The 56840-nt window shown below is 42.3% G+C and carries 60 protein-coding genes (2 of these 60 running past the window's edge); 46 read left to right on the top strand and 14 right to left on the bottom strand.

Features of this window, described 5'->3' with window-relative positions:
• A protein-coding gene (locus G5B60_RS10990; RefSeq protein WP_164684040.1) for a YitT family protein crosses the window boundary here: on the bottom strand, nucleotides 1–215 show its 5' end (the start). It extends 658 nt beyond the left edge of the window; the window shows 215 of its 873 coding nt (coding positions 1–215); it begins with the start codon at nucleotides 213–215; its stop codon lies off the left edge, out of view.
• Nucleotides 216–587: 372 nt separating this feature from the next.
• Here G5B60_RS10990 and trpS point away from each other — a divergent pair, with 372 nt between their 5' ends.
• Both trpS and guaB read left to right on the top strand, forming a co-directional pair.
• Entirely contained in the window at nucleotides 588–1610 is a 1023-nt protein-coding gene (trpS, locus tag G5B60_RS10985; RefSeq protein ID WP_164684038.1) for a tryptophan--tRNA ligase, read from the top strand.
• A 202-nt stretch (nucleotides 1611–1812) separates the two neighbouring features.
• On the top strand, nucleotides 1813–3294 hold the full coding sequence (gene guaB / locus G5B60_RS10980; protein ID WP_164684036.1) for an IMP dehydrogenase: 1482 nt from the start codon (nucleotides 1813–1815) through the stop codon (nucleotides 3292–3294).
• 139 nt (nucleotides 3295–3433) lie between these two features.
• Here the strand turns inward: guaB and recF are convergent, their stop codons facing one another.
• The gene (gene recF, locus G5B60_RS10975) at nucleotides 3434–4534 is read right to left on the bottom strand and encodes a DNA replication/repair protein RecF (RefSeq protein ID WP_164684034.1); all 1101 of its coding nucleotides are present in this window, start codon (nucleotides 4532–4534) and stop codon (nucleotides 3434–3436) included.
• A gap of 3 nt (nucleotides 4535–4537) precedes the next feature.
• The gene (yaaA, locus tag G5B60_RS10970) at nucleotides 4538–4894 is read right to left on the bottom strand and encodes a S4 domain-containing protein YaaA (RefSeq protein WP_164684024.1); all 357 of its coding nucleotides are present in this window, start codon (nucleotides 4892–4894) and stop codon (nucleotides 4538–4540) included.
• A 166-nt stretch (nucleotides 4895–5060) separates the two neighbouring features.
• On the opposite strand from yaaA (G5B60_RS10970), the gene yfmF reads away from it, so the two are divergent.
• The 8 genes from yfmF to G5B60_RS10930 all read left to right on the top strand — a co-directional run bounded on the left by yfmF (nucleotide 5061) and on the right by G5B60_RS10930 (nucleotide 12399).
• Nucleotides 5061–6308 carry an EF-P 5-aminopentanol modification-associated protein YfmF gene (yfmF, locus tag G5B60_RS10965; protein ID WP_164684022.1) on the top strand — a complete coding sequence of 416 codons (1248 nt, stop codon included), beginning with the start codon at nucleotides 5061–5063 and terminating at the stop codon, nucleotides 6306–6308.
• 1 nt (nucleotide 6309) lies between these two features.
• Nucleotides 6310–7581, top strand: coding sequence for an EF-P 5-aminopentanol modification-associated protein YfmH (gene yfmH / locus G5B60_RS10960; protein WP_164684021.1), 1272 nt, complete (start codon nucleotides 6310–6312; stop codon nucleotides 7579–7581).
• A gap of 67 nt (nucleotides 7582–7648) precedes the next feature.
• Nucleotides 7649–8566, top strand: a complete 918-nt coding sequence (locus tag G5B60_RS10955) for a helix-turn-helix domain-containing protein (protein WP_164684019.1) — start codon at nucleotides 7649–7651, stop codon at nucleotides 8564–8566.
• A 6-nt stretch (nucleotides 8567–8572) separates the two neighbouring features.
• Entirely contained in the window at nucleotides 8573–9112 is a 540-nt protein-coding gene (gene pgsA / locus G5B60_RS10950) for a CDP-diacylglycerol--glycerol-3-phosphate 3-phosphatidyltransferase (protein WP_277423799.1), read from the top strand.
• Nucleotides 9112–9948 (top strand): energy-coupling factor ABC transporter ATP-binding protein, encoded by an 837-nt coding sequence (locus tag G5B60_RS10945; RefSeq protein WP_164684017.1) that lies wholly within the window; start codon nucleotides 9112–9114, stop codon nucleotides 9946–9948. Before pgsA ends, G5B60_RS10945 begins: the two co-directional genes overlap by 1 nt.
• Nucleotides 9924–10772 carry an energy-coupling factor ABC transporter ATP-binding protein gene (locus tag G5B60_RS10940; protein WP_164684015.1) on the top strand — a complete coding sequence of 283 codons (849 nt, stop codon included), beginning with the start codon at nucleotides 9924–9926 and terminating at the stop codon, nucleotides 10770–10772. The genes G5B60_RS10945 and G5B60_RS10940 overlap by 25 nt, the downstream gene beginning before the upstream one ends.
• On the top strand, nucleotides 10760–11557 hold the full coding sequence (locus G5B60_RS10935; RefSeq protein WP_164684013.1) for an energy-coupling factor transporter transmembrane component T family protein: 798 nt from the start codon (nucleotides 10760–10762) through the stop codon (nucleotides 11555–11557). Before G5B60_RS10940 ends, G5B60_RS10935 begins: the two co-directional genes overlap by 13 nt.
• A gap of 134 nt (nucleotides 11558–11691) precedes the next feature.
• Nucleotides 11692–12399, top strand: a complete 708-nt coding sequence (locus G5B60_RS10930; protein ID WP_206225098.1) for a transglycosylase SLT domain-containing protein — start codon at nucleotides 11692–11694, stop codon at nucleotides 12397–12399.
• A 31-nt stretch (nucleotides 12400–12430) separates the two neighbouring features.
• Here G5B60_RS10930 and G5B60_RS10925 read toward each other — a convergent pair whose 3' ends face one another.
• From G5B60_RS10925 to sdaAB, 3 genes are read right to left on the bottom strand one after another with little or no spacing between them, the layout of a single operon-like run.
• The gene (locus tag G5B60_RS10925) at nucleotides 12431–13063 is read right to left on the bottom strand and encodes an HAD hydrolase-like protein (RefSeq protein ID WP_241154538.1); all 633 of its coding nucleotides are present in this window, start codon (nucleotides 13061–13063) and stop codon (nucleotides 12431–12433) included.
• Between the two features lie 24 nt (nucleotides 13064–13087).
• A complete protein-coding gene (gene sdaAA / locus G5B60_RS10920; protein WP_164684012.1) occupies nucleotides 13088–13957 on the bottom strand; it encodes an L-serine ammonia-lyase, iron-sulfur-dependent, subunit alpha in 870 nt (289 codons plus the stop codon).
• 11 nt (nucleotides 13958–13968) lie between these two features.
• Nucleotides 13969–14640 (bottom strand): L-serine ammonia-lyase, iron-sulfur-dependent subunit beta, encoded by a 672-nt coding sequence (gene sdaAB, locus G5B60_RS10915; RefSeq protein WP_164684010.1) that lies wholly within the window; start codon nucleotides 14638–14640, stop codon nucleotides 13969–13971.
• A 211-nt stretch (nucleotides 14641–14851) separates the two neighbouring features.
• Here sdaAB and mnmA point away from each other — a divergent pair, with 211 nt between their 5' ends.
• The 10 genes from mnmA (at nucleotide 14852) to rpsD (ending at nucleotide 24842) form a co-directional block, all read left to right on the top strand.
• Entirely contained in the window at nucleotides 14852–15976 is a 1125-nt protein-coding gene (mnmA, locus tag G5B60_RS10910) for a tRNA 2-thiouridine(34) synthase MnmA (protein ID WP_164684008.1), read from the top strand.
• A gap of 21 nt (nucleotides 15977–15997) precedes the next feature.
• On the top strand, nucleotides 15998–16651 hold the full coding sequence (locus tag G5B60_RS10905) for an RpiB/LacA/LacB family sugar-phosphate isomerase (RefSeq protein ID WP_164684006.1): 654 nt from the start codon (nucleotides 15998–16000) through the stop codon (nucleotides 16649–16651).
• Nucleotides 16652–16716: 65 nt separating this feature from the next.
• The gene (locus G5B60_RS10900; protein WP_164684004.1) at nucleotides 16717–17328 is read left to right on the top strand and encodes a MarC family protein; all 612 of its coding nucleotides are present in this window, start codon (nucleotides 16717–16719) and stop codon (nucleotides 17326–17328) included.
• Nucleotides 17329–17463: 135 nt separating this feature from the next.
• Nucleotides 17464–17922 (top strand): NUDIX hydrolase, encoded by a 459-nt coding sequence (locus G5B60_RS10895; protein ID WP_164684002.1) that lies wholly within the window; start codon nucleotides 17464–17466, stop codon nucleotides 17920–17922.
• A gap of 1 nt (nucleotide 17923) precedes the next feature.
• Nucleotides 17924–19822 carry a tRNA uridine-5-carboxymethylaminomethyl(34) synthesis enzyme MnmG gene (gene mnmG, locus G5B60_RS10890; protein WP_164684000.1) on the top strand — a complete coding sequence of 633 codons (1899 nt, stop codon included), beginning with the start codon at nucleotides 17924–17926 and terminating at the stop codon, nucleotides 19820–19822.
• Between the two features lie 76 nt (nucleotides 19823–19898).
• The gene (locus G5B60_RS10885) at nucleotides 19899–21881 is read left to right on the top strand and encodes a DHH family phosphoesterase (RefSeq protein WP_164683998.1); all 1983 of its coding nucleotides are present in this window, start codon (nucleotides 19899–19901) and stop codon (nucleotides 21879–21881) included.
• Nucleotides 21878–22330 carry a 50S ribosomal protein L9 gene (rplI, locus tag G5B60_RS10880; RefSeq protein ID WP_164683996.1) on the top strand — a complete coding sequence of 151 codons (453 nt, stop codon included), beginning with the start codon at nucleotides 21878–21880 and terminating at the stop codon, nucleotides 22328–22330. Before G5B60_RS10885 ends, rplI begins: the two co-directional genes overlap by 4 nt.
• 42 nt (nucleotides 22331–22372) lie before the next feature.
• A complete protein-coding gene (dnaB, locus tag G5B60_RS10875) occupies nucleotides 22373–23722 on the top strand; it encodes a replicative DNA helicase (protein ID WP_414490985.1) in 1350 nt (449 codons plus the stop codon).
• 12 nt (nucleotides 23723–23734) lie between these two features.
• Nucleotides 23735–24007, top strand: a complete 273-nt coding sequence (locus tag G5B60_RS10870) for a Veg family protein (RefSeq protein WP_115271503.1) — start codon at nucleotides 23735–23737, stop codon at nucleotides 24005–24007.
• 223 nt (nucleotides 24008–24230) lie between these two features.
• Complete coding sequence (gene rpsD, locus G5B60_RS10865) at nucleotides 24231–24842, top strand: 30S ribosomal protein S4 (RefSeq protein WP_115271499.1); 612 nt, start codon at nucleotides 24231–24233, stop codon at nucleotides 24840–24842.
• Nucleotides 24843–24921: 79 nt separating this feature from the next.
• On the opposite strand, the gene G5B60_RS10860 is transcribed toward rpsD, so the two are convergent.
• Nucleotides 24922–25458 (bottom strand): TetR/AcrR family transcriptional regulator, encoded by a 537-nt coding sequence (locus G5B60_RS10860; protein WP_164683994.1) that lies wholly within the window; start codon nucleotides 25456–25458, stop codon nucleotides 24922–24924.
• A 134-nt stretch (nucleotides 25459–25592) separates the two neighbouring features.
• Between G5B60_RS10860 and G5B60_RS10855 the strand changes: the two genes are divergently transcribed.
• Entirely contained in the window at nucleotides 25593–28301 is a 2709-nt protein-coding gene (locus G5B60_RS10855) for a YhgE/Pip domain-containing protein (RefSeq protein WP_164683992.1), read from the top strand.
• 478 nt (nucleotides 28302–28779) lie between these two features.
• On the opposite strand, the gene G5B60_RS11295 is transcribed toward G5B60_RS10855, so the two are convergent.
• The gene (locus G5B60_RS11295; RefSeq protein ID WP_206225097.1) at nucleotides 28780–28995 is read right to left on the bottom strand and encodes a hypothetical protein; all 216 of its coding nucleotides are present in this window, start codon (nucleotides 28993–28995) and stop codon (nucleotides 28780–28782) included.
• Between the two features lie 136 nt (nucleotides 28996–29131).
• On the opposite strand from G5B60_RS11295, the gene G5B60_RS10845 reads away from it, so the two are divergent.
• A complete protein-coding gene (locus G5B60_RS10845) occupies nucleotides 29132–29431 on the top strand; it encodes a hypothetical protein (protein ID WP_164683990.1) in 300 nt (99 codons plus the stop codon).
• Nucleotides 29432–29458: 27 nt separating this feature from the next.
• Here the strand turns inward: G5B60_RS10845 and G5B60_RS10840 are convergent, their stop codons facing one another.
• The 3 genes from G5B60_RS10840 to rpmF all read right to left on the bottom strand — a co-directional run bounded on the left by G5B60_RS10840 (nucleotide 29459) and on the right by rpmF (nucleotide 30691).
• Complete coding sequence (locus G5B60_RS10840; protein ID WP_164683988.1) at nucleotides 29459–30211, bottom strand: class I SAM-dependent methyltransferase; 753 nt, start codon at nucleotides 30209–30211, stop codon at nucleotides 29459–29461.
• Between the two features lie 138 nt (nucleotides 30212–30349).
• Entirely contained in the window at nucleotides 30350–30499 is a 150-nt protein-coding gene (rpmG, locus tag G5B60_RS10835) for a 50S ribosomal protein L33 (RefSeq protein ID WP_002262412.1), read from the bottom strand.
• Nucleotides 30500–30514: 15 nt separating this feature from the next.
• Complete coding sequence (gene rpmF, locus G5B60_RS10830; RefSeq protein ID WP_115271487.1) at nucleotides 30515–30691, bottom strand: 50S ribosomal protein L32; 177 nt, start codon at nucleotides 30689–30691, stop codon at nucleotides 30515–30517.
• Between the two features lie 245 nt (nucleotides 30692–30936).
• Between rpmF and G5B60_RS10825 the strand changes: the two genes are divergently transcribed.
• The 7 genes from G5B60_RS10825 (at nucleotide 30937) to G5B60_RS10795 (ending at nucleotide 37413) form a co-directional block, all read left to right on the top strand.
• Entirely contained in the window at nucleotides 30937–31257 is a 321-nt protein-coding gene (locus G5B60_RS10825; protein WP_164683986.1) for a DMT family transporter, read from the top strand.
• Nucleotides 31258–31393: 136 nt separating this feature from the next.
• Nucleotides 31394–32674, top strand: a complete 1281-nt coding sequence (gene hisS / locus G5B60_RS10820; protein WP_164683984.1) for a histidine--tRNA ligase — start codon at nucleotides 31394–31396, stop codon at nucleotides 32672–32674.
• A 120-nt stretch (nucleotides 32675–32794) separates the two neighbouring features.
• The gene (locus G5B60_RS10815; protein WP_164683982.1) at nucleotides 32795–33226 is read left to right on the top strand and encodes a LytTR family DNA-binding domain-containing protein; all 432 of its coding nucleotides are present in this window, start codon (nucleotides 32795–32797) and stop codon (nucleotides 33224–33226) included.
• Nucleotide 33227: 1 nt separating this feature from the next.
• Nucleotides 33228–33689, top strand: coding sequence for a DUF3021 domain-containing protein (locus G5B60_RS10810; RefSeq protein WP_164683980.1), 462 nt, complete (start codon nucleotides 33228–33230; stop codon nucleotides 33687–33689).
• Nucleotides 33690–33802: 113 nt separating this feature from the next.
• Nucleotides 33803–35554, top strand: a complete 1752-nt coding sequence (gene aspS, locus G5B60_RS10805; protein WP_164683979.1) for an aspartate--tRNA ligase — start codon at nucleotides 33803–33805, stop codon at nucleotides 35552–35554.
• 16 nt (nucleotides 35555–35570) lie between these two features.
• A complete protein-coding gene (locus tag G5B60_RS10800) occupies nucleotides 35571–36515 on the top strand; it encodes a YitT family protein (protein WP_164683977.1) in 945 nt (314 codons plus the stop codon).
• A 28-nt stretch (nucleotides 36516–36543) separates the two neighbouring features.
• Complete coding sequence (locus G5B60_RS10795) at nucleotides 36544–37413, top strand: YitT family protein (protein ID WP_164684289.1); 870 nt, start codon at nucleotides 36544–36546, stop codon at nucleotides 37411–37413.
• A 31-nt stretch (nucleotides 37414–37444) separates the two neighbouring features.
• Here the strand turns inward: G5B60_RS10795 and argS are convergent, their stop codons facing one another.
• The gene (gene argS / locus G5B60_RS10790; RefSeq protein ID WP_164683975.1) at nucleotides 37445–39136 is read right to left on the bottom strand and encodes an arginine--tRNA ligase; all 1692 of its coding nucleotides are present in this window, start codon (nucleotides 39134–39136) and stop codon (nucleotides 37445–37447) included.
• Between the two features lie 173 nt (nucleotides 39137–39309).
• Here argS and argR point away from each other — a divergent pair, with 173 nt between their 5' ends.
• From argR to nrdG, 17 genes are all read left to right on the top strand, one after another.
• A complete protein-coding gene (gene argR / locus G5B60_RS10785) occupies nucleotides 39310–39747 on the top strand; it encodes an arginine repressor (RefSeq protein WP_115271449.1) in 438 nt (145 codons plus the stop codon).
• A complete protein-coding gene (locus G5B60_RS10780; protein ID WP_164683973.1) occupies nucleotides 39744–40094 on the top strand; it encodes a YlbF family regulator in 351 nt (116 codons plus the stop codon). Before argR ends, G5B60_RS10780 begins: the two co-directional genes overlap by 4 nt.
• Nucleotides 40084–42645, top strand: a complete 2562-nt coding sequence (gene mutS / locus G5B60_RS10775) for a DNA mismatch repair protein MutS (RefSeq protein WP_164683971.1) — start codon at nucleotides 40084–40086, stop codon at nucleotides 42643–42645. Before G5B60_RS10780 ends, mutS begins: the two co-directional genes overlap by 11 nt.
• A gap of 40 nt (nucleotides 42646–42685) precedes the next feature.
• Nucleotides 42686–44638 carry a DNA mismatch repair endonuclease MutL gene (gene mutL / locus G5B60_RS10770; RefSeq protein WP_164683969.1) on the top strand — a complete coding sequence of 651 codons (1953 nt, stop codon included), beginning with the start codon at nucleotides 42686–42688 and terminating at the stop codon, nucleotides 44636–44638.
• Nucleotides 44639–44649: 11 nt separating this feature from the next.
• Nucleotides 44650–45237: a Holliday junction branch migration protein RuvA gene (ruvA, locus tag G5B60_RS10765; protein ID WP_115271441.1), complete on the top strand. Its 588-nt coding sequence runs from the start codon at nucleotides 44650–44652 to the stop codon at nucleotides 45235–45237.
• A gap of 33 nt (nucleotides 45238–45270) precedes the next feature.
• Entirely contained in the window at nucleotides 45271–45819 is a 549-nt protein-coding gene (locus tag G5B60_RS10760) for a DNA-3-methyladenine glycosylase I (RefSeq protein ID WP_164683967.1), read from the top strand.
• Nucleotides 45820–45896: 77 nt separating this feature from the next.
• On the top strand, nucleotides 45897–47156 hold the full coding sequence (locus G5B60_RS10755) for a competence/damage-inducible protein A (protein ID WP_164683965.1): 1260 nt from the start codon (nucleotides 45897–45899) through the stop codon (nucleotides 47154–47156).
• A gap of 92 nt (nucleotides 47157–47248) precedes the next feature.
• Nucleotides 47249–48436, top strand: a complete 1188-nt coding sequence (recA, locus tag G5B60_RS10750) for a recombinase RecA (protein WP_115271435.1) — start codon at nucleotides 47249–47251, stop codon at nucleotides 48434–48436.
• Between the two features lie 123 nt (nucleotides 48437–48559).
• Nucleotides 48560–48958, top strand: a complete 399-nt coding sequence (spx, locus tag G5B60_RS10745) for a transcriptional regulator Spx (RefSeq protein ID WP_115271433.1) — start codon at nucleotides 48560–48562, stop codon at nucleotides 48956–48958.
• Nucleotides 48959–49076: 118 nt separating this feature from the next.
• Nucleotides 49077–49343 carry an IreB family regulatory phosphoprotein gene (locus tag G5B60_RS10740; RefSeq protein ID WP_115271431.1) on the top strand — a complete coding sequence of 89 codons (267 nt, stop codon included), beginning with the start codon at nucleotides 49077–49079 and terminating at the stop codon, nucleotides 49341–49343.
• A complete protein-coding gene (gene ruvX / locus G5B60_RS10735; RefSeq protein ID WP_164683963.1) occupies nucleotides 49340–49759 on the top strand; it encodes a Holliday junction resolvase RuvX in 420 nt (139 codons plus the stop codon). The genes G5B60_RS10740 and ruvX overlap by 4 nt, the downstream gene beginning before the upstream one ends.
• A gap of 34 nt (nucleotides 49760–49793) precedes the next feature.
• Nucleotides 49794–50096, top strand: a complete 303-nt coding sequence (locus G5B60_RS10730) for a DUF1292 domain-containing protein (protein WP_115271427.1) — start codon at nucleotides 49794–49796, stop codon at nucleotides 50094–50096.
• Between the two features lie 257 nt (nucleotides 50097–50353).
• Complete coding sequence (locus G5B60_RS10725) at nucleotides 50354–51892, top strand: DUF2079 domain-containing protein (protein WP_241154537.1); 1539 nt, start codon at nucleotides 50354–50356, stop codon at nucleotides 51890–51892.
• 123 nt (nucleotides 51893–52015) lie between these two features.
• On the top strand, nucleotides 52016–54223 hold the full coding sequence (gene nrdD / locus G5B60_RS10720; protein WP_164683961.1) for an anaerobic ribonucleoside-triphosphate reductase: 2208 nt from the start codon (nucleotides 52016–52018) through the stop codon (nucleotides 54221–54223).
• Between the two features lie 8 nt (nucleotides 54224–54231).
• A complete protein-coding gene (locus G5B60_RS11650; RefSeq protein WP_277423798.1) occupies nucleotides 54232–54366 on the top strand; it encodes a hypothetical protein in 135 nt (44 codons plus the stop codon).
• A gap of 209 nt (nucleotides 54367–54575) precedes the next feature.
• The gene (locus tag G5B60_RS10715; RefSeq protein ID WP_164683959.1) at nucleotides 54576–55073 is read left to right on the top strand and encodes a GNAT family N-acetyltransferase; all 498 of its coding nucleotides are present in this window, start codon (nucleotides 54576–54578) and stop codon (nucleotides 55071–55073) included.
• Between the two features lie 12 nt (nucleotides 55074–55085).
• Nucleotides 55086–55703 carry an anaerobic ribonucleoside-triphosphate reductase activating protein gene (nrdG, locus tag G5B60_RS10710; RefSeq protein WP_164683957.1) on the top strand — a complete coding sequence of 206 codons (618 nt, stop codon included), beginning with the start codon at nucleotides 55086–55088 and terminating at the stop codon, nucleotides 55701–55703.
• Nucleotides 55704–56031: 328 nt separating this feature from the next.
• Here nrdG and yaaA (G5B60_RS10705) read toward each other — a convergent pair whose 3' ends face one another.
• Nucleotides 56032–56760 carry a peroxide stress protein YaaA gene (yaaA, locus tag G5B60_RS10705; RefSeq protein WP_346773332.1) on the bottom strand — a complete coding sequence of 243 codons (729 nt, stop codon included), beginning with the start codon at nucleotides 56758–56760 and terminating at the stop codon, nucleotides 56032–56034.
• A 31-nt stretch (nucleotides 56761–56791) separates the two neighbouring features.
• A protein-coding gene (treR, locus tag G5B60_RS10700; protein ID WP_164683955.1) for a trehalose operon repressor crosses the window boundary here: on the bottom strand, nucleotides 56792–56840 show its final stretch. 671 nt of this gene lie beyond the right edge of the window; only the last 49 of its 720 coding nucleotides appear in the window; its start codon lies off the right edge, out of view; its stop codon occupies nucleotides 56792–56794.

Below are 56840 nucleotides of genomic sequence, written 5' to 3'. Positions count from 1 at the left end.
CTTCCCAAGAAAACAAGGCAGAGCACCAGCAGTGGGATGTTACTTGCCATGACAAAGGTCGCAGGAGTCCAGCCAAAAAGTTTTTCAAAACTGACAGCTAATCCCCCAACCCCACCTGAGGCGATATGGTTGTGTAAAAACATGACGTTAAAGCCGACAGCTGAAATGAGTGATCCAACGGTCACCAAGAAGAAATCAAAAAGTTTTTTAGTCATTGCGTCCTCTTTCTTACTTATGACTCTATTATCACAAAAGCTTTAGAAGACGTCAAGAACCTTATTCTAACTTGACAAACAAGGGGAAATAACATAGAATAAAGGTGTTATTCAGAAGGGTTATCACGAGTGATTTATAGAGAGTTGGCGGTGCTGCAAGCCAGCAATTACAAGATGACTTTGGGCTGATGTTTGACGTGAAACAAATACATAAGTTTCAGGACTAGCACCCCTTAGCGTGCTTCTTCTTTGAAGAGTGAGATGAGTAGTTACACTACTTAATCGAGGTGGTACCACGTTATAGAGACGTCCTCGCACAGCTAGCTGTGCGAGTTTTTTTGATAAATAAGATAAAAAAAGAATGGAGTAATTATGACAAAACCAGTTATTTTGACAGGCGATCGCCCGACAGGAAAATTACATTTGGGGCATTATGTAGGAAGCTTAAAAAATCGTGTGCTTCTGCAAAATGAAGATAAATACAAGATGTTTGTCTTTTTAGCAGACCAGCAAGCCCTAACAGACCACGCCAAAGAATCGGCTATTATCAAAGAGTCTATCGGAAATGTCGCTCTAGACTATCTGTCTGTAGGTCTTGACCCAGAGAAAGTGACCATTTTCATCCAGAGTCAGATTCCAGAGCTGGCAGAGTTGACCATGTACTACCTCAATCTCGTTTCTGTAGCGAGACTTGAGCGCAATCCAACGGTTAAAACAGAGATTGCTCAAAAAGGCTTTGGTGAGTCTATTCCGTCTGGTTTTTTGGTCTATCCTGTGTCACAGGCAGCGGATATCACAGCCTTTAAAGCGAATTTTGTCCCAGTTGGTAACGACCAAAAGCCTATGATTGAGCAAACTCGTGAAGTGGTGCGCACCTTTAACCACACCTATAAAGCAGATGTCTTGGTGGAACCTGAAGGGATCTTTCCGCAAAATGAAGCTGCTGGACGTCTTCCGGGGCTTGATGGCAACGCCAAAATGTCAAAATCTCTAGGAAATGGGATTTACCTTTCAGACGATGCGGATACCGTTCGTAAAAAAGTCATGTCCATGTACACTGACCCTAATCACATTCGTATCGAAGACCCAGGGCAAATCGAAGGCAACATGGTCTTTCACTACCTTGATATCTTTGGACGTGAGGAAGACAAGGCAGAAATTGCAGCCATGAAAGAGCACTATCAACGTGGTGGACTTGGGGATGTCAAGACCAAGCGCTATCTTCTTGAGATTTTGGAGCGTGAGTTGAGCCCTATTCGTGAGCGTCGCCTGGAGTATGCTAAAGACATGGGAGAAGTGTTCAACATGCTGCAAAAAGGAAGTGACAAGGCACGTGAAACAGCAGCGCAAACCCTATCTGAAGTCAAAGCTGCCATGGGTATCAATTATTTCTAAGCATTTGAGAGATTCTGCTAACAAAACTTGTTAGCAGAGTTTTTATTTCTGCAAATTTTCTGACAAATGGTGGAAGGAGTATCATTTTAAAAAATAAAATAGAAGTAGTTGACAAATGATTTTAGCGTGATATGATAGTAACAATAACCCTTAGGACAGGGCTTGTAAGGTCTTGTTACTAAATAGAAAAGAGGAACTGTAAATGTCAAATTGGGACACTAAATTTTTGAAAAAAGGATTTACTTTTGATGATGTCTTGCTCATCCCTGCGGAAAGTCATGTACTTCCAAATGAAGTCAATATGCAAACCAAACTTGCTAAAAATTTGACATTGAATATTCCTATTATTACAGCAGCCATGGACACTGTTACTGAAAGTCAAATGGCAATTGCGATTGCACGTGCTGGTGGACTTGGTATTATCCACAAAAACATGTCTATCAAGGCACAAGCTGAAGAAGTCCGTAAGGTAAAACGTTCAGAAAATGGTGTTATCATCGACCCATTCTTCCTAACCCCAGACAATACTGTCTCAGAAGCTGAAGACCTTATGCAACGCTACCGTATCAGCGGTGTGCCTATCGTCGAAACTCTTGAAAAACGTCAGTTGATTGGTATCATCACAAACCGTGATATGCGCTTTATCTCAGACTACAACCAACCTATCTCAGCACATATGACAAGTAAAAATCTTGTCACAGCTCCTGTCGGTACAGATCTTGAGACAGCTGAGCGTATCTTGCACGAGCACCGTATTGAGAAATTACCACTAGTTGGTGAAGAGGGGCGCTTGTCAGGACTCATTACCATCAAGGATATTGAAAAGGTTATTGAGTTTCCAAATGCTGCTAAGGATGAGTTTGGACGTCTTTTGGTTGCAGCTGCAGTAGGTGTCACTTCAGATACTTTTGAGCGTGCAGAAGCCCTCTTTGAAGCAGGTGCAGATGCCATTGTTATCGATACAGCACACGGTCACTCTGCTGGTGTTCTTCGTAAAATTGCAGAAATTCGTGAGCACTTCCCCGATAAGACACTTATCGCAGGTAACGTTGCAACAGCTGAAGGTACACGTGCCCTTTATGAAGCTGGTGTTGATGTTGTTAAGGTTGGTATTGGACCAGGTTCTATCTGTACAACACGTGTCGTTGCCGGTGTCGGTGTTCCACAAATCACGGCGATTTATGATGCAGCAGGTGTGGCTCGTGAGTATGGCAAGACAATCATCGCAGATGGTGGTATTAAGTACTCTGGAGATATCGTCAAAGCTCTAGCAGCCGGTGGTAATGCCGTTATGCTAGGTTCTATGTTTGCAGGAACCGATGAAGCTCCTGGTGAAACAGAAATCTTCCAAGGACGTAAGTTTAAAACATACCGTGGTATGGGTTCAATCGCAGCCATGAAAAAAGGCTCAAGCGACCGTTACTTCCAAGGTTCTGTCAATGAAGCTAACAAACTCGTTCCAGAAGGTATCGAAGGACGTGTGGCTTATAAAGGCGCAGTCGCAGATATCGTCTTCCAAATGCTTGGTGGTATCCGCTCAGGTATGGGTTATGTTGGTGCTTCTGACTTACACTCTCTCAGAGAAAATGCCCAATTTATCGAAATGTCTGGTGCTGGTTTGAAAGAAAGTCACCCACACGATGTTCAAATCACAAACGAAGCTCCTAACTACTCCGTACAATAATAAAAAGAGGTGTCAACCTCTTTTTATTATTGTAAACAATATGTCAACACTATTGTAAATCAAAAACAGAAAACAAGCTATATTAAGCTTATTTTCTTGTAAATAAATGTAAATTATATGTAAACACAACTGTAAATAGTCATTCTTTTTCATCAAGTAAGTGACCAGCTTCAATTGTAAAGAGTTTCAGCTCTTGAGGCAAGTCTTTGAAATGGTCAATGCTTGTTGTGGTCATAAAGGTTTGAACATTATTGTCTTTGATGGCTTGCAGGAGTTTTTCTTGGCGAGTATAGTCAAGCTCACTCATAACATCATCAAGCAGCAAGATAGGCGATTCCTTAGTTGACGCCTTAATCAGGTCGATCTCTGCTAGCTTTAGTGAGAGGATGAGACTACGCTGCTGACCTTGGCTACCAAAGGAAGCATTCAGTTCATTGATGAAAAAAGCCAAGTCATCTCGGTGTGGACCAACACCTGTATTTTTTTTGAACAGGTCACGCTTCCTAGAAGCTTCCAGTTGTTTTCTGAATTGCTCCTCAATCTCGTCAACAGCTGTAAATGAAATAGACGAGAGATACTGGATAGACAGGTGCTCAAGCTCATTTGAAATCGTGAAATGGTGCTTATCTGCTTGTTGTGACAAGTCTTTGATAAACTGATAGCGGTGCTTGATGACACGACTGCCATAGTGGATGAGCTGCTCATCAAGTACAAAGAGATATTCCTTATCCACCGTCTCAGCCGTCTTCAAGTAGCTATTACGCTGTTTAAGCACGTGATTGTACTGAGATAAATCTGCCAAATAAAGTTGCTTAATCTGCCCCAAATCAATATCAATAAACTTCCGTCTAAGTGCAGGTGCTCCCTTGACTAACTGTAAATCCTCTGGTGCAAATAAGACGACGGTCATATTTCCGATATAATCGGATAATTTTGCTTGCTTCAAGTGGTTGAGTTTGGTTGTGCGTCCATGCTTAGAGAGATGGATGTCAAGAGGCACTTTACCATTTGTGCGAACGAGAGAACCAGAGACATGCAGAGAATCTTTTTGAAACTGTATCAACTCTTTGTCTGAGCGTGTCCTGTGGCTTCTTGTCAGCGCCAAAAAATAAATGGCTTCTAGAAAGTTTGTCTTTCCCTGTGCATTTTGTCCAATGAAAATATTGAGCGTAGGTGAAAAGCGAGCTTCTAACGTATCGTAGTTACGATAGTTTTGAAGGGTCATTGACTCTATCCACATAGCCTACATTCCTGGAAAACGGGGTTTTTGTTTCTTGTTTGCCCGAGCTTTTTGGGCTTTATTGTCTTGGTTCATTTTTTGCACAATCTTTTTGACCCGTTCTTTTTCACTGAGAAGTTCTTCTCGTTCTTTGATTTCATCGGCACTTGGCTCTGTGATAGTGATGGTCATGTCTAAATCGGGAATGACAATGGTATCTAAAAGTCGCAATTTACGACCACGACGAGTTTCTTTTTCGCCATTAACGAGAACTGTCGTCTCTTGTAGAAAACTTTTAACAGCTCCGCCACTTTGTATAATGCGTAAATCTTTTAACAGCGATTGTAAAGTAATATAATCATCAAATAATGTATAATGCATAAGTTCCTCACAGGTATTGATAGTAGTATTATACCATAAGCTGATAAAGAACGAAATGTTTAGCCATCAAGGAGGTTGACAAGCTTGTCAAAGCAACGCTTACAGTAGGAGGAAGTGGTAAAAAATGGTATAATGTGAGGTAAGATTTTCAAGAAAAGGACCAATCATGAAACTTGCAGAAGGTGTCAATCTCCATTTTATCAAAAAGCCTGGTTACAAAATGAATCATATCACCTTTCGTTTTTCGGGAGCTCATCTTGAAAAAACAGTGACCAGACGTGTCTTAGTAGCACAAATGCTAGCAACAGCCACTAAAAAATACCCAACGAGCCTAGAATTTAGAAAGAAATTGGCTTCTCTTTATGGAGCTAGTCTATCAACCAATGTATCAACTATAGGAAAGACGCACCGTGTTGATATTGAGATTAGTTTTATGAGAGACGCTTATACTTTTCATAAAGAACCTCTCTTAGAGTCTATCGTAAATGTCTTAAAAGAGGTGTTGTATGCGCCATTAGTCAGTAGTTTTCAGTATAATCAAAAGGTGTTTAGCCTAGAAAAAAACAACTTAAAACGTTATTTGGAAGCTGAAGAAGAGGATACATTTTATAGCAGTCAATTAGATTTACAGCGCCTTTACTACCAAGATGATGACTTGAAAGCCAGTCCTTATGGTGAGATTAGTAACATTGAAGCAGAGACACCTTACTCGGCTTATCAAGAATTTCAGAGGATGCTGCAGCAGGACTGTATTGATATTTTTGTTGTGGGAGAGGTGGATGATTATCGAGTGATTCAGCTGTTGAGTCAACTGCCATTTGATGACCGTTCTAACGATGTAGTATTAAAATACCAACAGCCTATACAAAACACTGTCAACATAGTGACAAACAGGCGTCAAGTTCAACAATCTGTTCTTCAGTTAGGGTATAGGTGCCAAGTCAATCAATCAAAAGAGGATAATTTAGCTCTAGTCCTACTGTCAGGCATGTTAGGTAATTTCTCGCATTCGTTGCTGTTTACAGATGTCAGAGAGCGTTTAGGGATAGCTTATAATATTGGTTGTCAATTAGATGTTTACACTGGTTTGCTCAATGTTTACGCAGGTATTGATAAGAAAAATCGTCGTCAGGTTTTAAATGCCATCAACAAACAGCTCTTTAAACTCAAGTTTGGTCGCTTTTCAAATGAACTTCTAGAGCAGACGAAATCACTGCTAAAAACAACGAAGTTGATGATGACAGATAAAGTGTCTTATAACGTTGAGGAATTGTATCTTAATGAACATCTAGGCAGTCGTCTTTCTTTAGAAGAGTGGTTGACAGAACTTGACAAGGTTAGTAAAGAAGATATTAGCAGAGTAGCACGCTATATCAAGTTACAGAGTTTGTATTTTGTAGAGGGAAAAGACTAAGATGGTGAAGTTGATTCAAAAAGAATATAGTCAGTTTGGAGAAACCCTTTATACTGCTAAACTTTCTAGTGGTTTGCAGCTGATTTTACTTCCTAAAAAAGGGTTTAGAGAGACTGTTGCGATGATGAGTGTTGGCTTTGGCGCTATGGATACCGACTTTTCTTACAGGGGAGAGACATATCACTATCCTTCAGGTATTGCACATTTTTTGGAGCACAAACTGTTTGAGGATGCACAAGGGGAGGATGTTGCTTTACAGTTCAGTCAACTAGGTGCTGATAGTAATGCTTATACTAGTTTTGATAGAACGTCCTATTTCTTTTCGACGACAGGTCATGTAAAAAAGAGTTTACAGCTATTACAAAGTTTTATTGTTGAGAGGCATTTTACAGAGCAATCTATTGAGCGTGAAAAAGGTATCATAGAGCAGGAAATCGCCATGTATCAGGATGATGCTGACGATAGGCTGTATCAGTTATTATTAGCTCAGCTCTTTCCAGTTACTCCAATGGCACAAGATATTGCAGGCAGTAGCGATAGCATAGCCGCTATTTCTTATAAGGATTTACAGAAAAATCATGACTTGTTTTACACAGCGGATAATCGTAGGCTGGTTGTGGTTGGTGATTTTTCACCGAAGGATTTAGCCAAGGTTATTGATAACACAGAGGAGATGTTGACAATTCCTTTAACCAAGAAAATTGAAAAAATCCCTATTGCTTACAATCCTGTGATTGCAAAGGCGACCGTCTATCAAGACATTGTTAGCCCTAAAGTGGCTGTTGGTTATCGTGGTCTTCCTCTTAGTGAAAATCAAGACCCCTTACGCACAAAGTTGATCTTACAGCTGTTCTTAGATATGCTTCTAGGCTGGACATCACAATCTTATCAAGGTTTGTATGATGCTGGTCTTATAGATGACCGTTTTGACATCGAGGTGGAGTGTTATGGCACTTTGTTGTTTGTAGTGATAACAGCAGACACACGTGAGCCGATTGCCTTAGCAACAAAATTGCAGCAATCTATTAACCAGATAAAGGATTTGCCTGATGTGACTGAGGAGTATTTTCAGCAGGTGGTTTATGAGTGCTATGGTGCCTTTTTATCTGAGATGGACTCCCCTTATGACGTGGCTATGCAGTTGACACGTTTTTCTCAGTATTTGGAAATTCCTGATATGTTAAAAAATATGAGCTTAGAGGATGTTTTACAAGAAGGGCTTTCTTTTTTTGAAACAGCCGATAGAGCAGAAATTGTCATGCTTCCAAAGTAAATAAGCAGGAAATAATCGCCATTTTCTGATATAATGAAGAGACTAGAAATCGTACAGAGGAAACCATATGAAAGAAAGAACACTTGGCGATCGTTTGAGAATCCGGCGACTTAAGCTGAACCGCAGTTTAAAGGATATTGAAAAAGAAACCAATATCCCTCTTCACTATTTACTAGCCTTAGAGTTAAACCGATTTGATGCGATTCCAGTTGAAGATTTGGATCACTATATTAGCGCTTATGCCAAGGCAGTTTCACTGGCTGAGGAGGAAAATGCCAATCTCAACTTGACTGTCAAAGAAACGGTACCCCAAGCACCAGAGCAGCCTGCTTATGAGCCAGCTACTTCACCTCAAGCATTGCCAGTAGAAAAACTAGAGCCATTATCAGACAATAGTAAAACAACTGTTAATGAGCCAATAGTTTCTGAAGGAGAAAAGCCAGAGTCGGTTTCTTTATCTCGTGCTGGCAGACGACGCTATTACAGTGTTAGAAACTGGCTAGTAGGCATATCCATAGTGCTTATTCTTTCAGCTGGGACGGCTCTTGCTTGGCTATGGTGGCAGCAGTCTAGCCAACTTCCAGTGAGCAAGCAGACAGCAACTAGTCGTCAAAAAACGACGTCACAGTCAACAACAGCTAGCTCGACTCAAACGCCTAGACTAACGGTCAGTCAAGATGCTAACGGTGCTACCGTTGTCACTTTGTCGCAAGCTACAAGACCTGTAACTATCGAAGTGTCTTTATCTGGAGAAGCTTCAAGCTGGGTGTCTATGTTAAATACTGACCTGTCTAGTGAGGGCGTGCTCTTAACAGCACAACAGCCATCTGTGACAGCGACTCTAGATGCAGGTGCTACTAGCTCACAATTTGTCTTTGGCTACCCAGAAGCCGTCACAGTTACCATCAACGGTCAGAAGTTAGATATGACTACAATTACAAGTGCAGCTAATACAGCAACTCTTAACGTAACGGAAGGAGACTAATTCAAGGTGAAAAAAGAAAACATTCCCAATTTACTGACGATTTTACGGATTTGTATGATTCCTGTGTTTTTGATATTGACAGGTGTTTCAGATAGTCTCTTATGGCATGTGGTTGCTGCTATAGTCTTTGCTGTAGCTAGCTTTACAGATTATTTAGATGGCTACTTGGCACGTAAGTGGCATGTTGTGACAAACTTTGGTAAGTTTGCAGACCCTCTAGCAGATAAGATGCTTGTCATGAGTGCTTTTATCATGCTGGTTGGACTTGACATGGTGCCAGCTTGGGTGGCGGCTGTTATCATTTGCCGTGAGTTAGCAGTGACAGGTCTACGTCTCCTCTTAGTGGAAAATGGTGGTACTGTTTTAGCAGCAGCTATGCCAGGAAAGATAAAAACAGCGACACAGATGTTATCTGTCATCCTCTTGCTGTGTCATGTGTCTCTACTAGGCACGATCTTACTCTACATTGCGCTCTTTTTCACCCTGTATTCAGGTTACGATTATTTCAAAGGAGCGAGCTATTTGTTTAAGGATACCTTTAAATAATGACACATATTATCGAAGTGGACCATTTGTCTTTTCGCTATGATGAGCAAAATGAACATTACAATCTAAAAGATGTCTCGTTTCACGTGAAACAAGGAGAGTGGCTGTCTATTGTAGGGCATAATGGCTCCGGAAAATCAACCTTGGTGCGTTTGCTTGATGGTTTATTAGCAGCTGAGTCTGGAACCATCATGGTTGACGGTCAGCTGATGAGTGAGGAGACCGTCTGGGATATTCGCCACAAGATAGGGATGGTTTTTCAAAATCCAGATAATCAGTTTGTCGGAGCAACGGTTGAGGATGATGTAGCTTTCGGCTTAGAAAATAAAGGCGTTGCGCTTGAGGACATGCGCCGTCGTGTGTCTGAGGCTTTAACTGTTGTCGGCATGGAAGCTTTTGCAAATAGCGAGCCTGCTCGTCTATCTGGTGGGCAAAAACAGCGAGTGGCCATCGCTGGCGCCATTGCTATGCAGCCTAAGATTATTATCTTGGATGAAGCGACAAGTATGCTAGACCCTAAAGGACGCTTAGAACTTATCCGTGTGATTAGTGCCATTCGCAAGCAACACGAGATGACTGTCATCTCAATTACCCATGATTTGGATGAAATAGCCTTGAGTGACCGTGTTTTGGTCTTAAAAGAAGGACAAGTTGAGTCTAGCACGACACCTAGAGACTTGTTTTCACGCCGTGATTTAGAAAGTATTGGACTTGACAAACCCTTTACAACAAGTGTCCTAACAGCCCTGAATGACTTAGGACTACCAATAGACACACACTATTTGACAGAGGATGAATTGGAGGAATGGCTATGGAGCTCTCTCTTAAAAATGTAAGCTATACCTATCAAGCAGGCACGCCGTTTGAACGACAGGCCTTATTTGATGTTAGCTTGTCCATCAAGGAGAAGAGCTATACAGCTATCATTGGGCACACAGGCTCTGGAAAATCCACACTTATGCAGCTGTTAAATGGATTAAATCTGCCGACGGAGGGGGAGGTTATTGTTGGCAATACGCACATTACCTCAACGTCAAAAAATAAAGACATCAAATCTGTCCGTCAAAAAGTTGGACTCGTCTTTCAATTTCCAGAGAGTCAGTTGTTTGAAGAAACAGTGCTAAAAGACGTCGCTTTTGGACCGCAAAACTTTGGTGTATCAAAGGAGAAAGCAGAAGACTTAGCACGTCAAAAACTGGAGTTGGTTGGTATTTCTCCAGAGTTGCACGATAAAAATCCATTTGACCTTTCGGGTGGACAGATGAGACGAGTGGCTATTGCGGGTATTTTAGCTATGGAGCCAGAGGTTTTGGTCCTGGATGAGCCAACTGCAGGTCTTGACCCCAAAGGGCGCTTGGAGTTGATGACGCTTTTTCATGATTTGCATCAAAAGGGACAAACCATTGTCCTTGTGACGCATGTCATGGATGATGTTGCAAATTATGCTGATACAGTTTATGCCCTTGAGTCAGGGAAAATCTTGCTAGCAGGAGCTCCGTGTGACGTTTTTCAGCAAGTAGACTTTTTAGAAGAAAAGCAATTGGGTGTCCCAAAAATTACAAAATTCAGTCAAGCCTTGGTCAAAAAAGGTTTACAGCTTGATAAATTGCCTATTACTTTGGAGGCATTTATGGAGGAGGTGCGTCCATGGATAAGTTGATTTTAGGACGTTACATCCCAGGAAATTCTCTGATTCATCGCTTGGATCCTAGAAGTAAGCTCATTGCTATGTTTTTATTTATTCTCATTGTATTTTGGGCAAATAATCTCGTGACCAACGTGATTCTAGTCATCTTTACAGTACTGTCAATACTCTTGTCACAGGTAAAACTATCCTTTTTCTTACGGGGTTTATGTCCTATGGTTGGGATTATCCTGTTTACCACGTTGTTTCAGGTTTTCTTTACAGGTGGCGGAAAAACGCTGTTCCACTTTGGTATCATAACGATTACTTCTTATGGTCTTAGTCAAGCCTGTCTCATCTTTATGCGCTTTGTTTTGATTATCTTTTTTTCAACCTTGCTGACCTTGACCACGACACCACTTAGTTTATCAGACGCTGTTGAGTCTCTTTTACGTCCTCTAACACGATTTAAGGTTCCTGCTCACGAGATTGGCTTGATGTTGTCACTTAGTTTACGCTTTGTGCCAACTTTGATGGATGACACGACTCGCATTATGAATGCACAAAGAGCTCGTGGGGTAGACTTTGGCGAAGGTAGTCTACTCAATAAAGTCAAAACGATTATTCCTATTCTCATTCCTCTATTTGCCTCAAGCTTTAAACGAGCTGATGCCCTTGCTATCGCTATGGAGGCTAGAGGTTATCAAGGCGGCGATGGTCGCAGTAAATACCGTATCCTCAAATGGGAGCGTAAAGATAGCTTGACAATCCTTGTCATGTTATTCATTGGATTAGTCTTATTTCTCTTAAAAAGCCCCTAAAAGAACGCTATTCTAGCGTTTTTTTATGTCGAAACAATATCTTTGTAACATTTTTAATCAGGAAACAATTTTGAAGTAACAAACAAAGTATATGATAGGTATTGTAAGAATGAAATATGAGGTGTAACGATTATATGACAAGACTAAAACGTCGATATGAAGAACGTCGTCAAGCAAAGGTTCGTCGCATGACTTATCTTCTCTTAGGAGGCTTGGTGGTCGTTGCTAGTGTCAGTGTTTTCTTCTTTACTTTAGCAGCGACAAAAGTTAATACTGAAACGCTGTCTGCTAAAATTTCATCATCAAAAGCGCATAAAGCAATCAAAGCCAAAACGGCATCTAGCTCTAGTCAAGTGAGTGCACTTGTCCAAGTGAGCACAAGTACCAGTGAATCGTCTGAAGAAACGCTAGCAAGTACAAGCGAAGAAGTACAAGATAGTGTAGATACAGCAACAGAAATGACAGACACTAATACCCAACAACCAGTCGCACAAGAAGCAACGACACAGGTCTATACAGACACAACAACAGCTCCAGTGCAGACTAGTCAAGCGCAAGCAACAACTGTAAGTACCACTCGTTTATCAAATGGTAATACTGCAGGAAGTGTCGGCACAGCAGCCGCTGCTCAAATGGCAGCAGCAACAGGTGTTCCACAGTCAACTTGGGAATACATCATTGCTCGTGAATCAAACGGAAATCCTAACGCAGCTAACGGTTCTGGTGCCTCAGGTCTTTTCCAAACCATGCCAGGTTGGGGTTCTACAGCAACAGTTCAAGACCAAGTCAATGCAGCTATCAAAGCTTACAATGCTCAAGGGCTATCTGCTTGGGGATATTAACAAAAAATCTTAGACATTTGTCTAAGATTTTTTATGTTAGATGAGTGATGAGGTCTTTGGGAGATGAGATGATAGTGCTGGCACCATATTGGACTAGGTCATCTTCTTCTCCAAAGCCCCATGTGACACCGATACAGTCAATGCCACGCTTTTTTCCACCAATCATATCAAACTTTGTATCGCCGATGATAGCCGCTTTATCAGGTGTGATATTGTGCTTATCAAGGCAGGCAGCAATCACGTCTTCCTTTACAAAACGTTGGGGCGTAGAGCCGTAAATAGCTGTAAAGTAGCTGTCAATTTCAAGTGCCTTTAGCATTTGGTGAGCAGAGGGCTCATGCTTACTAGTTGTGACAAAGAGCTGGTAGGATTGGCTTAGTGATTCTAAAGCAAAAGCAATATCATCGTAAAGTCTAACCTCGTGAATGCCTTTTTCTTGATAATAATCACGAAAGAAAGCAATTGCCTGCTCAATTTGGGCAAGATTGTCAAAGAAATGTGAGAAAGTGGTCTCAAGCGGTGGTCCGATGAAGGTTGACAAAGTTTCTTCATCAGGAACTGGCATGTTAAGCTTTGAAAAAGTATAGTGAAAAGCATTTTTGATGCCTTTACTAGAGTCAACTAATGTCCCATCAAGGTCGAAGAAAAGGTATTTTAACATCATAGAGCTCTTTCTAAAACTTTATATCTAGCCAAAAATCTCTTTAGCTAAGTGTCTGCCTGTTGGTGTAGCTGCTAGTCCGCCTTCAGCTGTTTCACGAAAGGCAGTTGGCAAGCTAGAGCCGACTTGGTACATGGCGTCAATCACCTCGTCAACAGGGATTTTTGAGGTGATACCAGCTAGCGCCATATCAGCTGCGACAAAGGCAAAGCTCGCTCCCATGGCGTTTCGCTTGACACAAGGAACCTCGACAAGCCCAGCGACAGGGTCGCAGATGAGACCTAGCATGTTCTTGATGACAAAGCAAATCGCTTGGCTGGCTTCTTGAGCTGTCCCTCCAGCTGCCATTGTAAGAGCTGCTGCCGCCATAGCAGAGGCTGAGCCGACCTCGGCTTGACAGCCACCTTCGGCTCCAGAGATAGAGGCGTTATTCGCAATAACTAAGCCAAAAGCACCAGCGGTAAATAAAAACTGTAGCTGCTCTGTTTCTGTGAGTCCTAGTTTATCAATAGCTGTAGTGAGAACGGCAGGGAGACAGCCAGCTGAGCCTGCTGTTGGTGTTGCACAGACCAAGCCCATCTTGGCATTGTGTTCATTGACAGCGATAGCATTGCGAGCAGCAGAGAGAATGGTAAGGTCAGATAAGGTCTTTCCTTTTTTGATGTAGTCGTCTAGTTTTTTAGCATCGCCTCCTGTCAGTCCAGAGCGTGATGTTTCTGGCGATAAGCCTTTTTGGACAGAGGCTTTCATGACTTCTAGGTTTTTTGTCATAAGCTGGATGATTTCAGAGCGACTGCGCCCGCTAAGCTCTATTTCGGTTGCAATCATCAGTTCAGCAACATTGCCATCATAGCGATTTTCTGCTTGTTGGATGAGTTCTTCAACGCTGTAAAACATAATCTTCCCTTCTAATCAAAAAAATGCACATTGTGTAGGTTAGGGATATGCCCTATCTCATCGACTGCTTTGTCGCAGTCATGCGAGTCTACCTCGATAATCATAATCGCCTTTTCACCAGCTTTTTCCCGTGTCACATTCATCTGAGCGATATTGATACGATAAGACGACAAAATGTCTGTCACATAGGCAATCATGCCAGGCACGTCTTGGTGCACGATGATAATGGTCGGTGTATTCATGTTGACATTGACGGCAAAGCCGTTGAGCTCGGTCACTTGGATATTGCCACCACCGATAGAAATACCTGTAGCTGAGAGGCTCTTGTGGTCATTTTTCATGATGATTTGTGTGGTATTAGGGTGCGGTGCATTGGACTCTTTATTGATTCTCCAAGAAATCTTGATACCTTTTTGATGCGCAATCTCAAGAGCATTTGGAATATTAGGATCATCAGTATCCATGCCCAAAACCCCAGCGACTAAGGCAAGGTCAGTACCGTGTCCACGATAGGTTTTAGCAAAGGAATTATAGAGTTGAAACTCAACCTCAGTAGGTATCTCGCCAAAAATAGCAGAGACAATTTTTCCAATACGAACAGCACCAGCCGTATGGCTGCTAGATGGTCCGATCATAACCGGACCAATAATATCAAAAACAGATTGAAATTTTAAATGTTTCATGCTTATATCCTCTAATGTAGTCTGCTTTATTATACCAAATAAACGCCTATTTCCTAAATGAAAATTTAAAGACTAAGACTTTAAAAAGCAGGGGATTATTGTTATAATAATCATTAGCGCTTTTGGCGCTTCAAAATCGACCTTCAAATCGACTTTTGAAAACTAGGCCCTTCAAGCCTATGTTAAAAAATATCTTGATGGGAGAAATATCATGACAAATGATCATTCAAAAACACGTGTTGTTGTCGGTATGAGTGGCGGCGTTGACTCGTCTGTAACGGCTCTGCTTTTAAAAGAGCAAGGTTACGATGTGATTGGCGTCTTTATGAAAAACTGGGACGACACAGATGAGTTTGGTGTCTGTACGGCAACCGAAGACTACAAGGACGTGGCAGCAGTGGCTGACCAAATCGGTATTCCTTATTACTCTGTCAACTTTGAAAAAGAGTATTGGGACCGTGTCTTTGAGTATTTCCTTGCGGAGTATCGTGCAGGGCGTACACCAAACCCTGACGTGATGTGCAATAAAGAAATTAAATTCAAAGCCTTTCTTGATTACGCTATGACGCTTGGTGCGGATTATGTAGCGACTGGGCACTACGCACAGGTAGCGCGTGATGAGGACGGCACTGTTCACATGCTACGTGGAGCAGACAACAATAAAGACCAAACCTACTTTTTAAGTCAATTATCACAAGAACAATTGCAAAAAGTCATGTTTCCGCTTGGGCATTTAGAAAAACCAGAAGTGCGCAAAATCGCAGAGCGTGCAGGACTTGCAACAGCGAAGAAAAAGGACTCAACGGGGATTTGCTTTATTGGTGAGAAAAACTTCAAAGAGTTTTTAAGCCATTATCTACCTGCTCAGCCTGGTCGTATGATGACTGTTGATGGTCGTGATATGGGTGAACACGCTGGTTTGATGTATTACACGATTGGCCAACGTGGCGGTCTTGGTATCGGCGGTCAGCAAGGCGGTGACAATGCACCTTGGTTTGTTGTTGGAAAAGACTTATCTCAAAATATCCTCTATGTCGGACAAGGTTTCTACCATGAAGCGCTTATGTCAACCAGCCTTGACGCTTCAAGCATCCACTTCACACGTGATATGCCTGAAGAGTTCACACTAGAGTGCACAGCTAAGTTCCGTTATCGTCAAGCAGATAGTAAAGTTACTGTCAAGGTTAAGGGGGATATGGCACAGGTCCTCTTTGATGAGCCCCAGCGAGCGATCACTCCAGGTCAAGCCGTTGTTTTTTATGATGGTGAAGAATGTCTAGGGGGCGGACTCATCGATATGGCTTACAAAGACGGAGAAGCTTGTCAATACATTTAAAAGATTGTGTAGGAAAATAAGATGAAAATTGGGGTCATTCAAGCAAGTACAAGAACAAGTATCAATGATTTGTTGTTTCAGTCCGTTCAAAAAGCTGTCAAGGGACAGCACGATGTTGTCAATCTCGGTGTCTTTCCAGATGAGACAGAGACTTACTCCTATGTTGAAGTCGCTGTTATGATAAGTTTGCTGATAGAAACACATAGTCTTGATTTTGTCGTCACAGGCTGTTCATCTGGTCAAGGGATGATGATGGCTTGTAATAGCTTACCTGGATTACGCTGTGGTTTTGTTCAAACGCCACAAGACGCTTATCTTTTTGGGCGTATCAATGATGGCAATGTCGTGTCCTTGCCCTTGGGCTTAAACTTTGGCTGGTCAGGTGAGCTCAATTTACAATACACTTTAGATAAGCTATTTGACGGTGAGTTTGGTGTAGGCTATCCAAAAGAAGATGCCAAGCGTAAACGTCAGGAAAATCAGTTGCTAGTGGACTTAGCAGTTCTGACCAAGCGCACTTTTCTTGAGATTATAGACGACTTGGACCCCAAACTCCTTCACAAAATCCTACATAGAGAACGTTTTTACAGTTACATGATGGCTAATGGAAGACAGTCATCATTGCTAGAAAAACTATCAGAAATGAAGTTGACAGAAGTGTCAAGTGATAAATAATACAAGCCAATCATTACGGAAAGGATAAGTTTTGATGGAAATATAAGAGTTGTAAAGGTTGTCACATGGTTACAAAATTTATTTTATCGTTTATGGCATTTTTTGCCATCATGAATCCCATTTCGAATCTGCCAGCTTATATGGCGATTGTGGCAGGAGATGACAAGAAAATATCACGCAAAATTGCAACGAAAAGTATTCTCATTGCTTTTGCTATTATCTTCGTCTTTGTTTTCAGTGGACATCTGATTTTCAAGGTTTTTGGGATTACGCTAGATGCTCTGCGTATAGCGGGTGGTATCTTGGTTGCAGTTATTGGCTACAATATGATTAACGGCGTGCACTCACCTGATTCTCAAAATCTCCCCAATGACAAAAAAGATCCGACGGATGTCGCTATATCCCCTCTTGCCATGCCTTTATTTGCAGGACCAGGGACAATAGCTACCTCCATCACCTTAGCAGAAGGCAAATTAGAGTACCAGATTATCACAATCATTGCTTTTGCACTGCTATGTCTGATTACTTATTTTCTGCTGCTTAGTGCAGACACTATCTCTAAGTGGTTAGGGCAAGGCATGATGACGATTATCACTCGTATGATGGGCTTGATATTGACAACCATTGGCATTCAGATGTTGATTGATGGGATTAAGGGCGCTTTTTCCCTTAAATAAAGTTGCTTTTTTTGGAGAAATTGATAAAATAAAGGAAATACAACTATGATGGTCAAAGCTCATTAGAATTGTGCGTTTTTACCGCACAATTTTCGAGGGTTTTGGCTGTTTTTGTGCAGTTAAGGAGAGTTTTAAATGGATTTTAGAACTAGAATTGGTGAGCAGAGCTTTGGTGTTAGAGCATCAGCTTTAATTATTAAAGATGAAAAAATATATTTAGCAAAATCTCCTAAAAATGAATATTATTTGTTAGGTGGAGCAATCTTAGTAAATGAATTAACTGAAGATGCCATAATACGCGAAATGAAAGAAGAACTTAATATTGATATTGAAGTTAAACAGTTGGCTTTTGTTGTCGAAAATCAGTTTTCTTTGGATCTCACAAAACATCATCAAATTGAATTTCTTTACTTAGTGAACCCACTTTCTGACCTTAATAAAGAGATATATGAAGGAGGTCAGAAGCGTATGTGTGAGTGGATTTCGTATAAAGAACTCAATAAGATTAACCTAAATCCAAGCTTTTTAAAAATTGCCCTAAAAAACTGGGATGGTCAAGTCAAACATTTTGTAAATAAGGATAAGGAGAAATAAAATGACACATGAATTTGCTGAAAATTATGATGTAATTGTTGTTGGTGCCGGTCATGCTGGTGTGGAAGCTAGTCTTGCTGCCAGTCGTATGGGCTGTAAGACAATGCTAGCCACCATCAATCTTGAAATGCTAGCTTTTATGCCCTGTAATCCCTCTATTGGTGGTTCTGCCAAAGGGATTGTCGTTCGAGAGATTGACGCTCTAGGCGGTGAGATGGGCAAGAACATTGACAAGACCTATATCCAGATGAAGATGCTAAACACTGGTAAGGGTCCTGCTGTGCGTGCCCTACGTGCACAAGCGGACAAGGCGCTTTACTCTCGCATGATGAAACAAACCGTTGAACGTCAGGAAAACCTGACCCTTCGTCAAGCCATGATTGATGAGATTCTGGTAGAAGAGGGCAAAGTCGTTGGTGTTCGCACAGCCACTAATCAATACTTTTCAGCTAAAGCTGTGGTGGTCACAACAGGAACGGCTCTACGTGGTGAGATTATCCTAGGAGAGTTAAAATACTCGTCAGGTCCTAATAACAGCCTCGCTTCTATCACCTTAGCAGACAATCTAAAAGAGCTAGGTCTTGAAATCGGACGTTTTAAAACAGGAACACCTCCTCGTGTCAAGGCGTCTTCAATCAATTACGATGAAACAGAAATCCAGCCTGGAGATAGCAAGCCAAATCATTTTTCCTTTTTATCAAAAGACGAAGATTACATCACTGACCAAGTCCCATGCTGGCTGACCTACACCAACCAAACCAGTCACGACATTATCAATAAAAACCTCTACCGTGCCCCCATGTTTTCTGGAATTGTCAAGGGTGTGGGACCTCGTTATTGTCCATCAATTGAGGATAAAATCGTACGTTTTGCAGACAAAGAGCGCCATCAACTCTTTCTAGAGCCTGAAGGGCGTGAGACCGAAGAGGTCTATGTTCAAGGTTTGTCAACGAGTCTACCAGAAGATGTTCAAGTGGAGTTGTTACACTCGATTAAAGGCTTAGAGCAGGCTGAAATGATGCGCACAGGTTATGCGATTGAGTATGATATTGTCCTGCCTCACCAACTGCGAGCAACTCTAGAGACAAAGACCATATCAGGTCTCTTTACAGCTGGTCAAACTAACGGAACCTCTGGCTATGAAGAAGCAGCTGGTCAAGGCTTAGTAGCAGGTATCAATGCTGCGCTTAAAGTGCAAGGTAAGACAGAGTTGATCTTGAAGCGTAGCGATGCTTACATCGGTGTCATGATTGATGACTTAGTCACTAAAGGAACACTAGAGCCTTATCGTCTCTTAACCAGTCGTGCAGAGTACCGTTTGATTTTAAGACATGACAATGCCGATATGCGCCTTACTGAAATTGGACGACAAGTAGGGCTTGTCGACGATGAGCGCTATCGTGTCTTTACAGAGAGAAAACGTCAGTTTGACAATGAGTTGACACGCCTGTCAACTATCAAGTTAAAACCTATCAAGGAAACAAATGAGCGCATTACAGCTCTAGGCTTTAAACCGCTGACTGATGCCTTGACAGCCAAAGAGTTTATGCGCCGTCCAGAGATTGACTATGCAACGATTGTGGACTTTATTGGACCTTCTGAAGAGAAGCTAGACAGCAAAGTCATTGAGCTTTTAGAGACTGAAATCAAGTACGAAGGCTACATCAATAAAGCGTTAGATCAAGTGGCTAAGATGAAACGCATGGAAGAAAAACGCATACCAGCAACCATTGATTGGGATGATATTGATTCCATTGCGACAGAAGCCCGTCAGAAATTCAAGAAAATCAATCCTGAAACAATCGGGCAAGCCAGCCGTATTTCAGGTGTCAACCCAGCAGATATTAGTATCTTGATGGTTTATTTGGAAGGGAGACGCAAAGCGTCTAAAAACTCTTAACAAAAACGTTAAAAAAGCAGTCCTAAGTTTATTTTAGGGCTGTTTTATGGTATAATGCGGTCTTAAGAGGTTAATTATGAAAAGATTTCGCTTTGCAAGTATTCACTTAGTGCTCATAGGATTGATTTTATTTGGTATTTTAGCGATTAGTGTGCGTCTACTACAATCACAGGTGGCTCTGTTGGCTATTATTTTTGTAGTGATTGCCTTGGTGACGGCTTTGCTCTATTATCAAAAAGAAACCTATGAGATTTCAGAATTGGAGCAAATTGAGCTCTTAAACGATCAAACAGAGGTTACACTTAAAAATTTATTGGATCAGATGCCTGTGGGTGTCATTCAGTTTAATATCGAAACCAATGAAGTAGAGTGGTTCAATCCCTATGCTGAGTTGATTTTCACAGACGAAGAGGGTTTCTTTGACGACGATAAAGTGAGAGAAATCATCATCAACAAGCGCAGTGGCGCTGCTAGTCAGACATTTGAAGTCAGTGGTAATAAATACGCAGCCTACCTTGATTTGAAAACAGGGGTCTTTTACTTTTTTGATGCCACGATGGGCAATCGTCAACTGGGAGATGCAGCCATGATACGCCCTGTTATTGGGATTATTTCGGTGGACAACTATGACGATATGACTGACAATCTACCAGACGCTGAGGTTGCGACTATTAACGGTTTTATTGCCAGCTTCATTTCTGACTTTGCCAAGGAGCGAGATATCTTTTACCGCCGTGTCAACATGGACCGGTTCTATTTCTTTACGAACTATGCTATCTTGAAAGACTTGATGGACACTAAGTTTAAGGTGCTTGATCAGTTTAGAAAACAGACAGCAGAGCGAGAATTTCCTCTGACATTAAGTATGGGGATCGCCTTTGGGGATGGCAATCATAGTCAGATTGGGCAGTTAGCACTGCAAAATCTCAATATGGCTCTCGTGCGTGGGGGAGACCAGATCGTTATCCGAGAAAATGACGCCAACTCACAAGCTATTTTCTTTGGAGGAGGCACAGCTTCAACGATTAAACACTCTAGAACACGAACAAGGGCGATGATGTCTGCCATTTCAGATCGCCTAAAGACCGTGGACAATGTCTTTGTTGTTGGGCATCGTAACCTTGACTTAGATGCGCTAGGTGCCTCTGTTGGGATGCAATTTTTCGCAAGCAACATCCTCCCTCGTAGCTATGCGGTTTATAATCCTCGTGAGATGAATATTGACATTAAGCGTGCGGTTCACTACCTTATCGAGGATGACAAGACTAACCTCATCTCACTGGAGCAAGCAAAGCAGATGGTGACACCACAGTCTATCTTGGTCATGGTGGATCATTCAAAGATTAGTTTGACCTTGTCAAAAGAGTTTTATCAGCTGTTTCATGAGGTGATTGTTATTGACCACCACAGACGGGATGAGGATTTCCCTAAAAATGCTAGCCTTTCCTTTATTGAGAGTGGGGCTAGTAGTGCCAGTGAGCTAGTGACTGAGCTGATTCAGTTCCAACAGTCCTCACGCAAGCTTAGCAAAACACAAGCCAGTATCTTGATGTCTGGTATCATGCTAGATACCAAGAACTTCTCAACGGGTGTTACAAGTCGGACCTTTGATGTGGCAAGTTACCTACGCTCACGTGGTAGCGATAGCAGTGAAATCCAAACTATCTCAGCAACAGACTTCAATGAATACCGAGCCATCAACGAGCTGGTTCTTAGAGGTGAGCGTGTGGCAAACGGTATTATTGTAGCGACTGGAGCTGACAATAGGATTTACAACAATGTCATTGCTAGTAAAGCTGCAGACACATTATTGTCAATGTCGGGCATGGAAGCTAGCTTTGTTATTACGCACAACCAGACAGGAAAGGTAGCCATATCCGCTAGAAGTCACAAGACAATCAACGTTCAGTTGATTATGGAAAAATTAGGCGGAGGCGGTCACTTTAATTTTGCTGCTTGTCAGTTAGTTGATATGACTGTAAACGAAGCTAAGGAAAAATTACTTGAAGTCATCACAAATGAATTAACCAAAACAACCAATCAGGAGGAACTATCATGAAAGTTATTTTTTTACAAGACGTTAAAGGTAAAGGGAAAAAAGGAGAAATCAAAGAGGTTCCTACTGGATATGCTCAAAATTTCCTTATCAAGAAAAACTTGGCAAAAGAAGCTACAAATCAAGCTATCGGTGAGTTAAAAGGCAAACAAAAATCAGAAGAAAAAGCACAAGCAGAGCTGCTAGCAGAAGCTCAAAAAGTGAAAGCTAAGTTGTCAGAAGACGCAACACGTGTGCAGTTCACCGAAAAAGTCGGACCAGACGGACGTACTTTTGGTTCTATTACAGCTAAGAAAATTGCAGATGAGCTGTTGAAACAATATGGACTGAAAGTTGACAAGCGCCATATCGAGTTAGAACACCCTATTCGTGCTATTGGCTTGATTGAAGTGCCAGTAAAATTGCATAAGGATGTTACTGGTGAAATCAAGCTTCACATCAAAGAAGCCTAGTGGGACAAGCGTTGGAAGGTAAGGTGACATAAGGTGGCAGAAATGCAGGAAATGCGTGTTCAGCCACAGGATTTATTGGCTGAACAATCGGTGTTAGGGGCTATCTTTATCTCACCAGATAAGCTCATAACCGTTCGTGAGTTCATCGCTCCCGAAGATTTTTACAAATACTCGCATCAGGTTATTTTTAGAGCCATGATTACGCTTAGCGACCGCAATGACGTGATTGATGCCACAACGGTTCGTGGTATTTTAGATAGTCAAGGTGATTTACAAAATATCGGTGGACTTGCCTACATTGTTGAGCTGGTTAATAGTGTGCCAACTAGTGCCAATGCTGAGTTTTATGCCAAGATAGTCGCTGAAAAGGCAATGCTGCGCAATATTATCAGCAAGTTGACAGAAACTGTCAACCTTGCTTATGAAGGTGCTGTCGAGTCTGATGAGATTATTGCTAATGCTGAGAAAGCCTTGGTTGACATCAATGAGCACAATAGCCGCAGTGGGTTTAGACGTATCTCAGATGTTTTGAAAATCAACTATGAAAACCTAGAAATACGTTCCAAACAAACCAGCGACATTACAGGTTTGCCGACAGGTTTTCGAGATCTTGACCGCATAACAACTGGTTTACATCCTGATCAGCTGATTATCCTAGCAGCCCGTCCTGCGGTCGGAAAAACAGCCTTTGCTCTTAACATCGCTCAAAATGTGGGCACAAAGCAAAATCAACCTGTTGCTATCTTCTCGCTTGAAATGGGTGCAGAAGATTTGGTCAATCGTTTCCTAGCTTCGGAAGGGATGGTTGACGCTAGAAATCTTAGGACAGGGCAACTAACCGAGCAGGAGTGGACAAATGTCACCATTGCCCAAGGTGCGCTAGCGGATGCTCCGATCTATATCGACGACACTGCTTCTATCAAGATTACCGAGATTCGTGCGAGAGCTCGCAAGCTAGCGCAGGAGACGGGTGGTTTAGGGCTTATCGTGATTGACTACCTTCAGTTGATTACAGGGACACGCCCAGAAAATCGTCAACAAGAAGTGTCTGAAATCTCACGTCAATTAAAGATTTTGGCTAAAGAGTTGAGAGTGCCTGTCATTGCTCTCAGTCAGCTATCTCGTAGTGTTGAGCAGCGTCAGGATAAGCGCCCGGTCTTGTCAGACATTCGTGAGTCAGGGTCTATTGAGCAGGATGCCGATATCGTTGCTTTTCTTTACCGTGAGGACTATTACCGAAGAGAAGGTGACAATGACGAGGAGGCTATTGATGACAATACCATCGAGGTTATCCTTGAGAAAAACCGTGCTGGAGCACGTGGGACCGTGAAGCTTATGTTCCAAAAAGAGTACAATAAATTTTCAAGTATCGCACAATTTGAAGAAAGATAGAGAGGAAATCCTATGAGTGATGCATTTGCAGACGTTGCAAAAATGAAAAAAATCAAAGAAGACATTAAAAACCACGAGGGTCAGCTGGTTGAGTTGACACTGGAAAATGGACGTAAACGTGAAAAAAATAAAGTAGGACGTCTTATTGAGGTCTACCCATCGCTGTTTATCGTTGAGTACAAGGACGAATCTGGCGTGCCAGGTGTCGAGGACAATACTTATGTTGAGTCTTACACTTACTCTGATATTTTAACGGAGAAGACCCTCATTCATTATTTTGACTAAGTTTTTAAAACTTAGTTTTTTTGTAGAATTATTTTGCAATTTGGCTAAAACTATGCTATACTAGTCTTTGTGTGAAATAGCAGCAGGACAAAATGAAGCTCGTCAACAGATGTCTTGAAAGATGAGTAACCTTGGCTGTTTAGGCGAAGGGCATCTGCACGAATTAGGTTTGTCTAAGTGACTATTTCCCCAAATCTTATATTTTTTAGAGGAGGACATGTAAATGTCACGTTATACAGGACCATCATGGAAACAATCTCGCCGTCTCGGCTTGTCTCTTACTGGTACAGGTAAAGAATTAGCACGTCGTAACTACGTGCCAGGTCAACACGGACCTAACAACCGCAGCAAACTTTCAGAATACGGTTTGCAATTGGCTGAAAAACAAAAATTGCGTTTCACTTACGGTTTGGGTGAAAAACAATTCCGTAACTTGTTCGTACAAGCTACTAAAATCAAAGGTGGAACACTTGGTTTCAACTTCATGGTACTTCTTGAGCGTCGTTTGGACAACGTTGTTTACCGCTTAGGTCTCGCAACTACACGTCGTCAAGCACGTCAATTTGTAAACCACGGTCACATCCTTGTAGACGGTAAACGTGTTGATATCCCTTCATACCGTGTGACACCAGGTCAAGTGATTTCTGTTCGTGAAAAATCACTTAAAGTTCCTGCTATCCTTGAAGCAGTTGAAGCTACTGTTGGACGTCCAGCATTTGTTACTTTTGATGCTGAAAAGCTTGAAGGTACACTTTCTCGTCTTCCAGAACGTGATGAAATCAACCCAGAAATCAACGAAGCTCTTATCGTTGAATACTACAACAAACAACTTTAAGATATTATTATTCAAAAGCCAGTTCACAAGAATTGGCTTTTTTGGCATTAAAAAAGACTAGGTAACCTAGCCTTGTCTCTTAGTCGAGCATGTTGAGTAAGAGTTTTGTGATTTCTTGAGGGGTTTCACGCTTACCTCTGGTCACCCACATCTGGTAAACACCAAAGACTGCATGACTAACATAGACGCTAGTATAGAGTGTCTCGACAGGGGTTTCAGCTTTACCATCGAGATAAATCTCATGTAGGTCTTGAGAAATCATTTTTTGGAGCTTTGTTCTAATAAAAGTCTGGATTTCCCTAGTCCCATTTTGCGTGAGAAGCGCCGCAAACAAGGACTCTCTGTCTAAAAACTCGAAAATTTCCAGGAAAGCAGCCCGTTTATCAAATTGGTTTTTATCAAAGATATATTCTAACTTATTAAAGAGAGATTGTTGGTAAATATCAATCATCTCATACTTATCCTTGTAGTGATTGTAGAAGTTAGAACGACTAATATGAGCTGTTTTAGCAAGATCGCTGGTGCTGATTTCATCAAAATTTTGCTGTTTTAAAAGCTCCACCATAGCATCTTCTAAAGCTTTTTTGGTTCTTTCCTTACGGGTATCGTGTGACATATGCAACTCCTTTTAAACAACTTTGTACACGGTGTCTAAAAACAAAATCGTTAAGGTTGTAAAATAGATTAAAATCAGTATAATAATATATTATAACAGAAAAAGAAAGAATTTGTCCAAGTAGAAAGGGAAATATGTTAGAGGAATTAAAAGCAATTTTAAAAAGCCCAAAATTATGGGTAACAATCTTTGGGGTGTCTTTGATCCCCATGATGTACAATGTGATCTTCCTATCTTCCATGTGGAATCCGTATGGTAAACTGGATAAGTTACCCGTTGCGGTGGTCAATGAGGATAAATCAGCAACACTTAACAACCAAAAGCTAACCATTGGTGCTGACATGGTAGATAGTCTTGAAAAAAGCAAGACGCTAGATTATCATTTTGTTTCTAAAAGCAAGGCAGAAGAAGGCTTGGCTGATGGTGACTATTATATGGTGATTACTTTCCCAGAGGATATGTCAGAAAATGCAGCTAGTCTGATGACTAATGATCCTAAGCAGTTGACGATTAACTATCAAACAACTAAGGGACGTAGTTTTGTGGCTTCTAAGATGAGTGAGTCTGCCATGACAAAACTAAAAGCTAAGGTATCACAGTCTATCACAAAAACGTACACCTCTGCTGTTTTTAAAAGCATGACAAAACTACAAGGCGGAATGACACAAGCTGTCGATGGAACGCAACAGCTAGCAGACGGTAGCAAGACGCTAAAAGACGGTAGTCAAACTTTGACCGATAACCTACAAACGTTAGCGAGCTCTAGTCAAACCTTTGCTACTGGTGCCAATACTCTAAGTAGTGGCTTGATTACTTATACCAATGGTGTTGGTACTTTGTACAGTGGCTTAGGCACACTCTCAAGTGGTCTTACGACTTACACGAATGGTGTTGGTACTTTGTACAATGGTTTAGGCACTCTCTCAAGTGGTCTTACGACTTATACGAATGGTGTCGGTACTTTGGCTAGTGGTTTGGGCACTTTCTCAAGCGGTCTTACGACTTATACGAATGGTGTCAGCCAAGTGGCAAGTGGTCTTAATCAGCTCGATAGCAATACACAACAGCTGGTTGATGGTATCTCAAGTCTGTCAAGCAGTAGCCAAGACATTCAAAAACTGGTTGATGGGGCAACACAGTTGACAGATGGTTTACAAAGTTTATCATCTAAGACAGAACTATCAGCTGATCAACAAGCCAATATCGATGCTTTGAAAGCAGGTCTACCACAGTTAAATCAAGCTATTCAAGCCTTGAATAGTAGTTTGAGCAGTCAATCTGGAAGCAGCGTTGATACTTCAGGTGTCTTAGCGAGTCTCAACACACTTGAGAGCCAGCTCCAGTCACTGCAGTCATCATCTAGCTCATCTAGTAGCTCACTCGCTGCTGTCCAAGCGACCTCTGCCTACCAAAGCTTAAGCTCAGAGCAACAAAGCGAGATAACAGCTGCGATTACCAACTCTAGCTCATCTAGCTCAGTAGACGTTTCCCCAGCTTTAAGTACAGTTGCTAGTCTCAAGACAGCATTGGCACAATTGCAATCAACAAGCACAAATAGCCAGCTGGCTAATCTCCAAGCACAAGTTAGTGCTATTGCTAGCCAAGCCAATACTGCTCTTACTGGAGCTACAGACGCTTTGACACAGCTCGATAGTGGTATGTCAGACATCCACACAGCTGTGAGCCAATCAGCACTTCCAGGAAGTCAACAATTGACATCTGGTATCTCAACATTGCAAAGCCAACTTGCAAGTGGCTCTAGCCAATTGTTGTCAGGAGCGACAACCTTTAGTAATGCCGTTTCTGCACTCAATAGCGGAGCTACTAAATTAGCGGATAATAACTCTAGCTTGATGTCTGGTATCAGCCAAATCGATACAGGAGCAAACCAATTAACAAGCAACAACGGTCAGTTGTTATCAGGAACGAGCCAATTGCTCTCAGGTGCAGGACAATTAGCAGGTAACTCTTCTACACTTACTAGCGGTACCGCTCAGTTAGTCTCAGGTGCAGGTCAATTAGCAAGCAATTCTTCAACGCTTGTCAGTGGTGCAGGTCAACTCGCTTCAGGAGCTGATCAGATTGCTTCAGGTTCTAGCCAATTGGCACAAGGTGGCACAAGCTTGACAAATGGCTTGACAACCTTGTCAACAGGTACAGATACATTGCTAAGCTCTCTAAGCAAAGCTGAAAATCAATTGAAACTGGTATCTGTTAAACCGAAAAACGCTACAGCAGTAGCGAACCCACTTAAAGTGACTCACACAGATAAAGATAATGTCAAGACCAATGGTGTCGGTATGGCGCCTTACATGATGTCAGTAGCGCTTATGGTTGTAGCCTTATCAGCCAATGTCATCTTTGCTGAGGCTCTCTCTGGTAAAGAACCTAAGAACCGCTTTGCATGGGCAGGCAACAAGCTCCTCATCAATGGTATCATTGCCACAGCTTCTCCAATCATCCTTGTATTTGCTGTGATGGCAATCGGTGTCAACCCAAGCTATGTTGGTAGAACTTTTGTGATAGCTATTCTAGCTGCTTGGAGTATGATGGCACTTGTTACTGCCTTGGTCGGATGGGACAGACGATATGGTTCCTTCATCAGTATGATTATCCTGCTCTTACAATTAGGAGCGAGCGCAGGAACTTACCCTATCCAATTGAGTAATAAATTCTTTGAAACTGTGCAACCATACTTGCCAATGTCTTACGCTGTTTCAGGATTTAGAGAAACCATTTCCCTAACAGGAGATATCACAGGACAAATCTGGGCATTGCTAGGCTTTACGGTAGGTTCTATGATTTTAGCCCTTCTCATTTACCGTAAACCAACAGAAGATTAATAAAAAAGTTCGAGTAAAGCTCGAACTTTTTTATGACTAAGGCAAAACGAAAGAGACCTGATCACTCAGGCCTCTCTCAGGAGATTTATGAAAAAGAAAAGTTTTAGGATGGTTACAGTATAGCGACCACTGCTTAAAAAAAGCTTAAAACATACGATTTTAGTGATTTTTGTATGTTTTAATCCGTCGGACCAAAAAAAGAGCAGCAGGTAAAAGATGAGAATGATGACACTAAAAGCACCGATATAAATGACACGTCCTAGAGGGTGTTTGGGATTGATGGCTATACCAAGGGCTCTTGTTTCTGAGAAACTCTTGTTGTCTTGAAAACGACTAAGCTCATATCTATAACCAGAAAGGAGCATGCAAAATAGGACAACGCACAATAAGCCAGAAAGAAGCTTTTGAGTTCTTAGAGAAGCGCCGTCTCCTAAAATAAACATGGTGACGATGATAGCCAATTCGCAGGCTAAAAAAGTCAATAAAAGGATAAATGACAGACGCTCCTTGATGTGTGGTTTAGGCGGTGTTTTTTATCTGAATGGTAGTAAAGCGCATTGCCTAAAGTCAGTAGGACAAGTAAAGTTCCAAGTCCCATTAAGCTTATCCGATAATTCCAGTCAGCAGCAATAGCCAAAATAGCAAAGATTACAAATCCTGCTGTCATGACGACATTAAATGACTTTCGTGACATAACATACCTCACAAAAAACACTGTTTATAATATTACCTCTAACACCTTATTATATCACAAAAACGCTTTCAAAAGTAGTCTTGATTTTAAAGATGATGAGTGTTAGAGTTAGTGTGAAAAAATGAGGAGGGTAGCCATGGATTTAGACGATAAATGTTATCATATGACAAATGTATTGATGGATTTGTGTGATAAATTGGAACTTAAAAACAGGAGTACTTTTATCTTGAAATACAACCTATCTCAAGAAGAATCTAGGACGATAGATACTATCTTTTTAGAACTGGTGGAAAATGAAACACAAGTAACCATCGATACTTTCACTGATATTGTGAATAATAGACTAGAGCGACATTTTTCAAAACCAGTCATAGAAGAGCTTTTAGAAGTTTATGCCGACTATCAACCAAAAGCTATAAAGAGGGTTAAACTATAAAATCAAAGGTTAACAGAAACCTTGATTTTATAGTTTAACGGCTTTAGTTGCGATAAATGTCTTAATGTTCAGTTCATGGAGCCTTCCGGAGCCGTTGGTATCCTCGTATAAATCAAGTAATGTGAATCCGGCTTTCAATTGTCCGCCTATTTGTTCTGTCATATTATGAGAAAACTGCATGCCTGCATTTTCTTTGACCATGTAGCTTCTAGCTTTTTCATCTTTTAAAGGATTGAATGGCATTTTCCAAATGATTTCTTTTTCATCGTCATCCACGATATAGTTGATTTCATTATTTAATCCAGCAAGAAAAATGCCACCCTTTTTCAAGACTCTGTACACCTCATTGAAAATGTGTTGCACATCCTCAACATAGCAGTTTGATACAGGATGGAAAACAATATCAAAAAACTCATCTTCGTAGGGAAGTTTTTTTGTCATATCTCCCTCTATGGCTTCTATGTGATAGCCTTCTCTTTCTGCCACTTTCAATTCAGACTCGATTTGTTTTGAGGAATAGTCCAGCACACTACATGTTGCACCGAGTGCAGCAAATATTGGCATTTGTTGGCCACCACCAGAGGCTAATCCCAGAATTTTTTTATTTTTCAACTCTCCAAACCACTCATGAGGTACAGGTACTGTTGGAGTCAGCAAAATCTCCCACTTGCCATTTTGTGCTTCTAGATACTCTTCGTGCGAAATAGGTATTGCCCACACCCAGCCTTCCTCTACCCAGCTATCAATCGTTTCTCTATTTATATCCTGATATGATTTCATAATATTACTCCTCTCCTATTGAAAACGATTACTAAAGGTATTATAACATATCTCTCTTTTCGCTAGTCAGATAAAACCGCATTTTGAGCAAATAAAAAACCTAGAAACGCTGGTTTCATAGGTTTTTAGTGTGTTCAATTATTTAACTTCTGTAAAAATCACGTGTTTACGCAATTTTGGTGAGTATTTTTTCAATTGAAGACGGTCTGGCGTGTTACGTTTGTTTTTAGAAGTAAGGTACAAGCGTTCACCAGATTCTTTGTGTTCAAGTGTGATATTTACGCGCATGATATCTCCCTTCTATTATTTGCCAGCTTTAGCGATTTTACGTCCTTTGTAGTATCCTTTCAAAGATACACGGTGTGAACGTGAGTAATCTCCAGTAGTTTCGTCAAATTGTACTGATGGTGCAGTCAATTTGTAGTGTGTACGACGTTTGTTTTTCTTCGCTTTGGAAGTGTGACGTGCAGGTACTGCCATGTTTATGTTTTCCTTTCAATATGAGTTTTGATTTTCATCAACTTCACTATGATACCATATCTTTTTTGTAAAGTAAAGTTACTTGACAGATTTTTTTGAGAAAGCATTGACTTCCTTAGCACTCTTTGCTAGAATGGACTTAATTTGGTAGCTGCCGGGTTACCAAAGCGCTTAGACAAAACGTCCGTAGGCTTTTAGAGATGTTTTGTGTGGGCGCCTTTTTTATTATTTTGGAGGTAGATTTTATGGTATGGTTTTATTTGATTTTAGCAGGCATCGCAGAGGTTTTCTGGTCAACCTGTATGAAGTTGTCAGAAGGTTTTTCCGTTTTAAAATTCACGATTTTGACCATTGTCGGTATGCTTGTGAGTTTTTACTTTCTATCCTTGGCGACAAAGGAGCTGCCGCTAGGAACGGCTTATGCTATCTGGACAGGCATTGGTGCTCTTGGAGCTGTGATTGTTGGTATCGTGATGTTTAAAGAACCTGCAAATGCAGCCCGTCTCTTCTTTGCTCTATTGCTTTTGATTGGTATCATTGGGCTGAAAGTCACCTCAGGACACTGATTGTTTCATGTGAAACTTAGTTTTCCATCCTTTTATAAACGCCTAAAATATGGTAAAATAAGGTACGTTTATCAGTTAGAGAAAGGATGAGAGTGTCTAGGCTAGCTGCTTGTTTTAAGGACACTCTAGAGTGATTATGAAGTTACAAAAACCCAAAGGAACACAGGATTTATTGCCACAAGATACGCTCAAATGGCAATACGTAGAAGATGTAGCACGCAAGACCTTTGCCAACTACCGCTATGCTGAGATTAGAACTCCGATGTTTGAGCACTACGAGGTTATCAGCCGCTCTGTCGGTGATACGACAGATATCGTCACCAAGGAGATGTATGATTTTTACGATAAGGGGGATCGTCACATCACCCTGCGTCCAGAAGGGACAGCGCCTGTGGTGCGCTCTTATGTCGAAAATAAACTCTTTGCGCCAGAGGTACAAAAGCCTGTCAAGCTGTATTATATGGGCTCAATGTTTCGCTATGAGCGTCCTCAAGCGGGGCGCTTGCGTGAGTTTCACCAGATTGGGGTCGAGTGCTTCGGCTCTAGCAATCCCGCTACAGATGTTGAGACCATCGCTATGGCTTATCAGCTCTTTGACAATCTCGGTATCAAAGATGTGACTTTGCACCTTAACAGCCTTGGGAATACTGAGAGTCGTCTTGCCTATAGACAAGCTTTGATTGACTACTTGACACCGCTTCATGACAGTCTCTCTAAGGATAGCCAGCGTCGTTTGGAGGAAAATCCGCTACGTGTGCTAGATTCTAAGGAAAAAGAGGACAAGGCAGCCGTTGAGAATGCGCCGTCTATTCTTGATTACTTGGATGAGGAGAGTCAAGCGCACTTTGATGCGGTGCGTGATATGCTAGAGGCGCTAGGCATTCCTTATGTCATTGATACCAACATGGTGCGTGGTTTGGATTATTATAACCACACGATTTTTGAGTTCATGGCGACTGTTGGTGGCTCTGAGTTGACCATCTGTGCTGGTGGGCGCTATGATGGTTTGGTTGAGTATTTTGATGGACCAGCGACCCCTGGTTTTGGCTTTGGACTTGGTATTGAGCGCTTGCTTCTAGTTCTTGAAAAGCAGGGGGCTGCTTTGCCTTCTTGTGAGCCGCTAGACGCTTACATCGCTGTTTTAGGGGATGAGGTCAATAGCGCAGCGCTTCAGTTAGTTCAAGCACTTCGTCAGCAAGGCTTTAGCGCTGAGCGTGATTACCTAGGGCGCAAACTAAAAGCGCAGTTCAAGGCAGCCGACAGCTTTAATGCCAAAACAGTTATTACACTTGGTTCAAGCGAGCTTGAAAGCCAGCAAGTCAGCGTCAAAAACAATCACACACGTGAAGAAGTCAAAGCGAGCTTAGAGGCGATAAAAACAGACTTTGCAAGTATCTTAAAACAACTGAATTTCTAAAAAACAGTCTCATCTGAGACTGTTTTTTGCCGTTTAGACAAGAAGAATAACCACATAGACTAAAAGTCTAGTAAAGCAGCTCAACTTGTGTTTTAATAAAGGTGTAAAGGAGGTTTAGCCATGGAGGTTAGAGCAGCGATTGCAAAGCAAGAAAAAGAAGAAGTCGTCATCTATGCTCATCAGTTGGATGAGGAAGTTAAAACCCTTCAAAAGAGTATCAAAGAGCTGTTAACACCGCAATTGTTATCAGTCAAAAAGGAGAGGGAACAGTACAAGGTGCAGCAAAAAGCTGTTGTTCGGATTTATCGTGAGAATCGTAAACTCATCATTGACACGCTAGAGGGCGACTTTGAGTCTCATCAAGCACTCAGAGATATGAAGAGGATCTTGAGTGCTGACTTTATCCAAATATCACAGTCAGAACTTATCAATCGCAGCTATGTCCAGCGTGTCAAGATAACCAAGACTGGTTTGGTGGAGTTGCGTTTGGTTGGAGAGAGGACGAGCTATTCCTCACGTCGCTATCTCAAGATTTTAAAGGAGGCGTTGTAAGATGAAAGTTAAGGATTTATTTGTTGCAGGTTGTCAAGGCTTGAGTATTGGTCTTGTGTGTTCTCTGGTGTTTTCTGCTCTATTTTCAGAGGTTTACAGTCCTCTAAATCCCTACTCAATCATGGGTATTTGGTACGGTCAACATCTGACCAATGTGCAAACCATGGCGGTTTGTGCAGGCTTATGGTTTTTGATTGGTTGTCTCTTTTCTCTCGGTACTTGGTTTTTCCAACAAGAATGGAGTCTTTTGCGCATGACCATTTGCCATTTTATCACCATGCTCATCGGTCTCTTTGGCATTGGCTTTTTAGCAGGTTGGTACAATCCAAACGTGGCAAATGCACTTTTGTTTGTTATAGTTTTTAGTATCATTTACGCTATCATTTACTGGTTTTCGCTACAGGAGATGAAGCGGGTCATCCGAGAAGTTGATGGGCAGCTAAAGCATTCCAAAGACAAATAGAAAAAACTCTGCCCAATGGGTGGGGTTTTTGCTGTCTTTTTGTTATAATAGGTGAGATGAATTGATTTTAAGCAGGAAAGGAAGCAGATACACTGGTGTATCTTGGTATTACTATGAAAAGAAGTATGTATGCGGGTAGTGTCCGCAAGGAGCATATCGGACAAACCTTGACGCTAAAAGGCTGGGTTGGACGTCGTCGTGATCTTGGAGGTCTTATTTTTATTGATCTTCGTGACCGTGAGGGGATCATGCAGCTTGTTATCAATCCTGAAAAAGTGGACGCTAGCGTGATGGTAACTGCTGAAAAGCTAAGAAGTGAGTTTGTTATCGAGGTGACTGGTGTCGTTGTCGCTCGTGAGGAAGCAAATGACAAGGTAGCAACAGGAAGTGTGGAATTGCAAGTTGAGGACTTAGTTATTTTAAATACGGCTAAGACAACACCTTTTGAGATTAAAGACGGCATTGAAGCCAATGATGAAACACGCTTGCGTTACCGCTATCTTGATCTTCGTCGTCCAGAAATGCTTGAAAACTTTAAACTACGTGCTAAGGTGACGCATTCTATCCGCAACTACTTGGACGAGCTAGACTTTATCGATGTGGAAACACCAATGCTCGCCAAGTCAACGCCAGAAGGTGCTCGTGATTATCTGGTACCAAGTCGTGTGAGTCAAGGGCATTTTTACGCTCTTCCTCAAAGCCCACAAATCACTAAACAGCTTTTGATGAATGCTGGTTTTGACCGCTATTATCAAATCGTCAAATGTTTCCGTGATGAGGATTTGCGTGGGGACCGTCAACCTGAGTTTACACAGGTCGACTTAGAGACTAGTTTCTTGTCTGACCAAGATATCCAAGATATTACTGAAGGCATGATTGCCCGTGTCATGAAAGACACCAAAGGGATTGAGGTCACTTTGCCATTCCCACGTATGGCTTATGATGATGCTATGAACAACTACGGTTCTGATAAGCCAGATACACGCTTTGATATGTTGCTTCAAGACATTACAGAAACTGTCAAAGGCATTGACTTCAAGGTCTTCTCACAAGCGCCTGTTGTTAAGGCAATCGTTGTCAAGGGTGGGGCGGATAGCTACTCACGTAAAGATATTGACAAGATGACAGAAGTGGCTAAGCAATTTGGTGCTAAGGGTCTTGCTTGGATTAAGTACGTTGATGGTGCCATTACTGGTCCTGTAGCTAAGTTCTTGACAAGTATCGAAGAACAGTTGACAGAACGTTTACAGCTAGCAAATGGTGACTTGGTACTATTTGTAGCAGATAGTCTAGAAATTGCAAATAACACACTCGGTGCTCTACGTACTCGTATCGCTAAAGAGCTTGACATGATTGACACGTCACAGTTTAACTTCCTCTGGGTGGTTGACTGGCCAATGTTTGAGTGGTCTGAGGAGGAAGGACGCTATATGAGTGCTCACCATCCTTTTACATTACCACAAGAAGACACGGCGCATGAGCTTGAGGGTGACCTCTCAAAAGTGCGTGCAGTTGCTTACGACATTGTCCTAAACGGTTACGAGCTTGGTGGTGGTAGCCTACGTATCAACCACAAGGACATGCAAGAGCGCATGTTTAAAGCGCTTGGTTTCTCAGAAGAAGAAGCTAGTGAACAGTTTGGTTTCTTGCTAGAAGCGATGGACTATGGTTTCCCACCACATGGTGGACTTGCTATCGGGCTTGACCGCTTTGTCATGCTACTAGCAGGTAAGGATAATATCCGTGAAGTCATCGCCTTTCCTAAGAACAACAAGGCAAGTGACCCGATGACAAAAGCGCCTAGCCTTGTCTCTAAGAAACAACTGGACGAACTAGCCATTACAACATCAGAGAATTTAGACTAAAATAAAAAGAAAAGTTATGCCAAGAAAAAAAGCTCCCCCTTTGAAAAGACTCAAGTATGAAATTAGCAATCTCGCAAAGAAAGCTGGTCTTTTCCACACCCTACAGAGTATCTCAAGAGAAAAATACGCTGAAAAAATCTCAGCGTCTCTTCTCTATGGACTTCTCTCAAGTATAGCGGTCAATTTCTTCTTTCAGCCGGGGCATGTCTACTCAAGCGGGGCGACAGGTCTAGCGCAGGTCATCTCGGCTGTGAGTGAGCGCTTCTTGGGCTTTGAACTACCGATTGCGGTTGCCTTTTACGCTATCAATCTGCCCTTATTGCTTTTAGCTTGGTATCAAATTGGGCATAAGTTTACGGTGTTTACTTTCATCACGGTAACGGTGAGCTCGCTTTTTATCCAGTTTATCCCGCAGGTGACTCTTACCACCGACCCTCTCATCAACGCTATTTTTGGTGGACTTGTTATGGGAGTTGGGATTGGTTATGGATTGAAGTCTCGTATTTCAAGCGGTGGGACAGATATTGTCAGTCTTGCCATCCGCAAGAAAACAGGACGTGATGTTGGGCGGATTTCCCTCATGGTTAATGGGATAATCATGATTTTTGCAGGGATTTTGTTTGGCTGGAAGTATGCTCTCTACTCTATGGTGACTATCTTTGTCTCCAGTCGAGTGACAGACGCTATCTTTACTAAGCAAAAGAAAATGCAAGCCATGATTGTCACGAGTCATCCTGAAAAAGTCATCCATAAGATTCATAAACGCCTGCACCGTGGCGTGACCTGTATCAATGACGCTGAAGGGACTTATAACCATGAGAAAAAAGCGGTGCTTTTAACCATTATCACACGTGAAGAATACGGTGAGTTTAAACACCTAATGAAAAAAACAGATCCGAGTGCCTTTATCTCGGTGGCTGAAAATGTTCATATCATTGGACGATTTGTGGATGACGATTAGTTGTTCTTGTAAGGAGGTGAGCTGAGTGATCAAGCGAGAACAATTAGCACTAGTCAAAAGTTTAGTTGTCGTTACAGCTGGTATTGCCATTTATACCTTTGGTTTTATCAAGCTCAATATGTGTAATCACTTGGCAGAAGGGGGCATTGCAGGGGTGACCTTGATTGTTCACTCGCTTTACGGCATTGACCCTGCCTATACCTCGTTGTTGTTGAATATTCCATTGTTTATCCTAGGCGCTAAGATTTTAGGGAAACGCTCTTTAGCCTTTACGCTCTATGCGACTATCTTGATGTCTTTCTTTATGTGGATGTGGCAGCAGATACCAATGGAGCTTCCTCTTCGTGACGATATGATGTTGGTATCAGTGGTAGCTGGTCTTATTGCTGGGACTGGTAGCGGTCTTGTCTTTCGCTATGGTGCTACAACTGGAGGGACAGATATTATTGGGCGTATCTTAGAGGTAAAGCTTGGCTTTAAACTGGGGCAGACCTTGTTGGTTATTGATGCCCTGGTCTTGATTGCTTCGCTAACTTATATTGACCTGCAGCACATGCTCTACACTTTGATTGCTAGCTTTGTTTACAGTCAAGTGCTGACGATTGTGCAAAATGGTGGTTACACTGTGCGGGGGATGATTATTGTCACTAGATGTTCTCATCAGGTGGCGGATGCGATTTTGCAGGAAATCAATCGAGGTGTCACCTTTTTAAAAGGACAAGGCGCCTACTCCAAAACAGATATGGATGTCCTATATGTCGTGCTCAATCCTAGTGAGGTGCGTGATGTCAAGGCATTGATGGCAAAGATAGACCCAGATGCTTTCATCTCTATTATTGACGTTGACGAGGTTATCAGTTCTGATTTTAAGATCAGACGGCGTAACTACGATAAATAAAAAGAACAGACATTGTCTGTTCTTTTGTTTGTTACATTTCATCAGGCGCTTGAACACCGAGTAAGCGAAGCGCTTCTTTGAGGACAACAGCAGTAGCGTAGCTGAGAGCTAAGCGGCTGTCACGCTCTGGAGAATCATCTAAGATACGTGTGTGAGCATAGTATTTGTTGAAGCTTTGTGCCAGACTAATCGCAAATTTTGCAATGATAGAAGGCTCAAAGTTGTCCGCACTACGAACGATGATACGTGGGAAATCTTGAAGCAGCTTGATAATTTCCCAGCTTTCGCTGTCATTTAGGCTGTAGTGAGCTTCTGGATCTGGTGTGAAGTTGGCTTTTTTCAGGATAGACTGGATACGTGCGTGAGCGTATTGCACGTAAGGTCCTGTTTCACCTTCAAAGGATACCATAGCTTCAAGGTTGAAGTCGTAGCCGTTTAGACGGTCAGTTTTAAGGTCGTAGAACTTGATGGCACCAACACCAACGGCGTGTGCAACTTCGTCCTTATGCGCTAAATCTGGGTTTTTCGCTTCGATTTGGGCTTTGGCACGGCTAACCGCTTCAGCGATAGTTGGCTCAAGAAGGATGACATTTCCTTTACGAGTAGAGAGTTTTTTGCCGTCTTTTGTCACCAAACCAAAGGCTACGTGTGTGACATCGTCAGACCACTCGTAGTCCATCTCTTTGAGAAGGGCTTTTAGTTGTTTAAAGTGAGCAGACTGCTCATTTCCGACGACATAGATAGCTTTTGCAAAGTCATAGGTACGCTTGCGGTAAAGGGCAGCAGCAAGGTCACGAGTGATGTAGAGTGTAGCACCGTCTGATTTCTTGATAAGGGCAGGGTGTTCGATACCGTATTTTTCAAGGTTAACGACTTGTGCACCTTGAGATTCTTCAAGAAGTCCTTTTTGGGTGAGGATGTCAACGACCTCATCCATCTTGTCGTTGTAGAAAGCTTCACCGTTGTAGCTGTCAAAGGACACTTCAAGCTCATCGTAAAGACGGCTAAACTCAACGAGACTCTCATCACGGAACCATTGCCATAGGCGAGTAGCTTCCTCGTCGCCATCTTCTAGTTTACGGAACCAAGTACGTGCTTCCTCATCAATGCTAGGATCATTTTCAGCTTCGGCATTGATACGGACGTAGAGTTTGAGTAGCTCATCAATTGGATGTGCTTTGACGGCTTCTTCGTTACCCCATTTTTGATAAGCCACAATCAACATCCCAAACTGTTTACCCCAGTCACCAAGGTGGTTGATTTTAACAGCTTTGTAGCCCAGTTTTTCAAAGATTAAGGCAAGACTGTCTCCGATAACGGTCGAGCGCAAGTGTCCGATAGAAAAAGGTTTTGCGATGTTAGGACTTGACATGTCAATAGCGACATTGCGACCGTGACCTAGGTCTTGCTCAGCATAGTGGCTACCCGCTGTGATGACGTCGCCAAGCACACGGCTAGAGATGCTTGCTTTGTCTAGGAAAAAGTTAATGTAAGGACCAACCGCTTCAATCTTTTCAAAGCCAGTAGTGTCCAGTTTTTCAACGATTTCACTAGCAATCATTTGCGGAGCTTTGCGCAATACTTTGGCTAGTGAAAAAGTAGGAAAGGCAAGGTCACCCATTTCGGCGTTTTTAGGGGTTTCTAACAATTGAGTGATTTGTTCTAATGTCAAATCAGGAACGGCTTGATGAATGCTCTGTGCGACAGTTTGTTTAGTATCCATAGAGTTCTCCTTATTGGTATAGTTATTCACCTCTATTTTATCATATTTTAGGGAAATAAACGACCTTTGAGAGAAATGTTTAAAGAAGAGTTTAAGAAACTTGCTCTTCAGATGAAAAAGTTAGGAATTTTTGGTATAATTTTAGAGATAAATGTATATAATGAGGACAAACCATGAATAAAAAAGATCGACAAGAGCGTATTATACGGCTCATCCAAGAAGGCAATATCGGCACACAAGAAGAAATCAAGCGCTATTTGCAAGACGATGGTATCTCTGTCACACAGGCGACCTTGTCACGTGATTTGCGTGAGCTCGGGCTCCTAAAGCTGCGTAATAGCGATGGTAAGCTCTACTATAGTCTATCGACACAGACCAACCCACAGCTAGATCCAGCGATTTACTCTTATGTCAAAAAGCTAGAGCGTGCTGGCTTTATGCTGGTCATCCACACCAATCTCGGTGAAGCTGATGTCCTAGCCAATATCATCGATGCTGAAAATAACGACACAATCCTAGGTACAGTTGCAGGAGCGGATACGCTGCTTGTGATTTGTAAGGATGAGATGGTAGCGTCTCGTCTTGAAAAGGAAATCAGAGCCCAAAAATGACAGATCTAGAGAGAGCGACAAAAAAGCTCACCTGTCAATTGCAGCACCACCCAAGTGTTTTAGCTTATCAAAAGGCAGAAGAGCAGCTAGAGGAGTTGCCTGAGCTCAAAGAGGATGTCGTCCAGATGAAAGCTTACCAGCAAGCTTTTGTCCTGTATCAAAAAATTCATAAGGAAAAGGCTGCAAAACAAGCGGGTGATAAGGCTGACGTTTTGAGTCAAACTTTAGAGACAAGCCCGCTTGTTGCTGACTATCGGCAAAAAATGCAGGATGCAAGTGATTTATTGCAGTACGTGACGCAGCGCTTAGAAGATAGAATTAACGAGGAGTTGGGAAATGGTAAGTAGTAAAATTTCACCAGGTATGCAGCAGTATTTGGATGTTAAAAAAGACTATCCAGATGCTTTTTTGCTTTTTCGGATGGGTGATTTTTATGAGTTGTTTTACGAGGATGCTGTCAAGGCTGCGCAGATTTTGGAGATTAGCCTGACAAGCCGCAATCGTAATGCGGACAATCCCATACCTATGGCGGGAGTGCCTTATCACTCTGCTCAGCAATACATCGACACTCTAGTTGATTTAGGCTACAAGGTAGCGATTGCTGAACAAATGGAAGACCCTAAAAAAGCTGTCGGAGTGGTCAAGCGTGAGGTTGTTCAAGTCGTCACACCAGGGACTGTCATGGACTCTACAAAGTCAGACAGTGCCAATAACTTTCTAGTCGCTATTGATTGTGATGAGCAGCAGTTTGGTCTGTCTTATATGGATGTCTCAACAGGTGAGTTTTGGGTGACAGAGCTTTCGGACTTTGGTTTGGTGCGTAGCGAGATTATGAACTTAAAGGCACGTGAGCTTGTAGTTGGCTATGACCTTACGGCGGACGAGCGTACGATTTTCACCAAGCAGATGAACCTACTATTGTCATCTGAAAAAGAGCAGTACACTTCTCCTCTTATCCCTAGTCAGCTAACGCCCCTTGAAAAACAAGTGGCTGAAAAACTTTTGCAGTATGTGCATGTCACTCAAAAACGAGAGCTCAGTCATCTCCAGCCTGTTCGGCATTATGAGATTAAAGACCATTTGCAGATGTCTTATAGCACCAAAGTGAGTCTTGATTTGCTTGAAAATACCAGAACGGGTAAAAAGCATGGGAGCTTATATTGGCTTCTAGATGATACCAAGACGGCTATGGGTATGCGCATGCTTCGCTCTTGGATTGATAAGCCCTTGATTAACAAAGAAGCTATCCTTGAGCGACAAGCTATTGTGCAGGTCTTTTTGGAGCATTTCTTTGAGCGGACAGACTTGACAGAGAGTTTAAAGGGCGTTTACGACATTGAGCGTTTAGCCAGCAGAGTCTCTTTTGGTAAGGCAAACCCTAAAGACCTATTGCAATTAGGACAGACCCTAGCACAAGTCCCTGTCATCAAGGCAATCTTAGAGAGTTTTCAAGAGCCAGCCCTTGACAGTCTTGTCAAGAACATAGATACACTTCCTGAGCTAGAGGAGCTTATCCGCTGTTCTATTGACCCAGAAGCGCAAGCAGTGATTACAGAGGGCAATATCATCCGCACGGGCTTTGATGAGCAGCTGGATAACTATCGTAAGGTACTGCGTGAAGGCACAGGCTGGATTGCTGAAATCGAGGCAAAAGAAAGAGAAGCCAGTGGTATCCATAATCTAAAAATCGACTACAATCGTAAGGATGGCTACTATTTTCACGTCACTAACTCCAATCTAGCTCTGGTGCCAGAGCATTTCTTTAGAAAAGCAACTCTCAAAAACTCAGAGCGGTTTGGAACGGCAGAGCTTGCTAAGATAGAGGGTGAATTGCTAGAAGCAAGAGAACGCTCAGCTGACTTGGAGTATGACATCTTTATGCGTGTTCGCACGCAAGTAGAGCACTATATCAAGCGCCTGCAAGCCCTCGCTAAAACCATAGCTACCATTGATGTTTTGCAGAGCTTTGCTGTTGTGGCAGAGACCAATCATTACGTTCGCCCAAGCTTTAACGATAACAATGAGATTGCTATTGTTGACGGACGTCATGCGGTTGTTGAAAAAGTCATGGGCAGTCAAGAGTATATCCCAAACAGTATCCACTTTGATACAGAGACAAGTATACAGCTCATCACTGGTCCAAATATGTCTGGGAAATCAACCTATATGCGTCAGCTGGCCTTGACAGTGATTATGGCACAGATGGGAGCCTATGTCGCAGCTAAAAGTGCTGATATTCCTGTCTTTGATGCTATTTTTACACGTATTGGTGCAGCAGACGACTTGATTTCAGGACAGTCCACCTTTATGGTTGAAATGACTGAAGCCAACCATGCTCTAAAGCGTGCGTCTAAACATTCCTTGATTCTTTTTGACGAATTGGGAAGAGGGACGGCGACTTACGATGGGATGGCTCTGGCACAAGCGATTATTGAGTATATTTACCATCATGTTCAAGCTAAAACCATGTTTGCAACACATTACCACGAGTTGACAAGTTTGTCAAAAGAGTTGACACATCTTGTCAATGTTCATGTAGCGACCTTAGAAAAAGATGGTGAGGTGACTTTCCTACATCAGATTGCAGAAGGTCCTGCAGACAAATCCTACGGTATTCATGTTGCTAAGATTGCAGGTTTGCCTGAGGAGCTGTTAGAGCGGGCAGATGTTATCTTAGAAGAGCTAGAGACAAACGCTTCTGAACCGCCACTATCAACTACTACTGAGAATAACCAAAAAGAAGAACCTGTAACAGACACTTCTATAGGTGAACAGTTATCGCTTTTTGAAGAGCCTTCTTATGACAAGATTATCAAGACCCTAAAAGAGACAGATATGATGACATTAACGCCAATGGAGGCGATGAATCTTCTCTTTACACTTAAACAAGAATTGTAAACGAACTGTCAAGTTGTGTTTACAAAAAGAAAGGAGAGCTATGGCAAATATCATAGAACTTCCAGAAATTTTAGCCAATCAGATTGCTGCTGGTGAGGTTATCGAGCGTCCTAGCAGCGTTATTAAAGAATTACTCGAAAATGCTATTGACGCTGGCAGCAGCCACATTACCGTTGAGATAGAAGAATCTGGTTTGAAAAAGATGGCTGTCATTGATGATGGTGAGGGGATGTTGTCCGAGGATGTGGCGCTTAGTTTACGTCGTCACGCAACGAGTAAAATAAAAAAACAGGGCGATTTGTTTCGCATTCGAACACTTGGCTTTAGGGGTGAGGCGCTACCGTCCATAGCTTCTATCAGCCGTTTGAGTATCAAGACAGCGTCAGCCAGTGAGTCTCATGGCACGCTTTTGATTGCTGAAGGGGGCAAAATCCTCTCACAAGAGCCTACGTCAACTCCTGTTGGGACTAAGATTGTCGTTGAAGATTTGTTTTTCAACACACCCGCACGTCTCAAGTATATGAAGAGCTTGCAGGCGGAGTTGGCTCATATCGTTGATGTGGTAAATCGTCAAAGTCTGGCTCATCCGCAGATTGCTTTTGAGTTGATTAGTGATGGGCGTACACTCATTCAGACGAGTGGTAGCGGTGATTTGAAGCAGGCAATTGCAGGGATTTACGGCATTACGACGGCTAAGAAGATGATCGAGATTTCTGCTGCTGATTTGGATTTTGAGGTGTCGGGGTATATTAGTTTACCTGAGCTGACTAGAGCGAATCGCAATTATATCACCCTTCTCATCAATGGGCGCTACATCAAAAATTTCTTGCTCAACCGAGCGATACTGGATGGCTATGGCTCAAAGCTGATGGTTGGGCGCTTTCCGATTGCAGTCATTGACATTCAGATTGACCCTTATCTAGCGGATGTCAATGTTCATCCAACCAAGCAGGAAGTCCGTATCTCAAAAGAGCGTGAGCTCATGCAGCTTATCAGCCAAGCGATACAAGAGGCTCTTAAAGAGCAAGACCTCATCCCAGATGCTCTTGACAATCTCGCCAAGGTAAGCACAAGGACAAAACCTAAAGCTGAGCAGACAAAGTTACCATTAACCTCTAGCAAGCTGTATTACGATAAAGAAAAAAATGATTTCTTTATGAAAGAAGCCCTAGTAGAAGAAAGTAGCCAACCTTTAACAGTGGCAACGAATGTTGACAATGATGTCAAGGAAGATGACAAGGCGAAATCTGTAACGGTAAAATATGCCGAACGCCAGACACAAACAGCCCAAGACGGTGAACACCCAGACCTGAATTTTCAAAACAAAGCAACGGTTGAAAAACTGCTCAATAAACTGGAAAATGAAACCAAGTCCACCTTTCCAGAGCTAGACTATTTTGGGCAAATGCACGGCACTTATCTCTTTGCACAAGGCAGAGATGGGCTCTTTATCATTGATCAGCATGCAGCTCAAGAGCGTGTTAAGTATGAGTATTACCGTGAGAAAATAGCAGATGTTGACAGTAGTTTACAGCAATTGCTGATGCCTTATTTGTTTGAGTTTTCATCTGCGGATTTCATTGCCTTGCAGGAAAAAATGACACTTCTTAATCAAGTGGGTATTTACTTAGAGCCTTATGGTGAGAACACCTTTATCCTAAGAGAGCACCCTATCTGGATGAAAGAAGAGGAGATAGAATCAGGCGTCTATGAGATGTGTGATATGCTGCTTTTGACCAATGAAGTCTCTATCAAGACTTACCGAGCAGAGCTTGCCATTATGATGTCTTGTAAACGTAGTATCAAGGCAAATCATCACCTAGACGACTATTCTGCACGTAACCTTCTGGTGCAGTTATCCCAATGCCAAAATCCTTATAATTGCCCGCACGGGCGTCCGGTTTTGGTGCACTTTAGCCAGTCGGATATGGAAAAGATGTTCCGTCGGATACAGGAAAATCATACCAGCTTACGTGAGCTGGGCAAATATTAAGCGAGGACAACATGTACGATTATATCAAAGGGACAGTCACTAAAATCACAGCCAACTACATTGTCGTAGAAGCCTCTGGCATAGGCTACAAGATCAATGTGGCAAATCCTTACAGTTTTTCAAATGCTATGCAGCAGGAGATTCTTCTTCCATTGCATCAGGTCATTCGTGACGATGCGCACGTGCTCTATGGCTTTCATAGCGAGGATGAGAAGGAAGTTTTTCTCAATCTCATCTCGGTGTCTGGTATCGGTCCGACAACAGCGCTTGCCATCATAGCTGTTGATGACAATGACGGGCTTGTGGCTGCCATTGATACCAGTGATATCAAGTATTTGATGAAGTTTCCTAAGATTGGCAAGAAAACCGCTCAGCAGATGATACTGGACCTAGCTGGTAAGTTTGTCGATGTCAAGAGTGACGCTAAGTCACCAAAAACAAAAGCAGCCGGCAATGAAGAGCTGGACGAAGCCATGGAAGCCTTGCTGGCTCTTGGTTACAAAGCCAGTGAGCTCAAGAAAATCCGTGCCTTCTTTGAAGGGACATCTGATAGTGCTGAAAACTACATCAAGTCTAGCTTGAAGATGCTAATGAAATAAGTTGACACCATTGTCAACAGGAGGAGGTACGCTATGCGTTGTGCGTGGGTTAAAGAGTCCAATCCACTGTATATCCATTATCATGATGAGGAATGGGGAATTCCCTGTCATGACGACGGCAAATTGTTTGAGTTGCTCTGTCTAGAGACCTATCAAGCTGGGCTTTCTTGGGAGACGGTTTTAAAGAAGCGTGCTGCCTTTAGAGCGGCTTTTCACCAGTATGATGTTGACAAAGTCGCAGAGATGTCTGATAGTGACTTGGATGCCCTTTTAGACAATCCAGACATTATTCGCCACAAGGCGAAACTCTATGCGACAAGAGCCAATGCGCAAGCTTTTTTAGCTGTTTGCGATACTTTTGGTAGCTTTGAGCGCTACATTTGGAGCTTTACAGACTTTACGCCTATTGTCAATCAGGTAGATGAACAACACCCTGTTCCTAGCAAAACGCCTCTGTCTGAGTCTATTTCAAAGGATATGAAAAAGCGAGGCTTTAAGTTTGTAGGACCAGTTTGTATCTATTCTTTTTTACAGGCAGCTGGTCTCATCAATGACCATGACAATCAATGTGATTTTAAGTAATCGTGTAAAAGTGACGCTTTTGTCACTTTTTTTGTTAAAATAAAGGAGAATAACGAATGAATAGATAGGTGGTTCATATGAAAGCTGAACTCATTACTGTCGGTACAGAGCTACTGACAGGACAAATTGTAAACACTAATGCCCAATTTTTATCTGAGAAATTTGCAGAGCTAGGGATTGACGTCTTTTTCCAAACGACTGTCGGTGATAATCGCAAGCGCTTGTTATCAGTAATTGAGCTTGTCTCAACACGTAGCGACTTGGTTGTCTTATGTGGGGGGCTTGGTCCAACTGAGGATGATTTGACTAAGCAAACCTTAGCTGAGTTTCTAGGACGTAAGCTCATCTTTGACGAGCAAGCTAGCCAAAAGTTGGATGCCTTTTTTGCGCTACGCCCAAAACATACTAGAACCCCAAATAACGAGCGCCAAGCACAGATTATTGAAGGAGCTACGCCTCTTCAAAATCGAACAGGTCTTGCTGTGGGTGGTTATGTGAGTGTGGATGGTGTCCGCTATGTGGTGCTGCCTGGTCCGCCAAGCGAGCTAAAACCGATGGTGACAGAAGAGTTGATTCCGCTCATCTCAAACGGTCATACGCAACTCTACTCTCGTGTCTTGCGCTTCTTTGGAATTGGTGAGAGTCAGTTAGCAACTGTTTTGGCACCGCTTATTGACAAGCAAGTTGACCCGACACTAGCACCTTACGCAAAGACTGGCGAGGTGACTCTGAGATTGTCAACCAAAGCACACAGCCAAGAAGAAGCAGATAGCAAGCTTGATGCTCTAGAAGAGAAAATCATGTCTGTCAAGAGCTTGGATGGTATCTTGTTGAAGGACTTTTTCTATGGCTACGGAGACGACAATAGCTTAGCAAAAACGGCTTTTAGCCTGCTCAAAGAACACGATAAGACTATTACAGCGGCAGAAAGCTTGACAGCTGGGCTATTTCAAGCGACTTTAGCTGATTTTCCAGGGTCATCGCAGGTCTTTAAAGGCGGCTATGTCACCTACAGTATCGAGGAAAAAGCGAGAATGCTAGACATTCCTCTGAGTGATTTGCAAAAGCACGGCGTTGTCAGCAGCTTTACAGCCAAAAAGATGGCAGAGCAGTCACGCCGACTAACAGGTGCTGACATTGGTATTGGTCTTACAGGTGTTGCTGGACCAGATGAACTTGAAGGTCAGCCAGTGGGGACAGTTTTCATTGCAATCGCCACAAAAGATAAAACACAGTCTCTCAAAGTTTTGATTGGAGGTCGTACAAGAAGTGATGTGCGCTATATTAGCACACTGCATGCCTTTAATCTGGTGCGTCAATCTTTATTAAATGACTAAAATTTGGTATAATAAAGTGTTGTCAAATCAAGGGATGATGTTTACTGTAATGTATATTTTTTAAGGCAATTATTCTAATAAAGGAGAACAATTTGGCTAAGAAAGCAAGTAAAAAACCAGAAGAAATTAAGAAAAAATTTGGCGAAGAACGTGAAAAAGCTTTAGGAGAAGCTCTGAAAAAAATCGAAAAAGATTTTGGTAAAGGGGCTATCATGCGCTTGGGTGAGCATGCAGAGCAAAAGGTGCAGGTCATGAGTTCAGGCTCATTAGCACTTGACATTGCGCTGGGAGCAGGTGGTTATCCTAAAGGACGTATCATCGAGATCTATGGACCTGAAAGTTCAGGGAAAACAACAGTGGCACTGCACGCTGTAGCGCAGGCGCAAAAAGAGGGCGGTATCGCTGCCTTTATCGATGCGGAGCACGCTCTTGATCCAGCATACGCCGCTGCCTTGGGGGTTAATATTGATGAGCTTCTTTTGTCTCAGCCAGATTCTGGAGAGCAAGGGCTTGAGATTGCAGAAAAGTTGATTGACTCTGGCGCTATTGACTTGGTGGTTGTCGACTCTGTTGCTGCCTTGGTACCTCGTGCAGAGATTGACGGTGATATTGGGGATTCGCATGTCGGACTTCAAGCACGTATGATGAGCCAAGCCATGCGTAAACTAGGCGCTTCCATCAACAAAACAAAGACCATCGCTATCTTTATCAACCAACTGCGTGAAAAAGTTGGGGTTATGTTTGGAAATCCAGAGACGACTCCTGGTGGACGTGCCCTCAAGTTCTATGCTTCTGTCCGTCTTGATGTGCGTGGTAATACGCAAATCAAAGGAACAGGTGATCAAAAAGACACCAATGTTGGTAAGGAAACCAAAATCAAAGTCGTTAAAAACAAGGTGGCACCACCGTTTAAGGAAGCAAATGTTGAAATCATCTATGGCGAGGGTATTTCTCAGACAGGGGAACTGCTAAAAATCGCTAGTGACCTTGACATCGTCAAAAAAGCAGGCTCATGGTATTCTTACAACGATGAGAAGATCGGACAAGGCTCAGAAAATGCCAAGAAATATCTGGCAGAGCACCCAGAAATCTTTGAAGAGATTGACCGCAAAGTCCGTCTTCACTACGGTATGATTACAGAAGAGGAAGCTGAGAAAGCGGAAAATAAGAGTCAATCGGCAAAAAAAGCTGAAGACGACAAGGCACCAAGTATCGAAAACGAAGAAGGAGCTGACGAATTAGTTCTTGATCTTGAGGATACTATTGAGATTGAAGAGTAGTTTGTAGCGTCAAAACCCTCTATTTTAGCCTATTTTTTCGAAAATAGGTCTAAAGACCTATGTTTTATTTCCAAGGAATGTGTTAGAATAGTTAGTATCATAGGATAGAAAGTGAGGATGAACATGATTAAGATTTATACCATTTCAAGTTGTACAAGCTGTAAAAAAGCAAAAACTTGGCTCAATGCTCATCAACTTCCTTATAAAGAACAGAATCTTGGGAAAGAACCTTTAACAAAGCAAGAAATTTTAGACATATTATCAAAAACAGAGGATGGTATTGAGAGCATTGTCTCTTCCAAAAACCGCTATGCTAAAGCGCTCAACTGTAATATCGAGGATTTGAGCTTGAGTCAAGTGATTGATTTGATTCAGGAGAACCCTCGTATCTTGAAGAGTCCTATTCTGATTGATGATAAGCGTCTACAAGTAGGCTATAAAGAGGACGATATTCGTGCTTTCTTGCCACGCTCTATTCGTGACGTTGAAAATACAGAAGCTCGCATGCGAGCTGCTCTATAATATGAGAAGCCCTTGTTGGCTTCTTATATTTTTGCCTACTTTTACCTTTCAGCTTGTGAAAAAATTGGAAATAAGCTATAATAAAGCTTACTAGACATTGAAGAAAGAAGGTGTAAGTATGGGCTTTACAGATGAAACTGTCCGTTTTAATCTTGATGATGGCAACAAGCAAGCCATCAGCGAGACCCTAACTACTGTCTACCGTTCTCTTGAAGAGAAAGGATACAATCCTATCAATCAAATTGTTGGTTATGTGCTTAGTGGGGACCCAGCTTATATCCCTCGCTACAACGACGCACGCAATAAAGTACGTAAGTACGAGCGTGACGAAATCGTTGAGGAATTGGTTAAATTTTATCTCAAAGGAAATGGGATTGATTTATGAGAATAATGGGATTAGACGTTGGGTCTAAGACAGTCGGTGTTGCAATTAGTGACCCGCTAGGTTTTACCGCTCAAGGCGTTGAAATCATCAAAATCGATGAAGAAGCTGGAGAGTTTGGTTTTGAGCGTTTGGCTGAGTTAGTCAAAGAGTATAAGGTAGATAAGTTTGTTGTTGGACTGCCTAAAAATATGAACAACACGAGCGGTCCTCGTGTGGAGGCGAGTCAGTCCTACGGAGAGAAGATCAAAGAGCTCTTTCAGCTACCTGTTGACTATCAAGATGAGAGACTCACGACTGTTCAAGCTGAGCGTATGCTGGTTGAGCAGGCAGACGTTAGTCGCAGCAAGCGCAAAAAAGTGATTGACAAGCTGGCAGCGCAGCTCATTTTACAAAATTATCTAGATCGCACAATTTAAGACCAAATGGTCATGCTATAAAAAGGAGAGAAAAATGGCACACACTCATGGACATGAACACGAAATGGTGACTTTAGTAGACGAACAAGGCAATGAAACGTTGTTTGAAATCTTGCTCACCATTGATGGTCGTGAACAATTTGGTAAAAACTATGTTTTGCTTGTTCCTGCTGGAGCAGAAGAGGATGAAGCTGGTGAAATCGAGATTCAAGCTTATTCCTTTACTGAAAATGAAGATGGTCGTGAAGGCAATCTTGAACCAATCCCAGAAGACTCTGACGCTGAGTGGGATATGATCGAAGAAGTCTTCAACAGTTTTATGGATGAAGAAGCTTAAGTGAGATAAGGGGATTTTTACCCTTTTTCTTTTTGTCTGACGTGTTTTTACGAATAAATAGGTAATAACTATACAAGGAGACTATCGTGAAAACATTGAGCAAAAAAGAAGAAGACTTTTTAAAAGCCTATCAAGGCAAGCTACTACACACTTTTGGAGAGATGCGCTACTATGTCAAACTCCGAAAGAAATTGACTAAATAATAGTTTTTGCTATACTGTAATATAGGAAAAACTTTATAATGACAGGAGAACACGGTGAGCTATACATCAGAAACCCTCTCAGGACAAACTAGAGAAAACCTCAGTCGCCTTTCTCGCTCTTATCATGTGGGTGAGAGACGTAACCATGATCGTAATTTTAGAGTGCCAAGATCACACCGCTTTTATCTGTTGCTGTTGAGTTTAGTGGTGAGTCTATGTAGCATTGCTTTGCCCTTTTTTACTGGCTATGCTAATGGCTGGCAGTCAGAAAACCTCTATACTGGGGTGATGATGGTCAGAGGGCAACTGCCTTATAGCGATGTTTTTGCAACAGGTGGCTTTTTTTACTACTTGCTGATTTTGGTCAGTGATTTGCTGGGGTCGCTCCTTTGGTTGATACCTTTTCAGCTTGTCTTTTTCTATGTGGCTGGTGTTTATTTCTATAAGATTGTTTACTATCTTTCGACACGCCGTGATGTCACACTGGCTTTTGCTTTTATCTTTTATTTGCTGAATCTGGTTTTAGGCTTTGGTGGTCTGTATCCAAGCCAGTTTGGAATGCCCTTTGTTCTGATTGGGATTTGGTTTTTGCTGCGCTATTTTGCGGGGCTTGTCAAGGATGAAGCCTTTATCCTTTATGGGTTTATCAGCGCCTTTGCCCTCTTGTTTGATCCGCAATCGGTTGTTTTTTGGCTTTTATCGTTTGTGACGATTGGTATCTATAACCTTAGTCATAAGCATTTTGCCCGTGGCTTTTATCAATTGCTCTGTATAATTTTTGGAACATTGCTAATTATCTATACAGCGGGTTACTTCATCTTTAACTTACAGATTTTGTCGCCTTATATCAAGCAAGCCTTTATCTATCCGTTTACCAGCCCTGCTATGGGGTCGGATAATGTTATCTTGGCTTTTGTCTTGCAATTGGTGGTGGCTTTGGGCTCTGGGCTTTTATACGGTTTATTTGGAACCTTTAAGCGAAAAGATAATAAAGTAGGCACTATTTTACTTGCGCTAACGACCGTTGTTTACCTTGTTTTAGCCTTGTTGTCTAGCGATTATTGCCTGTATCACTTGCTTCCATTGACCATGTATGGTTTGATTTTAACGGCAGCGAATTTTCGTGACCGTAGCCGACGCCGTGCGAAAAATGCAGGTATGTCTGAGGTGATTGCGGCTTATATCAAGCGTGGCTTTTATCTGCCAGCCTTGTTAGTAGTTATTGCTCTAGGGCATTTAGGCTACCGTGTGGTGACCATGACTTCGCTCAATCATGAGCGTTCTTTGACGGCGAGCTATGTTGCTAAAAAGACTTCAAGTGATGATACTATCTATGTCTGGGATAAGGTGGCAACCATTTATACCGATAGCAAGCTAAAGACTGGCTCACAGTTTGCATTGCCAACGATTAACACGCATAATAAAACCAATCATAAAAATCTAGTGGATAGTTTGCTGGAGGCTGACTCAGCCTATATCGTGGTCAATAAATCCATGACACTGCCAGCAAGTATCTCTAGCATGCTCAAAAAAGAGTACAAAGCAGTCTCTGTCAGCGGTGTAAAAAGCTTTACAGTTTATCAGAAAAAATAATGAAAATATCAATATCTTGTGTTATACGACAAAAATCAATACAAGATATTGATTTTTTTTTGCTGTTTTTATATCATTTTTCAATTTATAGTGATATAATAAAGGAGTCAAAAGGAGGCAGATATGCTAACATTAGAAGAACAAGTTGTAACTGAAAATCCAACAATTAAGGTCATCAAACGTGATGGTCGTCTCGTGCGTTTTGATGCTAATAAAATATATAAGGCTTTACTAAAAGCGAGCAATCAAGTGGTGGAGATGAGTCCACTTGTAGAAGCAAAACTTGAGGAAATTGCTGAGCGTGTGGTGAGAGAAATCTATAGCCGCTTTAGCCAAGACATCAAAATCTATGAAATTCAAAATATTGTAGAACATGAGCTGCTAGCGGCAAATGAGTACGTGATTGCTCAAGAGTATATCAACTACCGTACGCAGCGTGACTTTGCCCGCTCACAGGCTACAGACATTAACTTTACCATCGAGAAACTGCTCAATAAAGACCAAACGGTTGTCAATGAAAATGCCAATAAAGATAGCGACGTCTTTAACACGCAGCGTGACTTGACAGCAGGTATCGTTGGCAAATCCATTGGGCTTAAGATGTTGCCTAAGCACGTCTCAAATGCGCACCAAAAGGGAGATATCCACTACCATGACTTGGATTATAGCCCTTATACACCGATGACTAACTGCTGTTTGATTGACTTTAAGGGCATGCTTGGCTCTGGCTTTAAGATTGGAAATGCCGAGGTGGAGAGCCCACGCTCTATCCAAACAGCGACTGCACAAATCTCGCAAATCATCGCCAATGTCGCATCCAGCCAGTACGGAGGCTGCTCAGCTGACCGTATCGATGAAGTGCTGGCGCCTTATGCTGAGTTGAATTACCAAAAACATCTCAAGGACGCAGAAGAATGGGTAGCTGAGGACAAGCGTGAAGCTTATGCTAAGACCAAGACGCAAAAGGACATCTATGACGCTATGCAGTCTTTGGAGTATGAAATCAACACGCTCTTTACCTCAAATGGGCAAACGCCATTCACCTCACTTGGTTTTGGGCTTGGGACTAACTGGTTTGAACGTGAAATTCAAAAAGCGATTTTAAACATTCGTATCCAAGGGCTTGGTGCAGAGCACCGCACAGCTATCTTTCCAAAGCTTATCTTTACTTTAAAGAGAGGATTGAACCTAGAGCCTGGAACGCCAAACTACGACATCAAGGAGCTGGCGCTAGAGTGTGCAACTAAGCGTATGTATCCAGATGTCTTGTCTTATGACAAGATTATCGAGCTGACAGGCTCTTTCAAGGTGCCAATGGGCTGTCGTTCATTCCTACAAGGCTGGAAGGATGAAAACGGCGTTGAAGTCAACTCTGGACGTATGAATCTAGGCGTTGTGACGGTCAATCTTCCTCGTATTGCTATGGAGTCTGAGGGCGATATGACCAAGTTCTGGCAGCTTTTTGCTGAGCGTATGGCTGTAGCTAAGGACGCTCTCGTCTACCGTGTAGAGCGTGTAAAAGAGGCAAGTCCAGCCAATGCCCCAATTCTCTATCAATACGGAGCCTTTGGTAAACGCCTTGGTAAGTACGATAATGTTGACAGTCTCTTTAAACACAGACGTGCTACTGTATCTCTAGGCTATATCGGTCTTTACGAGGTAGCAAGCGTCTTTTACGGCGGTGAGTGGGAGCACAATCTAGAAGCCAAGGCTTTCACAGTGGACATCGTTCGTCAGATGAAGCGCTTGTGCGATGAGTGGTCTAATGAGTACGATTATCATTTCTCAGTTTACTCAACCCCTTCTGAGAGCTTGACAGACCGCTTCTGTCGCCTTGATACGGAGAAATTTGGTATCGTCAAAGACATCACGGATAAAGAATACTATACCAACTCTTTCCACTACGATGTCCGCAAAAATCCAACGCCTTTTGAAAAGTTGGATTTTGAAAAAGATTATCCACAGGCTGGAGCGTCTGGTGGCTTCATTCACTATTGTGAATATCCTGTCCTCCAACAAAATCCGAAAGCTCTTGAAGCGGTTTGGGACTATGCTTATGACCGTGTAGGCTATCTTGGTACTAACACACCGATTGATAAGTGCTATGCTTGTGGTTTTGAAGGGGACTTTACACCGACAGAGCGTGGTTTTATGTGTCCAAACTGTGGCAATAGCGACCCTAAGACGGTGGATGTGGTCAAACGTACTTGTGGTTATCTTGGTAATCCACAGGCACGTCCAATGGTCAAAGGACGTCACAAAGAAATCGCAGCACGTGTTAAACACATGAATGGCTCAACCATTCAGTACGCAGGTGAGCAACAAGATTAGGAGCAATCATGGGAAAATACCAATTAGACTATAAAGGACAAGCGCAAGTTGAGCGCTTTCATGAAAAACAGGTGAAAGGCTTTGCTAACACCAAAAAAGAACGTGCCCAATCTTTACTGAAAAAAGCAGGTCGCATTAAATAAAACGAGAGTGGGACAAAAATCGGTCATTTCGTAGAAATGCGATTTTGTAGTCCCACCTTCGCACAGTTGAGTAGGGTTCTAGAAGTTGATTTATCAACGTATTAGAACCCACTCAACCACTGCGTCTTGTACCTATATCTATAAAAATGAGAAACTGAGAATTTTTTGTTCCAGCTTCTTAGCGTATCATAAGACTAAAGAGGACTACTATGCACCTAAGACGCCCAAGATTAAGCGATAAAGAAGCTGTACTTGAGATGATTGCCGAGTTTGAGGAGCACAATAGTGCCATGGACGGTGGCTTTTACAAATCTAGCCTAGACTATGAGGACTGGCTAGAAGCTCTAGCCTATGCTGAGATGGGGCTAAATATCCCAGAAGATTTTGTGCCTTACATCCAATTTGTCACTTTTGATGATAACAATCAAGCGCTGGGATTTTTAAACTTACGCCTGCGTCTAAATAGCAAGCTGCACCAAAAAGGTGGGCATATCGGCTATTCTATTCGCCCTAGAGAGCGTGGTCGGGGTTACGCTAAAGAGCAGCTGCGCTTGGGGCTCTTAGAGGCAAAAGCAAAAAATATCACGGAAGTGCTTGTCACTTGTCATGAGACTAATAGCGCAAGTCGTGCCGTTATCCTTGCAAATGGTGGACGTCTCAAGGATAAAAGCGACAACATCGAGCGTTATATCATCAATCTAACTTAGAAAGCGAGTAATATGGAGGAAACAAACTGGAACACACCAAAGCCAGGAGAGTGGAAAAGTGAGGAGCTTAGCCAAGGGCGTATCATTGACTACAAAGCATTTAACTTTGTAGATGGTGAGGGTGTCCGCAATTCGCTCTATGTATCGGGCTGTCAATTTCACTGTAAAGGCTGCTACAATGCAGCTACTTGGTCTTTTAAGGCGGGTGTCCCTTATACACAGGAGTTAGAAGAGCAGATTATGGCGGACTTAGCACAGCCTTATGTGCAAGGCTTGACTCTGCTTGGTGGAGAGCCCTTTTTAAACACAGGGATTTTAATCCCTCTCATCAAGCGTGTGAGAAGGGAATTACCTGAAAAAGATATCTGGTCTTGGACAGGCTACACTTGGGAAGAGATGATGCTTGAGACGCCTGACAAGCTAGAGATGCTTGGTCTCATTGATATCCTAGTGGATGGGCGCTTTGATATTCGCAAAAAAGACTTGACCCTGCAGTTTCGTGGTTCATCTAACCAGCGTATCATCGATGTGCAAAAGTCACTGGCTGCCAAGCAAGTGGTTATCTGGGACAAGCTCAATGATGGACATGGTAAGACCTTTGAGCAGGTTAGCCGTGACGATTTGATCTAAAAGGTCGCCTAAGGCGACCTTTTTTCTTGTCTGTGAACAGACTTTTCCACAGAAATCGGCAAGACTTATCCACACCTTGTGTATAACCTGTGTAAAACCGTTGACAAGACTTGTCAATGCAAAAAAGCAGATAAACCACAGCTTTTTTGAACAAGATAGTCTCTCTTGTCAAAGAAAATGCATGCTATTTTTCTGTTTAACAAACTTATCCCCAATTTATCCCCTTACTTATCCCCAGGATGTGGAAAACTGTGGATAAGTTTTAAGGACAGATACAAAAAAGCCTCCCTTAACAGGTGCGTCAAGGCAGGCTATAGCTGTGGAAAGATTAGCAAGTTTTGACAAAGACCAGTTTTTGCTCTGTGGATAGTAGCTCTTGGTAGGAAAAGCCGTCCCAGCTGAGCTCTTTCAGGCTGTCAAGGTCTTGACAATGCTCTCTCATGGCATGAAAGAGGAATTGCCCACGAGCTTTTTTAGAAATGGTTGAGTGGGTTTTTAGCTCATTTTGACGCTGCTCGAGAAACTGGACTTTGATTAGCTTTTGTCGTAATTTTGGTGAAAAGACCGCTTCAAACTCGCTGGAGAGTAGTGAGACGACACAGTTCTTACCCTCTAGAAACTGGTCGTAGTCAGCTCGCCAAAAGTTTTTGAGGCTCTGTTCCTCAATCGTGACAGGCGTGTTAAAGTCCAGTCGATGCTCAGAAATCATCTCAAAAGGTGAGATGATACCGTAAAGGCTAGAGGTGATAGCGACATGCTGACTGAGATAGTCACGGTCAATCTGGGTGAAGGCTTCCTGCTTTAGGTTGCGGTACATGAGTCCGTTGTAGAGGTCAAGAGCCGGTGCGCATTTTAGCCTATCTGTGGAAAAGTCTTGCCAGCGTTGGTATTCTTTTTGGCTGGCTTCAGGCTTGATACGGTAAATCTTTTCCAGCTCCTGTGGTGAAAAAGCAGCCATGGTTTTGCTAATCGTTTCTACTTTTGTTGGTAAGTTGTATGGCACAAGTGCATTGGCTTGTGTCATTTCTTTTGCGGTGGGAATTAAAAATAACATGATACTCCTTATAATGATGATAGTAGTCAAAAAGTTAAAGCTTGTGCTTTTTGCGTCTGGCAAAATCGACAAATTTAAATTTT

The organism is Streptococcus hyointestinalis (assembly GCF_011039275.1).
Taxonomy (GTDB): domain Bacteria; phylum Bacillota; class Bacilli; order Lactobacillales; family Streptococcaceae; genus Streptococcus; species Streptococcus hyointestinalis_A.
The sequence above is the reverse complement of the archived record's forward strand: the minus strand, read 5'-3'. Positions and strand labels throughout refer to the sequence as shown.

Bases quoted from the DNA above. Each gene is read 5' to 3' on its own strand.
- G5B60_RS10885 (WP_164683998.1), top strand. From the start codon at position 19,899: ATGAAAAGATTTCGCTTTGCAAGTATTCACTTAGTGCTCATAGGATTG.
- G5B60_RS10780 (WP_164683973.1), top strand. From the start codon at position 39,744: ATGACAGATCTAGAGAGAGCGACAAAAAAGCTCACCTGTCAATTGCAG.
- nrdG (WP_164683957.1), top strand. From the start codon at position 55,086: ATGGAGGAAACAAACTGGAACACACCAAAGCCAGGAGAGTGGAAAAGT.
- hisS (WP_164683984.1), top strand. From the start codon at position 31,394: ATGAAGTTACAAAAACCCAAAGGAACACAGGATTTATTGCCACAAGAT.
- G5B60_RS10855 (WP_164683992.1), top strand. From the start codon at position 25,593: ATGTTAGAGGAATTAAAAGCAATTTTAAAAAGCCCAAAATTATGGGTA.
- G5B60_RS10905 (WP_164684006.1), top strand. From the start codon at position 15,998: ATGAAAATTGGGGTCATTCAAGCAAGTACAAGAACAAGTATCAATGAT.
- yaaA (WP_164684024.1), bottom strand. From the start codon at position 4,894: ATGCATTATACATTATTTGATGATTATATTACTTTACAATCGCTGTTA.
- mnmG (WP_164684000.1), top strand. From the start codon at position 17,924: ATGACACATGAATTTGCTGAAAATTATGATGTAATTGTTGTTGGTGCC.
- G5B60_RS10840 (WP_164683988.1), bottom strand. From the start codon at position 30,211: ATGAAATCATATCAGGATATAAATAGAGAAACGATTGATAGCTGGGTA.
- yfmF (WP_164684022.1), top strand. From the start codon at position 5,061: ATGAAACTTGCAGAAGGTGTCAATCTCCATTTTATCAAAAAGCCTGGT.
- G5B60_RS10945 (WP_164684017.1), top strand. From the start codon at position 9,112: ATGACACATATTATCGAAGTGGACCATTTGTCTTTTCGCTATGATGAG.
- aspS (WP_164683979.1), top strand. From the start codon at position 33,803: ATGAAAAGAAGTATGTATGCGGGTAGTGTCCGCAAGGAGCATATCGGA.
- ruvA (WP_115271441.1), top strand. From the start codon at position 44,650: ATGTACGATTATATCAAAGGGACAGTCACTAAAATCACAGCCAACTAC.
- yfmH (WP_164684021.1), top strand. From the start codon at position 6,310: ATGGTGAAGTTGATTCAAAAAGAATATAGTCAGTTTGGAGAAACCCTT.
- rpsD (WP_115271499.1), top strand. From the start codon at position 24,231: ATGTCACGTTATACAGGACCATCATGGAAACAATCTCGCCGTCTCGGC.
- trpS (WP_164684038.1), top strand. From the start codon at position 588: ATGACAAAACCAGTTATTTTGACAGGCGATCGCCCGACAGGAAAATTA.
- sdaAB (WP_164684010.1), bottom strand. From the start codon at position 14,640: ATGAAACATTTAAAATTTCAATCTGTTTTTGATATTATTGGTCCGGTT.
- mutS (WP_164683971.1), top strand. From the start codon at position 40,084: ATGGTAAGTAGTAAAATTTCACCAGGTATGCAGCAGTATTTGGATGTT.
- G5B60_RS10810 (WP_164683980.1), top strand. From the start codon at position 33,228: ATGAAAGTTAAGGATTTATTTGTTGCAGGTTGTCAAGGCTTGAGTATT.
- argS (WP_164683975.1), bottom strand. From the start codon at position 39,136: ATGGATACTAAACAAACTGTCGCACAGAGCATTCATCAAGCCGTTCCT.
- G5B60_RS10860 (WP_164683994.1), bottom strand. From the start codon at position 25,458: ATGTCACACGATACCCGTAAGGAAAGAACCAAAAAAGCTTTAGAAGAT.
- rpmF (WP_115271487.1), bottom strand. From the start codon at position 30,691: ATGGCAGTACCTGCACGTCACACTTCCAAAGCGAAGAAAAACAAACGT.
- dnaB (WP_414490985.1), top strand. From the start codon at position 22,373: ATGCAGGAAATGCGTGTTCAGCCACAGGATTTATTGGCTGAACAATCG.
- nrdD (WP_164683961.1), top strand. From the start codon at position 52,016: ATGCTAACATTAGAAGAACAAGTTGTAACTGAAAATCCAACAATTAAG.
- G5B60_RS10955 (WP_164684019.1), top strand. From the start codon at position 7,649: ATGAAAGAAAGAACACTTGGCGATCGTTTGAGAATCCGGCGACTTAAG.
- G5B60_RS10925 (WP_241154538.1), bottom strand. From the start codon at position 13,063: ATGATGTTAAAATACCTTTTCTTCGACCTTGATGGGACATTAGTTGAC.
- rpmG (WP_002262412.1), bottom strand. From the start codon at position 30,499: ATGCGCGTAAATATCACACTTGAACACAAAGAATCTGGTGAACGCTTG.
- mnmA (WP_164684008.1), top strand. From the start codon at position 14,852: ATGACAAATGATCATTCAAAAACACGTGTTGTTGTCGGTATGAGTGGC.
- spx (WP_115271433.1), top strand. From the start codon at position 48,560: ATGATTAAGATTTATACCATTTCAAGTTGTACAAGCTGTAAAAAAGCA.
- G5B60_RS11295 (WP_206225097.1), bottom strand. From the start codon at position 28,995: ATGTCACGAAAGTCATTTAATGTCGTCATGACAGCAGGATTTGTAATC.
- G5B60_RS10895 (WP_164684002.1), top strand. From the start codon at position 17,464: ATGGATTTTAGAACTAGAATTGGTGAGCAGAGCTTTGGTGTTAGAGCA.
- G5B60_RS10740 (WP_115271431.1), top strand. From the start codon at position 49,077: ATGGGCTTTACAGATGAAACTGTCCGTTTTAATCTTGATGATGGCAAC.
- recF (WP_164684034.1), bottom strand. From the start codon at position 4,534: ATGTGGATAGAGTCAATGACCCTTCAAAACTATCGTAACTACGATACG.
- G5B60_RS10815 (WP_164683982.1), top strand. From the start codon at position 32,795: ATGGAGGTTAGAGCAGCGATTGCAAAGCAAGAAAAAGAAGAAGTCGTC.
- G5B60_RS10870 (WP_115271503.1), top strand. From the start codon at position 23,735: ATGAGTGATGCATTTGCAGACGTTGCAAAAATGAAAAAAATCAAAGAA.
- G5B60_RS10715 (WP_164683959.1), top strand. From the start codon at position 54,576: ATGCACCTAAGACGCCCAAGATTAAGCGATAAAGAAGCTGTACTTGAG.
- G5B60_RS10825 (WP_164683986.1), top strand. From the start codon at position 30,937: ATGGTATGGTTTTATTTGATTTTAGCAGGCATCGCAGAGGTTTTCTGG.
- G5B60_RS11650 (WP_277423798.1), top strand. From the start codon at position 54,232: ATGGGAAAATACCAATTAGACTATAAAGGACAAGCGCAAGTTGAGCGC.
- G5B60_RS10935 (WP_164684013.1), top strand. From the start codon at position 10,760: ATGGATAAGTTGATTTTAGGACGTTACATCCCAGGAAATTCTCTGATT.
- G5B60_RS10800 (WP_164683977.1), top strand. From the start codon at position 35,571: ATGCCAAGAAAAAAAGCTCCCCCTTTGAAAAGACTCAAGTATGAAATT.
- argR (WP_115271449.1), top strand. From the start codon at position 39,310: ATGAATAAAAAAGATCGACAAGAGCGTATTATACGGCTCATCCAAGAA.
- G5B60_RS10900 (WP_164684004.1), top strand. From the start codon at position 16,717: ATGGTTACAAAATTTATTTTATCGTTTATGGCATTTTTTGCCATCATG.
- G5B60_RS10760 (WP_164683967.1), top strand. From the start codon at position 45,271: ATGCGTTGTGCGTGGGTTAAAGAGTCCAATCCACTGTATATCCATTAT.
- G5B60_RS10845 (WP_164683990.1), top strand. From the start codon at position 29,132: ATGGATTTAGACGATAAATGTTATCATATGACAAATGTATTGATGGAT.
- mutL (WP_164683969.1), top strand. From the start codon at position 42,686: ATGGCAAATATCATAGAACTTCCAGAAATTTTAGCCAATCAGATTGCT.
- G5B60_RS10755 (WP_164683965.1), top strand. From the start codon at position 45,897: ATGAAAGCTGAACTCATTACTGTCGGTACAGAGCTACTGACAGGACAA.
- rplI (WP_164683996.1), top strand. From the start codon at position 21,878: ATGAAAGTTATTTTTTTACAAGACGTTAAAGGTAAAGGGAAAAAAGGA.
- guaB (WP_164684036.1), top strand. From the start codon at position 1,813: ATGTCAAATTGGGACACTAAATTTTTGAAAAAAGGATTTACTTTTGAT.
- G5B60_RS10930 (WP_206225098.1), top strand. From the start codon at position 11,692: ATGACAAGACTAAAACGTCGATATGAAGAACGTCGTCAAGCAAAGGTT.
- sdaAA (WP_164684012.1), bottom strand. From the start codon at position 13,957: ATGTTTTACAGCGTTGAAGAACTCATCCAACAAGCAGAAAATCGCTAT.
- G5B60_RS10730 (WP_115271427.1), top strand. From the start codon at position 49,794: ATGGCACACACTCATGGACATGAACACGAAATGGTGACTTTAGTAGAC.
- G5B60_RS10940 (WP_164684015.1), top strand. From the start codon at position 9,924: ATGGAGCTCTCTCTTAAAAATGTAAGCTATACCTATCAAGCAGGCACG.
- ruvX (WP_164683963.1), top strand. From the start codon at position 49,340: ATGAGAATAATGGGATTAGACGTTGGGTCTAAGACAGTCGGTGTTGCA.